We start from the raw sequence: 57671 nt of genomic DNA, 5'->3' as shown, positions 1-57671 counted from the left end.
GCGGAAGCCTTCACTGTTCTCGACATAATTGATATCAAACAGGTTCTTGATGTTAATCGCAGCTCGCCAGTTATCCCGACGGTAGAAGACAACCGCATCGGTGCGGACATAGCTAGGTAGCTCGAAGGTAGCATCGAGGTCCCCTGCGCGATCGCCCACGAAGAACAAACCTGCACCAAAGCCAAAGCCTTGCAAGTTGCCGCTCTGAATCTCATAGGTAGACCATAAACTGCCACTGTTGCGGGGCACGTTGGTCAGCCGATTGCCTACGGTCAACAAGTTATCTTTAGTGATTTCGGCCTCAATGTTGGCATAGGAGGCAATGACGTTCCAACCTGGAGCTAGTTCTCCGGTGACATCCAGTTCAATCCCTCGGCTACGAACTTCACCCACAGGGAGACTAAAGCGTCTGTTGTTCGGGTCACGGGTGGCAATGTTGGTTTTCGTCAGCTCAAAAGCAGCTAAGTTCGTAACCAACCGACCATCTAGAAACTCACCCCGCACCCCAACTTCATACTGAGTACCACGTTCGGGATCTAGGGGAGAGCCGTCGGCCCGGATGGATCGAGAGGGGACAAAGGAGCGGCTGAAGCTGCCATAAAGAGAAATCGGTTCAATTGGCTGGTAGACCAAACCAACTTGTGGACTGAAGGCATTATCGTCCTGCTCAAACTCTCGGCCTGACAAGTTGTTGGTGGTGGATTGATCAAAGAAGTCGATGCGTCCACCCGCAAGCAAGATCAAGTTATCAGTCAGGTCAATTTGGTCTTGCAGGTAAAGCCCTACCGTATTGATCCGACTGCCATCGTCCCGAACTGGCTCAGTCAGTTCCGAGATATCAGGGCGATCGCCATAAACCGGATTAAAGATATCAATCGGGAAGTCAGGATCACCAGGTAAAGATTTTTGTGTCCCTTCTCGCGATGTCCGACCAAAATCCACCCCAACCAAGAGTGTGTGGTCGATCGCACCCGTCGAGAACTTCCCAGTGATGTTGGTCTGTACGTCTAGGGTGTCTGACTCGTCATCGTTAGACAAGAAACGGCGATCGAGTTGACCGCTATCTTGAATAAACCAAGAGTCAGCGCGGTAGTCGAAGGTGTCAGCCTTGGTAAACCGCAAGCCGTTGCGAATTTTCCAGTTATCGTTGAGTTCATGTTCCAGCTGATAGCCAACCGAAAATTCTTCAACTTCACCTTCGTCATCGGGATGACCCAATACGCGATCGTAAGGAATATCCGCAATTCCTTCGCCAATTGCCACAATGCCTCGGTCAAACGGACGCTTGTCTTTGAGGTAGTCAGCCTCGAATACCACAGATGTGCGATCGCCAATATCCCAAGCCAGAACAGGAGCCACAAAGAAGCGATCGGTATCTTGATCAAAGTCGCGGAAGTTACCGCCGCCTTCAAACACAGCGTTGAGGCGATAGCGCACCGAGCCATCATCGTTGACTGGGCCTGTCAGGTCTACGCTGGGGCGGAACAGACCAAAACTACCAACTGATAGTTCGGCACTATAGGCAGGATCAAACAGGGGTTGCTCAGTAACCAGGTTGACTACCCCGCCGGGTTCTAGCTGTCCATAGAGAACTGAAGCGGGGCCACGCAAAACTTCAATCCGCTCAACGTTGACGCTTTCCCGCAAGCTGCGTTGGTTTTGGCGGAAGCCATTCCGCAAAAAAGTGTCCTGAGAGAATCCGCGAATGGTAAAGCGATCGCGCGTTCCCCCAAAGCTATCATCTTGAGCGACACCCGCAACGTTCTGGAGCGCCTCTCCAACGCGAACTGCCCGCTGATCTTCTAAAACTTGCTCTGGTACCACCTGAACTGAACGGGGTGTATCTCGCAGTGGGGCTTCTGTTCTGGTGGCAGAGGTGGCGCGTCTAACTGTGTAGCCTTCCTCCTCATCATCGGTCGCGACAATCCGAATTGCATCACTCTCACCCTCAGCGCTCTCATCACCAGCGCTACTATCTGCGGCACTATCATCTGTTTCAGTAGTGGTTTCCGCTTCTGTGGTGGTTTCAGTATTTGCCTCGGTTGTATCTGCCTCGGTTGTATCTGTTTCAGTGGTGGCAGATTCCGTCGTGTTAGATTCTGTGGGAGATGTTTCAGTCGCGATCGCGCCCGCAGAATTGATGTTTAAAAATACTGTATTTCCCTGACGAGTTAGCGCACTGATGGGGACAGCCGACTCTCCCACGATTGTCACCCGTACGCTATTTGTGGTCAGTGAGGTGACAGTGACTTCGGCAATACCCGCCGCTGGATTGGTTTGACGAAAAGATTCTTGGCCCGCTAAGCGCAGTTGTGCATTTGTGATATCCGTGGTGAGCGTATTTCCAGAACTGGTGGTCAAAGCTCGAACCGCAGCACCATTGCTGGTTTCCAAGACAACTTCTAAGCCGCCATCCTTGGGATTTAGTTGAACGTTTGTAATTTGGCTGCTCTGTGCCCAAGCAGGGCTAGCAATCAGAGCGGGCACCACCCCAAGCAGGCCAAGGCTACAACTCAGGAACTGCGGTCTACTGGTCATATCTCCTCACGTATCAATGAAAAGCACGTTAACTGCAACTGGCTGATTTATCAGCAGCATATTCTGAGACACCTCATCAACGATGAACTCGCTGGGTATCTAGAACCTTGACTAGACTAATTCTCAATTAGAAGTCATAGGAAGTCTGAATGGCATCTTACTACACTTAGAATAGTTCTCAACAAAATTGTGTCAAGAAATTTGATTCAATCCTGTATTCCATTCACTGCCAGTACTTGGAAGATATTCGAAGTGGGTTCAAAGGTAGGAGATTGGATGGATGGCTAGATAAAACTTGCTCCTAGTTGACAATAATTTTCTTTTAGGGGTTGCCAAGGGTTTAAGTTGAACCTATATTAATTGAGAACTAATGTCATTTACAAACAGTTTGTGTTTATCTTGAAATTCTAGAAATGTTTCAATTTAGCGATTACATCATGGCTGGCTAAAACGCTAGAAGCCCTACCTGACAAGGTAATCAGTCATTCAACGGAATTTTTAGCAATCTATTGACTCATCTCCTCGGCTTGAATTTTGGAATGACCAACGGGATCGCGATCGTCACTCCCAGTTCCAATCGGCTCGAGGAGTGATGACTCACATCAGCCCTCAGTTTTCTGCCTGATGCATCTACAAGGAAGGTAAAGTGTGACTCAGCATCATCTGGAATTTGCAATTGGTTATCCAACGATGGTGGAACTGCTCCGCGAGCGAGCATCCCAGCAAGCAAACCAACGAGCCTTTACATTCTTAGCGGATGGTGAAACTGAGTCAGACTGGCTCACTTATGCAGACTTTGATCAACGGAGTCGAGCGATCGCGGCTCAACTCCAAGCCCTGAACTTGCAAGGAGAACGGGCATTACTGCTATATCCTCCTGGGTTGGATTATTTGACGGCATTCTTTGGTTGTCTCTATGCAGGGGTCGTAGCAGTTCCAGCGTATCCCCCCCGCAATGCCCGCAACACGCCCAGAATCCTCAGCATGGTGCAGGATGCCGAAGCCGCGATCGCCCTCACCACTTCTAGTTTGGTTGATAAGATTCAATCTTTGCTAAGCGAGCATACGGCACTAGATTCGCTGCAATGGTTAACGACCGATCAACTACCAAAGCATCTGGCAAACGATTGGCAAGAGCCGCAATTAGATAAGGATACGTTGGCTTTTCTGCAATATACTTCTGGCTCCACCGGTACTCCCAAGGGGGTGATGGTCAGCCACGGCAACTTACTCCACAATGCCGCCACGACCTATCAATATATGGGGCATTCTCCTGAGAGCGTGTTTGTCTCCTGGTTGCCTGCTTATCACGATATGGGCTTGATCGGGGGGATCTTACAACCGCTCTATGGTGGGTTTCCTTGTGTGCTGATGCCACCTGCGACGTTTTTGCAGCGCCCTTATCGTTGGCTCCAGGCGATCTCCCGCTACAAAGCCACGACCAGCGGCGGCCCCAATTTTGCCTACGACCTCTGCGCACAAAAAATCACGCTGGAACAGCGACAAACCCTGGATTTAAGCAATTGGCAAGTAGCATTCAACGGTGCAGAGCCTGTGCGGGGTGAAACACTGAAAGCCTTTGCTGAAACCTTTGCCGAATGCGGATTCCGCCCAGAAGCCTTCTATCCCTGCTATGGCATGGCAGAGGCAACATTAATGGTATCAGGCGGTTCACCTGGAATTGCACCCCCGATCAAAACCGTGCAAGCGATCGCTTTAGAGCAAGATCAGATCCTTGAGGCGACACCTGACACTGAGGATACGCGCCTATTGGTAGGTTGCGGTCAAAGTATCCCGGATCAAACTGTGGCGATCGCCCATCCCCAAAACCTGACCTCCTGTGCAGAGGGTCAAGTTGGGGAAGTCTGGGTGACAGGCCCTAGCGTTGGTCAAGGCTACTGGAATCGCCTCGAAGAAACTCAGGCTACCTTTGGTGCTTATCTGGCAGATACAGTTGCAGGCCCCTTCTTGAGAACCGGGGATCTGGGCTTCTTGCAAGAGGGAGAGTTGTTTATCACTGGACGGGTGAAAGACCTGATCATCATTCGCGGTCGCAATCTGTATCCTCAAGATATTGAACGCACTGCCGAGCAAAGCCATCCTTCTCTAAAGATTGGGGCTGGGGCTGCGTTTACCGTTGAGGTGAATCAGGAAGAGCGGCTGGTCGTGGTGCAGGAACTAGAATTCCGCCAACAGCCTGACATGGAGAAAGTCGCAGGAGCCATTCGAGGCGCGATCGCCCAAGCCTTTGAGGTGCAGGTATATGCAGTAGTGCTGCTAAAACCAGGACATATCCCCAAGACCACCAGTGGCAAAATTCAACGTCGCGCTTGTCGAGCCGACTTTTTAGCAGGAAGTTTAGCTGCTGCGGGTAGCAGCATTATCGATGTCATACACGATGACAGTGCAGCGAATGAATTAACTCGCGCTGACTTGTTGGCGATCGCATCTACAGAGCGTCAGGCTGTCTTGGAAGTTGAACTTCAGCGGCAAGTGGCGGCTGTGGTGGGGGTTCGTCCAGATCAGATCAATCCTGAGCAACCCCTAAATACGCTAGGGATCGACTCGATCATGGCAGTGACCCTGAAAAACGATTTAGAGATCAATCTAAGAGTGACGATTTCCGCGATTGATTTCTTAGATGATGTGAGTCTGACAGAACTGACGCAACAAATTCTAGCTCAGCTTGAAGAAGGAGGTGAGCGATCGCACTCAATCCTCAAACGGGATGCGATTGCTGACACCTATTTCTTATCTTTTGCCCAACAACGTCTCTGGTTTGTGCACCAAATAGAACCGGATAGCCCGTTCTACAACTTGCCTGTGGCAATTCAGCTCACCGGGGCGTTATCCGTTCCGGTGCTAGAGCAGAGTTTGCAGGCGATCGCCCAACGCCACGAAATTCTGCGGACTCGGTTCATGGCGCAGGGTGGGCAACCTGTGCAGATCATTGAGTCTGGCTTGCCATTCCAACTGGCGATTGTGGATTGCACCTCATTCAATGATCCAGAAACAGAACTGCGATCGCTACTGCAATCTGAGGCCAGCAGACCTTTTGATCTCGAGCAGTATCCTCTTTGGCGGGTGCAATTGTTGCGATTGAGTGACACTCACCATGTGCTATTGCTCGCCTTCCATCACACGATCGCCGATGGTTGGTCGATGACACGGGTATTGATTGAGGAATTAGCGGTTCACTACGAAGCCATTCAGTTAGGCCAAGATCCTGCTCTCCCAGAGTTACCCATTCAATACGTAGACTTCGCGCTGTGGCAGCGGCAACAGTGGCAAACCGGAGCCTTCCAACTGCATCAAACCTATTGGCAGCAGCAATTAGAGGGATTACCTGTCCTGCAACTACCCACAACTTATCCACGCCCAGCCGTACCCAGCTTCCGAGGCGATAAACTTGCCTTTACCCTCTCGGCTGATCAAACTACTGCGCTCAAAGCGTTGAGTCAGCGAGAAGGCGTGACGCTGTTTATGACACTGTTGGCAGCTTTTAAGGTGTTGCTATATCGCTACAGTGGTCAGACCGATCTCCTGGTCGGTTCTCCTATTGCCAATCGCAATCAGCCAGCGCTGGAGAACTTGATGGGTTGCTTCGTCAATACCATTGTGTTGCGAACTGAGTTAAGCGGTAATCCCAGCTTTCAAGAACTGTTGAAGCGAGTGCGACGGGTGGCGTTAGATGCTTACTTGCATCAAGATTTACCCTTCGATCAACTCGTGCAACAACTGCATTCCGATCGCGATATCAGCCGCAACCCCCTCTTCCAAACCTGGTTTTCGCTGCAAAACATGCCAGCTTCTAGCTTGGAGTTCGCAGGACTTTCCCTAGAATCCTTAGATGTGGATACGGGAACCTCTCAGTTTGACCTCAGCTTGGATATGGAAGAGCGCCACGGCACACTGATGGGCTGGGTGGAATACAGCACCGATTTGTTTGACCAATCTGCGATCGCCCGTTTTGTAGAGCATTTCCAAACACTCCTCGCCAGTATCCTTCAAGCACCCGATCAATCGCTCGCCACGCTGCCAATTCTGCCATCTGCTGAGCGTCAACAGCTTTTGGTGGATTGGAACTCAGGCACTCATGATCTGCCACAACTATCGTTCCAGAAACAATTTGAGCAACAGGCGATCGCCACTCCAGATATGCCAGCGTTAGTTGATGCAGAGACATCCTTAACTTACAGAGAACTGAATGAGCGTGTTAATCAGCTTACTCACTACTTGCAAAGCTTAGGAGTAACAAAAGACACATTTGTAGGAGTTTGTTTAGAGCGATCGCCTGAGCTAATCATTAGCATTCTGGCAATTCTCAAAGCTGGGGGCGCGTATGTACCGCTAGATCCCAACTATCCAGAAGAACGCCTCTTGTTCATGCTGGAAGATGCTCAGGTTGCCATCTTGTTAACTCAACAAGACATCACTTTGCCGGTCCCTCCCACCCTGCAGCGCATTAACCTCGACACAAGTTGGACAGAGATTGCCCAGTATCCAATCACTTCTCCTATTTGTGCTGCCACAGAAGACGATTTAGCTTATCTCATCTACACCTCAGGTTCTACAGGCAAGCCCAAGGGCGTGATGATCGAGCGACGATCGCTAACTCACTTTGTTGATAGTGCCATTCAGATCTACGAGATTAAATCAGGCGATCAGGTGCTGCAATTTGCCTCGATTAGCTTTGATGTGGCAGTAGAAGAGATTTTCTCAACCTTGGCAGCAGGGGCAACGCTGGTCTTGCGTACAGGCTCAATGCTTGAGTCAATGGCTAGCTTCTTGCAGCATTGTCGTCACCAAGCCATTACTGTTCTAAATTTGCCAACTGCCTTTTGGCACCAACTGGTTCATGCGCTCTCTACGGCAACCCTCACCCTGCCCGAATCGTTGCGGCTGGTGATGATTGGGAGTGAAAAGGCACTCCCTGACTCAGTGCATCTGTGGAAACAATACGCAAATTCGCAGATCCGATTAGTGAATGCCTACGGGCCAACAGAAACCACGGTAACAGCGACCTATTGCGATATTGCGGGTCCACGCGCTGTGCCATTCGATCACGAGGTTCCCATCGGGCGATCGCTCCCCAATGTGCAGCTCTATGTGCTAGATGCCCATCAGCAACCCGTACCTATTGGGATTCCTGGTGAACTCTATATCGGTGGAGTCGGTGTCGCCAGAGGCTACCTCAATCGTCCTGATCTCACGAATGAACGCTTTATTCCCAATCCATTCAAGGATCTTCCTCGCCCCTCTTATTCCTCACTCTTATATAAAACTGGCGATCGCGTCCGCTACCGCACTGACGGGCATCTAGAGTTCTTGGGACGGGTGGATCATCAGGTTAAAATTCGGGGTTTTCGGATTGAAGTGGGAGAAATTGAAGCGACACTCGCTCAACATCCCAACGTGCAAGAAGCTTTGGTGCTGGCGCGAGAAGATCAACCGGGTCAAGTTCGTTTGGTTGCTTATGTAGTCCTGGTCAACAGCCACCCTGAAACCCAGCAAGAGTTGCGCGATTTTCTCAAACAACGGCTACCAGCTTACATGCTGCCTGCTGCTTATGTGATATTGGATGCGTTTCCGCTCACGCCCAACGGTAAGGTAGACCGCCAATCGCTCCCCGAGCCAGAAGGCGATCGCCCTACACTTCAGGTCAATTATGTCGCACCGCAAAATGAGCTAGAGCAAGCGATCGCAGGCATTTGGCAAGCGGCTTTGGCAGTAGAGCAAGTCGGCATTGATGACAACTTCTTTGAATTGGGCGGACATTCTCTCTTAGTGATTCAGGTACAACATGCGCTGCAATCAAGTTTGAAGCGAGAGATCGCCGTCATTGATTTGTTCAAATATCCAACCGTGCGATCGCTGACGCAGTATCTCAATCAGCAAGATATCCCAACTGATTTGCAACCTGTGTATGACCGCGCCCAACGTCGCAAAGCCGCTTTACAAGACCGACGGGCTAGCAGATCTGCAAGGCGATAACGTCTCTCTCCGCCTCTAACCTTCATTCATCGCGAGAACGAAATCCATGACGACCAACTCACTCGATGGAATCGCCATTATCGGCATGATAGGTCGCTTTCCAGGCGCGAAAAACATTCAGGAATTCTGGCACAACTTGCAAAATGGCGTAGAAGCGATCGCCTGGTTTAGCGATGAGGAATTGTTGGCGGCGGGGGTAGATCCCGATCTCTTACAGCGCCCCAACTATGTAAAAGCGGGCGCTGTCTTGGATGGCATTGATCAATTTGATGCGATCTTCTTTGGCTACAGCCCACGGGAAGCGGAGACGCTAGACCCCCAGCAGCGCTTATTTTTGGAGTGTGCTTGGGAGGGATTAGAGCACGCCGGATACGACCCACAACGATATGACGGACGGATTGGTGTTTATGCAGGTGTAGGTTGGGATAGTTATTTAGTCTTCAACCTGGCGGGCCATCCCCAGTTGCTTGATCAAACCCACGGCTATCAAACCGTGCTCAGTAATGAAAAAGATCATCTCACCACGCGAGTTTCCTACAAGCTCAATTTGAAGGGGCCAAGCCTCGATATCCAGACTGCTTGTTCTACCTCTTTGGTCGCGACTAATCTCGCTTGTCAGAGTTTGCTCAGCTATCAGTGTGATATGGCATTGGCAGGTGGAGTAACGATCTCTGTGCCTCATCGCACCGGATATTTACATCAAACAGGAGGGATTCTCTCACCGGATGGTCGCTGTCGCGCTTTTGATGCTCAGGCAGCAGGCACCGTGGCAGGCAATGGTGTCGGTGTCGTAGTACTGAAGCGATTGGAAGATGCGATCGCCGAGCGAGACATGATCTACGCTGTGATTAAGGGTACTGCAATCAACAATGATGGCGCAGTGAAAGTGGGATATACGGCTCCTAGTGTGGAAGGACAGGCCGAGGCGATCGCGGAAGCCCTGGCAGTGGCGGAAATTGAACCAGAGACTATCAGCTACGTTGAAACCCACGGCACCGGAACTGCCCTCGGTGACCCGATTGAAATTAGTGCTCTGACGCAAGCCTTCCGCAGCCAAACTCAAAAAAAACAGTTCTGTGCGATCGGTTCCGTTAAGACAAATATCGGCCATTTAGACGCGGCGGCGGGTGTGACCAGTCTGATCAAAACCACACTGGCGCTACATCACCAACAAATTCCGCCCAGCCTGCATTTTGAGCAACCGAATCCACAAATTGATTTTGCCAACAGTCCGTTTTATGTAAATACCCAACTCACAGATTGGAAAACGAATCATGCTCCGCGACGGGCAGGTGTAAGCTCCTTTGGCATCGGTGGCACGAATGCCCATGCGGTACTCGAAGAAGCGCCAAACCTCCCCTCATCTGGTACTTCTCGACCCTGGCAACTGCTTTTGTTATCTGCCAAAACCACAACTGCTTTAGAAGCGGCAACGACTCGTTTGCGCGATCATTTAGCTCAGCACCCAGAGCAGAATTTAGCGGATGTTGCCCATACTCTCCAGGTAGGACGGCAGCGGTTTAATCATCGGCGGATGGTGGTCTGTCGAGATAACGCTGAAGCAATCCAAATCCTGCGATCGCAAGAGCCCAAACAGATTGTCACCCACGTAGAAGCACCGCAAAGCCGCTCTATCACTTTCCTCTTCCCAGGGCAGGGAGCGCAATATGCCGGCATGGGGCGGGATCTATATCAAACAGAACCTGTGTTTCGAGAATGGATCGATCGCGGCTCTGAGCTGTTGAAATCCATCCTGGGGCTAGATTTGCGAGATCTCTTGTACTGCACAGAAACTGAATCTGGTAGCGAACAACTACAACAAACAGCGATCGCTCAACCTGCGTTGTTCTTGGTGGAATATGCCTTGGCGCAACTCTGGATGTCTTGGGGAGTGCAGCCGCAAGCATTGACTGGCCATAGCGTGGGTGAATATGTCGCCGCTTGTTTGGCGGGTGTGTTCTCGTTTGAGGATGCGCTCAGGTTGGTGGCAAAACGGAGTCAGCTCATGCAATCCCTGCCCACGGGGTCGATGCTGGCGGTTTCCCTATCTGAGACACAAATCAAACTTTGGCTGAACCATGATCTCTCTTTAGCAGCCATCAATGCTCCCAATCTATGTGTGGTGTCGGGTACAACGGCTGCAATTGAAGAGTTGCGCGATCGCCTAACTGCCCAAAACGTAGAATGTCGCTTGCTCCACACATCTCACGCATTCCACTCTGCCATGATGGAACCGATCTTGGTCTCTTTCCGAGCAGCGGTGAGTCAGGTGAAGTTGCAGCCTCCGACTCTGCGGCTACTGTCGAACCTGACAGGCACCTGGATGACCTCAGCAGAAGCAACCAGCCCTGACTATTGGGTGCAGCATCTACGGCAACCAGTACGCTTTTCGGCGGGAGTGAGCCAACTGCTGCAAGAGCCAAACTGCATTCTGCTTGAAGTTGGCCCCGGTCGCACCCTCAGCACCCTGATCCGCCAGCATCAATCGCAAGCCAGCGGGCAAATCATCCTCTCCTCTCTGCGTCATCCCAAAGATGCGCCAAAAGAGATCGAATCAGATATTTCCTTTTTGCTCAATGTCCTAGGGCGGCTGTGGTTAGCAGGTTTAGAAATTGACTGGTCAGGCTTCTATGCCCATGAGCAACGACGACGGTTACCCTTGCCCACCTATCCCTTTGAGCGTCAACGGTATTGGATTGATCCGCCTACCAAGCAGGCAAATTCCACACCAGCAGCCCCTGCTTTAGGCAAAAAGTCAAATGTCAGTGATTGGTTTTATGTCCCTTCCTGGCAGCAATCGCCATTAGTAGCACCTACGATCGCCAATCCTCAACATTACCTAATCCTGGCGGACTCATCAGGCGTTGGATCTGAGCTTGCTAGTCAGTTAGGACAAGCGAGACATGCAGTGACAACCGTGATGATGGGCGATCGCTTTACTCAGAAAGATGAGCGCACCTACACCATCAATCCCCAAACGCCAGAAGACTATCAAACACTCTTTCAGACAATCTCTCAACAGCCAACGGCGATCGCTCACTGCTGGAACTTAGAGGGAGAAGCGCGATCGCCTGAAGAGAAGCAATCTTTGGAATTCTATAGTCTGCTTTATCTAACCCAAGCTTTGGCGCAACAGAATTTCAGCGATCGAGTTCATCTGACCGTAATTACGCAAGACTTGTACGATATCACAGGTCAAGAAGCGCTTGATCCAACCGCAGCAACCAGCCTAGGGTTCTGTCGTGTCTTGCCCAGAGAACAGCTCAACCTGACCTGCTCTCACATCGATCTCGATTCACGTACGACCAATGCGTCTGGTTCCCCACAAGGTTGGAGGGCTAGAGGGTCAACAATTCAACACCTCACCACAGAACTTTGTTCCACCACTTCAGAGCAACCCTTTCAGCAGATTGCTTATCGTGGGCGGCATCGTTGGGTACAATCTCTAGAGCCTGTAAATCTGGAGTCCCCATCAACCCCTCAAATTCAATTACAACCGGGTGGTGTTTACCTAATCACAGGTGGATTGGGTGGCATTGGTTTATCTCTCGCTCGTTACCTGGCTGAATCGGTACAGGCCAAGCTGGTTCTAATCAGCCGTTCGGGACAAGCAGAGTCTCAAACCCTACAAGCACTGGAAGCCTTGGGCGCAGAGGTTCTGGTCGTTCAAGCAGATGTGACAAATCGAGAGCAGATGAGAGAGGCGATCGCTCAGACGCTACAACGATTTGGCAAGTTGAATGGAGTAATCCACGCCGCAGGAATTGCTGGGGGTGGCATTGCCCAACTGAAAACCTTTGAAGCCGCAGCGGCGGTTCTCGCGCCGAAAGTGCAAGGCACCCTCGTTTTGAAGGAAGTGCTACAAGAGATCTCGCTGGATTTCCTCTGCCTGTGTTCTTCCCTCAGCAGCATCATTGGCGAATTTGGTCAGAGCGATTACTGTGCTGCCAATGCCTTCCTCGATGCGTTTGCTCACTATTGGACTGCCAAATATGGTTCCCCGGCGATCGCGATTAATTGGGATACTTGGCAACAGGTGGGAATGGCAGTAAATACAACGCTTCCAGAAGCCTTGCAGCAACAGCGAGCAGCTAGTTTACAGCAGGGATTGACCACCGAGGAGGGCATTGAAGTCTTCCAACGAATTCTGCAAAGTGGCTTGCCGCAGGTGATTGTCTCGACGCAAGATTTACAGGCCGTGGTTGAGCAGCATCAGCAAACGGTGTTGCAGCAAACTCAGTCTGCTTCTATCGATCAGTTTGTCTCCGCATCAGAAGGGCGATCGCGTCATCATCTCCTGCCGCACAGTGCCTATGTCGCGCCTCACAGTGCCGTAGAACAACAGATTGCTGATATCTGGCAAGACCTCTTGGGGGTTGAACCGATTGGCATTCATGACAGTTTCTTTGAGTTGGGTGGGCATTCCCTTTTGGCAGTCCAGGCGGTCTCCCGATTGCGCGATCTATTCCAGGTGGAATTACCTTTGCGAGTGCTGTTGGGCGAGGCTTCCACGATCGCTGAATTGGCGCAGTGGATTGAGTCTCAGCAACCGCAAGGTGAGGATTTAGAGGCGATCGCGCAACTCCTGGCAGATATTGAAAATCTCACGCCTGAGCAGCTTCAAAATCAATTGGAAACTTCTCGCTAATCATCATGCAGTTTGGTCTCTTTTACTTCTCTGGCGACGGTTCTACCCACAGTTCCGATAAATATCGGCTCCTAACAGAAGGTGCAAAATTCGCCGATCGCCACGGGTTTTCTTCCATCTGGATTCCCGAACGGCACTTTCATGACTTTGGCGGGCTGTATCCCAACCCAGCGGTGATTAATGCCGCTCTGGCGATGATTACTGAGCGGGTACAGTTGCGATCGGGGAGTGTGGTTTTACCCCTGCAAGAGCCGCTGCGGGTAGCCGAAGAGTGGGCAGTGGTGGATAACTTATCCAACGGTCGGGTGGGTCTTACGTTTGCCTATGGCTGGCATGTGGATGACTTTGTGTTGTTGCCCAAAAATTATCGCGATCGCCAAGCCGTGATGTGGCGCGAAATCGATACGGTGCAACGGTTGTGGGAAGGTGAAGCGATTGAACGCAAAAATGGATCGGGGCAGCCTGTGCAAGTTCGCACCTTGCCTCGCCCAGTTCAGCCCAAACTGCCGATTTGGATTACCTGCCATTCTGATCACACGTTTACAGAGGCAGCACGGCTCGGTGCTAATGTTTTGACTTCCCTGCTGCACTCATCGGTAGATGAACTGGCACCGAAAATCCAGCTTTACCGGAAGGCTCGCGCTCAATACGGTCATGATCCCGATGCAGGCCAAGTCTCCCTAATGATGCATACCTTTATCAGTGAAGACTATGAGCAGGTGAAGCGGCAGGTGCAAGCTCCCTTTTGTAATTACTTAAAAACTCACTTTGACCTGATTGAAAGCTTGGTCAAGCGAGAGAATTTGCCTATCAACCTAGCACAATTTACCGAAAGTGATATTGAGACGCTGCTGCAATTTGGCTTTGAGCGTTATCTCGATGGCAAAACCTTAATTGGTACCGCTGAAACCTGTGAACCCGTGATTCAACGCCTCCGGGAAATTGGGGTAGATGAAGTCGCTTGCCTGATTGATTTTGGCATTGACTTTGATCTAGCGATCGCCAGTTTGGAGCATCTCAACCATTTCAAAGATCGCATCCAACAATCTCTCTCCCTTGAACCTGTTGCGGCTGCCTCTTCAGGCCAATACTCAGCTTTGAGTTTCTTTTGATCATCATGGGCGCTGAAACGATGAATGACCTGGCTAAACGGATTGCGGCTCTCTCTCCAGAACAACGAAAGCTATTTGAGCAGCGACTCAAACAACAAAGAGAACAGTCTGCTCAGGTTCTCACGATTCCGCGTCGACAATCTGGAAATTCGCTACCTTTATCCTTTGACCAGGAGCGGATTTGGTTTTTTGAACAGCTAGAACCCAATAGTTGCCTCTATAATATTCCCTTTGCGGTGCGGTTAGAAGGGGCACTCAACGCGATCGCCCTTCAGCAAAGTTTTAGTGCCATCATGCAGCGCCACGAAAGCCTGCGGACCACCTTCACTACACAAGATGGTCAACCGATTCAAGTCATTCATCCTACATTAGCTTGCCAGTTAGTACTCAGAGAGATTAGCGATCGCCAAATCCTCGAATCCCAAGAATCTGAGCTGGCCTCCCTCTTACTCCAAGAATCTCAGCATCCGTTTGACCTCGCTCATGGCCCCTTGCTGCGAGCGGTTTTGCTGCGCCTCAATGCCACTCACCATGTGCTGTTGGTGATTCTCCATCACCTGATTGCCGATGGTTGGTCGCGGGGGGTATTTATTGAAGAATTGGCGGCTTGCTATCAGGCGTTCAGCTGTCAAGTGCCTGTGTCTTTGCCAGAACTACCGATTCAATATGGTGATGTGGCCGTGTGGCAACGGCAATGGCAAACCAGTGAAACCGCCAAAACTCAACTTGCCTATTGGCAGCAGCAGTTACAGGATTTGCCAATTCTCAACTTGCCCACAGATAAGTCGCGCCCCTCCTCCCAAACTTTTAATGGTGCGAAACTTCCGGTGCAGCTTTCAGATTCCCTAACGCGATCGCTGAAAGCCCTAAGCCAGAGAGAAGGTGCGACGCTATTTATGACGCTCCTCACCGCTTTTAACCTGCTGCTGCACTACTACAGCGGGCAAGAGGATGTGGTCGTAGGCACCGATGTCGCCAATCGCAACCGTACCGAAACCGAACGGTTGATTGGGCTGTTTGTGAATCAGTTGGTGCTGCGAACCGATCTATCTGGAAATCCCACCTTTCGGCAGCTATTGGCACGGGTGCGACAGGTGACAGTAGACGCCTACGCCCATCAAGACCTCCCATTCAACACGCTGGTAGAGACTCTCAACCCCGATCGAACCTCAGGGCGATCGCCACTGTTCCAGGTTAAGTTTGTCCTACAAAACGCCCCAATGCCACCCCTGACTCTCCCCGGTTTAACCGTGACATCCCTAGAGGAGATCGACACCCATACGGCAACATTAGATTTGTTCTTTGCCCTCTCTGAAACCGAGCAAGGTCTAACGGGAGCGATCGAGTACAACACCGATTTGTTTAAATCGGCCACTGTGCAACGCCTGCTGGGACACTTCCAGCATCTGTTGGAGCAGGTTGTTGCCAATCCCGATCGCCATCTGTCAGAGTTTTGTTTGTTGACTACGGCAGAGTGGCAGCAAATTATCAAATGGAATCAGACCGAGCAAGAGTTTGCTGTAGAGCCAGGTTCGAACTTGGTTGAGCTGTTTGAAGCTCAGGTAGCCCGGACACCCGATGCGATCGCCGTTACCTACGAAGACCAATCTCTCACCTACAGCGAACTCAACCAACGCGCTAACCAACTGGCTCACTATCTGCGATCGCTCGGTGTTGGCCCAGAAGTGCTGGTTGGCCTTTGTGTTGAGCGATCGCTAGAGATGATCATTAGCATCCTCGCGATTCTCAAAGCGGGGGGTGCCTATGTGCCACTAGACCCCTCCTACCCAGCAGAGCGTCTAGCGTTCATGCTCAATGATGCTCAGGTGCCAGTATTGGTAACGATGAGCAGCCACGAGCAGCAGTTATCTCCTCAGGGAACTAAGGTCGTTTGCCTCGATCGCGATGCTCCCGTCATCAGCCAACAAAGCCTTGACAATTTGGTGAGTGGCGTGACAGCCGACCATCTCGCCTATGTCATTTACACGTCTGGCTCTACAGGTAAACCGAAAGGCGTATTAGTCAACCATCGCAATGTCGTGCGTCTCTTTACCGCCACTCAATCCTGCTACCACTTCAACGAACAGGATGTTTGGACGCTCTTTCACTCCTACGCCTTTGACTTCTCCGTTTGGGAGATCTGGGGGGCATTGCTGTATGGTGGGCGATTGGTCGTGGTGTCTTATTGGAACACGCGATCGCCGGAAGCATTTTATAAATTGTTGTGCCAAGAACGGGTGACCGTCCTTAATCAAACACCCTCAGCGTTCCGTCAGCTGATTCAAGCAGAAACAGCTTTGGAAGTATCTCCAGATCTCAGCCTCCGTTTAGTCATTTTTGGTGGAGAAGCGTTATCTTATCCCAGCTTGCAACCCTGGTTTGAGCGGCATGGCGACCAAGTTCCTCAGCTCGTCAACATGTACGGCATTACAGAAACCACGGTGCATGTAACATATCACCCGCTCTCCATGACTGTTCTTGATGCTACCAAAAGTGTAATCGGTAAGACGATTTCAGACCTCCAGGTATCTATCCTGAATCAGTATCAGCAACCAGTCCCGATCGGTGTGCCTGGTGAAATGTATGTGGGTGGAGCAGGTGTTGCTCGTGGCTATCTCAACCGCCCTGAGTTAAACCAGGAACGATTCATTGTCAATTCCTTCAGCGAACACTCCTCACCCCTCTCCTCACTTCTCTACAAAAGCGGAGATCTAGCGCGGTATCTTTCCGATGGCACGATTGAGTACTTGGGACGCATTGATCACCAAGTGAAGCTGCGCGGCTTCCGAGTCGAACTGGGTGAAATTGAAGCCGCTCTCAGCCAACATCCCGGTGTGCAAGAGCAAGCAGTAATTGTGCAAGAGGGACAAGGTGAAAAAGGCGAGCAACTGGTGGCCTATATTGTGCCGCAAGCAGAAACCACACCAGATCTAATTTCTCAGTTACGAGATTGGCTGAAGGCAAGACTACCGGAATATATGGTTCCCAGCACTTTTGTGCCTTTGTCATCAATCCCGCTGACCCCCAATGGCAAGCTCGATCGCAAGAATTTACCTGCTCCTACGGGCGATGCTGTGGTGCGATCGCAACTGATTCCACCTCGCACCGCTACCGAGAAACAACTGGCTGAGATCTGGTCGCAACTGCTCGTCACTGATGCTATTGGCATTCAGGACAATTTCTTTGAACTGGGTGGACATTCCCTCTTGGCCACTCAGGTGATCTCTCGCGTTCGGGAAACTTTAGGGGTGGACATATCCCTGCGGCAAATATTTGCTTATCCCACGATCGCGGAATTTGCCACTCAGGTAGAACAAGCTAGCAGCACAACCGCAGCAGTTCCGCCTCTACAACGCCTCGCTCAGCGGCAGCAACTCCCTCTCTCTTTTGCTCAACAGCGGCTCTGGTTCTTGCATCAACTCAACCCTGATGATTTGTCCTATAACTGTGCAGGCGCAATTCAACTTCAGGGACATCTCGACATTACAGCGCTAGAGCAAAGTTTGAATGCACTTGTCCAGCGGCATGAGGTGTTACGGACACAATTTGTTGTCGAGGAAGGACAACAAATTCAGGTAATTCTGCCAACGCTCCCGGTGGATTTGCCTGTAGTGGATTTGCGTCAGGACAACGCTGATCTCAGCTCGTGGCTCCAGCAGGCAAGCCAACACCGCTTCGATCTCAACCAAGCGCCTCTCTTTCAATTCACGCTCCTGCATTTGAGAGATCACGAATATACTCTCCTACTGAGCTTACACCACATCATTTCGGATGCTTGGTCGATCGGGGTCTTCTTGCAAGAGGTGGCGGATTTGTATGCTGCTTTTGCTCAAGGAGAAGCCCCAAGCCTGCCAAATCTCCCCATTCAATATGCCGACTTTGCCGTTTGGCAGCGTCAGTGGTTGCAAGGAGAGGTGCTGGAATCGCAGCTTGCCTACTGGAAAGCCCAGTTCAAGGAGATTCCGCCACCGTTAAAGTTTGCGATCGCCAATTCCTCTTCAGAAGCACCAGCCACATCTCAAGGCGCACGATATCCGCTCACGTTCGCTGCTAACTTAACCACAGCGCTCAAAACGTTGAGTCAAGAAATCGACGCCACTTTATTTATGACGCTGTTGGCAGGGTTTAATGCCTTGCTTCACTATGCCACCCAGCAAACGGATATTGCTGTGGGTTCTCCGATCGCGAACCGTAATCATCGGGAAATTGAGGGCTTGATTGGCTTCTTTGTGAATACGCTGGTGCTGCGAACCGACTTATCTGGTGATCCTACTTTTCGAGAATTGGTGTTGCGGGTGCGAGAGACGGCACTGGGAGCTTATGCCAATCAGGATGTGCCGTTTGAGCGACTAGTAACCGAACTCCAGATCGATCGCCAACTGGGGCAATCGCCTCTCTTCCAAACTTGGTTTGTACTGCAAAATACCCCTATGCCCAGCGTTGAGATGCCTGGATTGCAATTAACGCTGTCTGACATAGATGTCGGTGTGGTGCGGCATGACCTGAAGCTGGATCTTACAGAAACCACGGCTGGACTGGAGGGCTTTTTTGAATATAAAACCGCTCGATTTGAGGCGATCGCCATTACTCGCCTAGCCCGCCTCTACCAAACCTTACTAGAAACTGTCATTGCCCAACTGGATATCCGCCTGAGTCGTTTAACGCAGATCTTAGCCGAAACTGAGAAACAGCAGCAACAGCAGGCAGGGCAAGCCTTTAAAGCCACCCAGCGACAAAAACTCAGCCAAATTAAACGTAAACGGTCTTAAAAAACACCTTTAAACCATGAGTCACCCAGAATCCCCTTCCCGTCTCAAACTCCAAGGCATTAAACGCCGCGCCGTCAGCTTTTCGGCTGCGACAGAACTAGTCACGACGAGCCAGTTGCAACCAGACCAGCCTTTACCGCTAATTATTCAACCCCAAGTAGAAGGGTTAAATTTAGAAACCTGGGTATTGAATCAGCAGCAGTGGCTGGAAACTCAACTGTTGCAACATGGCGGCATTCTGTTTCGTAACTTCAATATCAACAGCGTGCCCGCCTTTGAGCAGTGGATGCAATCTCTTTATGGCTCTTTGCTCGATTACTCCTATCGCTCCACACCCCGCAGCACGGTCAGCGGCAAGATCTATACCTCAACGGAATATCCAGCTGATCAGTGGATTCCGCTCCACAATGAGATGGCCTATAGCCGTAGCTATCCTTTGAGAATCGCCTTTTACTGCGTACAGCCCGCCATTAAAGACGGGGCCACCCCGATCGCGGACAGCCGTAAAATTTTCCAAAAATTAGACCCCCGAATTAAGGAGCGCTTCATCGAGAAGCAGGTGATGTATGCCCGCAACTATGGCGGTGGCCTCGATCTTCCCTGGCAAACAGTTTTCCAAACCTCAGAGCGTTCAGAAGTAGAAGTCTACTGTCGTCAAGCAGGAATTGAATGGGAATGGCGTAGTGACGATCGCCTGAGAACACGGCAGGTCTGTCAAGCGATCGTGGTTCATCCCGCTACGGGCGATCGCGTTTGGTTTAATCAAGCCCATTTGTTCCATGTGTCGAGTTTAGCGCCAACAGTGCGAGAGTCTTTGCTGGCAGTGGTTCCCCCCGAAGAATTGCCTCGCAATGCCTACTACGGCGATGGAACGCCTATTGAAAATTCCGTTCTGAATGAGATTCGGGAAGTCTATCAGCAAGAAATGGTGATTTTTCCCTGGCAGCAGGGCGATATTTTGTTACTCGACAACCTGCTCGCCGCTCACGGACGGACTCCCTTTGTCGGTCCCCGCAAAGTGGTGGTGGGGATGGCAGAACCTTGTGAATCGCGATCGCCTGACATCAATTAGATACCTCGTAGGGGCAGGTTTTGAATATCCCTCGCTGAACTGACTCAATATCTTCTGCTAAACCCAGCCCTACACCAACCATTAACCGTCTGTCCCTGCGATCGCTTCCTCTAGATCCGATATTTCAGATTCAACCATGCACACTCCAACCCTTGAAGGATTTCAGCTTTCACCGCAGCAACAGCGATGTCAGTTTCAGCAAGATCAACAGTCCGCCAATTGGGCAACCTGTCTGGTTCTCATTGAGGGAGATCTGCAATTTCAGGTTCTAGAAGCAGCGATCCAGCAGGTAGCGCAGCAGCACGAAATTCTCCGCACTGCGATCGCTGTTTTGCCCGGAACGGATCTCCCTTTACAGGTGATTACTGACCATCTCCCCACCCTCAAATCCTGGGATGGACAAGCATTAGAATTTGAGCCCGATGCTTTGACTACGGCTCGTTCTCCGCTGACAGCACGTTTGGCAAAACTGGAAACCGATCAACATCTCCTGCAACTGGTTCTTCCGGTTTGGTGTACCGATGCGATCGCTCTGACCCATTTAGTAGATCAAATCAGTCAAGCCTATGCCGCGATTGTGCAGGCAGAAGAATATGCGGTTGATCCGGTGCAGTATGCCGATCTCGCTGCTTGGCAATGTGAACTGTTAGAAAGTGAGGAAGCCGTAGCCGGAAGAGCCTACTGGCGGCAACAAACCTGGGTACCCTTGGAGCGTTTGCAACTGCCAGGCCAACAGCGATCGCCAGAGAAACTGGGGTTTCAGTTCCAGCAGCTAACTCTAACTATTTCCAATGAACAGACTCAAGCGCTAACGACGATCGCCCAATCTCATCAAGTTTCTCTTTCCACCTTACTCCTGGCTGCTTGGCAGGTTTTACTGTGGCGGCATACTGATCAATCCACTTTTATCTTGGGTGTAACGGATGCGGGACGGCAGTATGAGGAACTGGAGTCGGCTCTGGGGCTGCTAGCAAAAGTCTTGCCGATCGCCTCTGAGCTAGAAGCAACTCTGCCCTTTGATACCCTGCTCCAGCAGTTCCACTCCTCCCTCCAAACAGCGGCTCAATGGCAGGAAGCGTTTACCTGGAAAGATGTGCCAGAACTAGCGATTGCGCATCATCCACCTTTTCTTCCTTTTGGCTTTGAATGGCTGGATCAATCACCATCATTTGCGTCTGACAATCTTAACTGGACAATCCAGCAGCGACAAATCCACATCGAGTCGTTTCAGCTAAAGCTGGTAGGTCAGCAGCGTGAAGAACTAAACTTGGAACTGCACTACAACGCTCAAGCATTTGAAGCTGAAGCTGTTCAGCAATTGGCAAGACGCTTGATAGTTCTCTTGGAGAACGTGATTGGCGATCCGCAGACAGCTATTGGCAAATTGGAGATCCTAACCGAGAGCGATCGCCAGCAACTCCTTACCCTCAATCAAACCGCTGTAGAGTATCCGCAACTTTGCATTCATGAGCTGTTTGAGGCACAGGTTAAGCGATCGCTAGGTCAAGTTGCGGTGGTCTTTGAAAATGAATCGCTCACCTACCAGCAGCTCAACGATAAGGCGAATCAACTTGCCTATGAGTTGCAGCAACGAGGTGTGGAGCTAGAAACTCCGGTAGCGATTTACCTGGAGCGATCGCTGGAGATGATCATTAGCTTGCTTGCCATCCTCAAGGCGGGGGGCGCGTATGTTCCTTTCGATCCTAGCTTGCCACCTGCGGCCTTAGCAGCACGACTGCAAGAGGCAGAGATTCCAGTTCTGATCACGCAATCCTCTTTACTGACAAAACTTCCTGCCGATGCAGCATCAACCGTGATTCGTTTGGATCATGAGATTGCCTCAGCGTGTGAGTTTGACTCCGTTTCTCCCCAAAGTTGGGGGGGTAGGGGGGCTAAAACTGCTGTAATCACGCCTGCAAATCTAGCCTATATCCTGTTTACCTCTGGCTCCACTGGGAAACCCAAAGGTGTGTCAGTCGAACATCGGCAACTCAGCAACTATTTGTATGGAGTACGGCGATCGCTCAAATTCGACGAACTACCTCCAGGCGCTAATTTTGCCCTCGTCTCTACCTTCGCAGCAGATCTGGGCAACACGATGATTTTTGCCTCCCTCTGTTTTGGGGGATGTCTCCATATCCTCTCCCAAGATCGGGTGATGAACCCAGCAGCCTTAGCGGAATATGGCGATCGCTACCCCATCGACTGTCTCAAGATTGTGCCATCCCATTTACGGGCACTGCTGACCTCACCTGATGTACATCGCTTTCTCCCACGTCAGCGCTTGATTCTAGGCGGAGAAGCATTGAGTGGAGCGTTGGTTGAGCAAGTGCGGCAGCAGGCTCCTAGTTGCCAAATCTTCAATCACTACGGCCCTACAGAGACAGCTGTGGGCGTTCTCACCTATGCAGTTCCTGAGACATTGCCTGAGTCCGAGATAGTGCCTTTGGGAACTCCGATCGCTAATATCCAAATCTATCTCCTCAACGAGTACCGACAACCTGTTCCCGTCGGTGTTCCTGGCGAAATCTACATTGGCGGAGCGAATGTAGCACGAGGTTATTGGCAACAGGCAAAACTGACGGAGGAACGATTCGTTCCTAATCTGTTGAAGCTGCAAAATGTCCCCTGCTCCTCACGCCTTTACCAGACTGCAGATCTCGCTCGTTATCTCCCTGATGGCACGATCGAGTTTCTGGGTCGGGCAGATGATCAGGTAAAAATTCGCGGCTTTCGGATTGAACTAGGTGAAATTGAGGCAGTACTAGGGCAACATCCAGACGTGCGATCGCTGGTGGTGATCAAACGAGAAGATCAACCCAATCAACCGCACTTGGTGGCTTATGTGGTGTCGCAAACGCCGAATAAACCAGGCTTGGCAGAGACGCTGCGAGCGTTTTTAGCAGAACGATTACCAGAATATATGGTGCCCTCTGCTTTCGTTGGCTTAAAAGCTTTGCCCCTGACTGCCAATGGCAAATTGGATCGGCAAGCTCTACCCGCTCCCAAGGCTCAGGATTCGATCGCCAAACCTGCCTTTGCTGCGCCTCACAACGAAATTGAACGTCAGCTAGCGGCTATCTGGGCAAGCGTTTTAGGTGTGGCTGAGGTGGGCATTCATGACAACTTCTTTGAGTTGGGGGGAGATTCCATCCTGAGCATTCAGGCGATCGCCAAAGCCAACCAAATCGGGTTACGCTTCACACCTCGGCAGTTGTTTGAACACCAGACGATCGCTCAGTTGGCGCTGGTGGTTGAGGCGCAGCCGCAGGAAGATTTCGCTGCACCTCAAACTCTTGTCACGGGCGAGGTCCCTCTGACCCCAATTCAGCATCGCTTCTTTGAGCAAAACTTGGCAGAACCTCACCACTGGAATCAAGCTGTTTTCCTGGAAGCGCAAGCTCCGCTGCAAGCTGAAATTTTGCAGCAGGCCATCCAGCACTTGATCAGCCACCATGATGCGCTGCGGCTGAGATTTCAGCGTGTCGAGGATACCTGGCAACAGGTGAATGGTGGTCTTGAAAAAGAGATTCCATTCACGGTGATGGATCTATCGAATCAAGTTGAAAGTCAGCAAGAGGCGATCGCTCAAGCGGCTCACTGGGCGCAAACTAGCCTGAATCTAGAAACAGGGCCACTACTGCGAGTGGTGCTATTTCAACGAGGGGCACAGCAATCGGATCAACTGCTGATTGTGATTCACCATTTGGCAGTGGATGGGCTGTCTTGGCGGGTACTATTGGAGGATTTGCAAACAGCCTATCACCAACTGGTGCAAGGCCAATTGGTGCAGTTATCTCCTAAAACAACCTCCTTCCAGCAGTGGGCAAAGCAGTTGCAAACCTATGTGCAGTCGGAAGCTTGCCAGAAAACAGTTGATTACTGGTTGCAAACCTTGAATGCTCCTGTGGCTGCATTACCGGGAGATCGAACTGGAGAGAATGCGATCGCCACTGCCCAAACCTTCTCTGTCTCACTCAATGCGGACGAAACCCAAACATTAGTCCAGACCATGCCCAAGACTTACCGGGCACAGGTGGATGAAGTATTACTGACGGCATTAGCCCACAGCCTCGCGACTTGGACAGGCAAGACAGACTTTCTAATTGATTTGGAAGGACATGGACGGGAAGTACTGTCAAAAGTGGATGTTTCCCGGACAGTGGGCTGGTTTACTGCCATCTACCCTGCCCGCTTAACAGTAGATGTTCAGGCAGAAGTCAGGGAGATGCTGAAGTCTGTGAAAGAGCAGTTGCGGCAGATTCCTCAGAGTGGCGTAGATTATGGCATTTTGCGTTATCTCAGCTCCGATGAATTAGTACGAACCAACCTGCAAAACGCACCCCAAGCTGAGATTCTGTTCAACTATCTAGGACAGTTTGACGCGACTTTAGCCGCTTCCTCACTATTCCGCATGGCGACCATTGACACCGGAGCGACCCGCAGCCCTCAAGCTCAGCGGCAGTATTTGCTCGAAGTCAATGCCTTGGTATTAGAAGGACGTTTGCAATTGGATTGGACTTACAACCCGCAAACTCATGCTCTGCCAACAATTGAACGACTGACGCAGCAGTTTTTGACGAGCTTGCGATCGCTCCTCCACCCTGATGCAGCTCCAGTGAGTAACTTCACGCCTTCTGACTTCCCGCAAGCCAACGTTAGCCAAGCTGACCTCGACAAACTGTTCGCCCGAATGAGCCAAACCCGTGGGGGTGCCCAATGAACCTGAATCAAATTGAAAACCTATACGAGCTGTCTCCTACCCAACAGGGGATTCTGTTTCATAGCCTCTACACGTCAGAAGCAGATATCTACGTGGGTCAGTTTGGCTGTGTGCTTCAGGGAGATGTTCATCCACAGCAACTAGAACAGGCATGGCAGACGGTCGTCCAGCACCACGTTATCCTCCGGACTAGCTTTCAGTGGGAAGGGTTAGAAAAGCCCTTGCAAATCGTTTATCGGCAAGTGGCACTGACGCTAGAGCAGTTCGATTGGCGATCGCAGTCTCCGGAACAACAGCACCAGCAGTTACAAACATACATCCAGCAGGATCGACAGCGAGGTTTCGATCTCACTTGTCCACCCTTGATGCGGCTGATCCTAATTCGGTTGAGTGACGATCGCTATCACTTGATCTGGAGCAAGCACCATCTAATTTTGGATGGTTGGTCCACGGCAGTGGTGTTGCAGCAAGTCTGGACAACTTACGCAGCATTGCGTCAGGGAGAGGCACTTCCCATTATCAACAGTCGCCCCTTTGGAGACTACATCGCTTGGCTGCAACAGCAAGACTTAGCCGCCGCGAAAACCTTCTGGCAAGACAGTCTCAAGGATACTGCTGCACCAACCGCACTCGCGATTGACCGTCGCCCAGGCGATCGCCACATCTCCAACTCCATTGCGCGTCAATCGCTCCAGCTAGACTCAGAGATCACCTATGCCCTGAGCCAATTTGCCCGCCAACATCAGCTCACCCTGAACACCTTGATGCAGGGAGCCTGGGCATTATTGTTGAGTCGTTACAGCGGGGAAGCACAGGTTGTGTTTGGCAGCACCGTTTCCGGTCGTCCTCCCTCTTTAGCCGCTGCTGAAATGATTGTGGGATTGCTGATCAACACCTTGCCTGTCTGTGTTCAGGTGTCACCCGAAGCAACCTTGCTGCCTTGGCTGCAACAGCTGCAACTGCAACAGGCAGAGATGCGGCATTACGAATACACGCCCTTGGTGCAGATCCAATCTTGGAGCCAGATCCCTAAAGGCACGCCGCTATTTGACAGCTTGTTAATCTTTGAGAATTATCCGATTGATGCCAGTCTGCAACAGGCAACAGATTCTGTGGCGGTTCAGGATATCTGGACATTTGAGCAGACCAACTATCCGTTGACAGTGGTCATTCAACCCGGCACATTCTGGCAAATTGAACTGACCTACAACGAGCAACGATTTGAGCCACAGGCGATCGCTCGTCTCCTCGGTCATCTCCGCACTTTACTGGAAGGTATGATTGCCAATCCAAATCAATCGCTGGCAGAGATCCCGCTGCTCCCGGCGGCGGAACAACACCAGTTATTGTTCGAGTGGAATACTCGCGATCGCAATGCTCAACCTCTTCCCGCTGCCTGTGTTCATGAATGGTTTGAGATACAGGTTGAGCGTACCCCTGATGCGATTGCAGTTACCTACGTAGATCAATCCTTGACCTATCAAGAACTCAATCAACGAGCCAATCAACTGGCTCACTATCTGCATTCTCTCGGTGTTGGTCCAGAGGTGCTGGTTGCCATTGCGGTAGAGCGATCGCTCGATCTGATCGTGGGCTTACTCGGCATCTTGAAAGCGGGGGGTGCGTATGTGCCGCTCGACCCTGCCTATCCATCCGATCGCATTGCCCTGATGCTGGAGGATTCTCAAGTTCCAGTACTGATCACACAGCGATCGCTGTTAGAGACCTTACCTCAACATAGCGCTCAGTTTGTTTGTCTGGATAGCGATTGGGACGCAATACGAGCAAGCTCAGGCTTCGCCAACGCCCGTTGCAACTCTGAGAACCCCATGAGCCAGGCTACAGGCGAAAATCTGGCTTACACGATCTATACCTCAGGCTCCACGGGCAAGCCCAAAGGCGTACAGATCCCGCATCATGCCCTCACCAACTTCTTACACTCAATGCGTCAAGAGCCAGGACTCACCGCAGAAGATGTGCTGTTATCTGTCACGACCATCTGTTTTGACATTGCAGCGCTAGAAGTCTATCTGCCCCTTATCACGGGTGCTCGCCTAGTGCTTTCCAGCCGAGGGACAGCAATGGATGCTCAACAGCTCATCCAACTGATGAGGCAATCTGGCGCAACTGTGATGCAAGCAACTCCTGCTACCTGGCGACTGTTGTTAGCGGCAGGATGGCAGGGAAATTCCCAGCTTAAGATTCTCTGCGGTGGGGAGGCTTTATCCCGTGAACTGGCCGATCAACTCCTAGTCAAAAGCCAGTCACTTTGGAACATGTACGGCCCCACCGAAACTACCATTTGGTCAATGGTGGAACGAGTAGAACCAGGGAATGCTCCGGTGCGGTTAGGTCGCGCGATCGCCAATACCCAAATCTATGTGCTCAATCAAAGCCTCCAACCTGTTCCAATCGGTGTTCCAGGGGAGTTACACATCGGTGGTGCAGGATTGGCAAGAGGATATCTCAATCGACCTGAGCTGACTCAGGAGAGGTTTATCGTCAATCCGTTTCGGCATATGTCTAGCCTCCCAATTCTGGGGGAAATAGAGGTGGGGGGGGCCGATCGCTTCTACAAAACTGGGGATTTGGTTCGTTACTTATCTGATGGAACGATCGAATTCTTAGGACGCATTGACCATCAGGTGAAGCTGCGGGGTTTCCGGATTGAACTGGGTGAAATTGAGGCAGTCCTAGGTCAACATCTGGATGTGCGGGAACAGGTAGTGATTCTCCGGCAGGATGGGGGAGGCAATCAGCAGCTCGTGGCTTATGTGGTTCCGCAAGCAGACGCCACGCCCGATCCCTCTCAACTGCGAGATTGGCTAAAGGCAAAACTACCGGAATATATGGTTCCGGGTGCTTTTGTGATCCTACAAGCACTACCCCTCACACCCAATGGCAAGATCGATCGCAAACAATTACCTGCCCCAGATTGGACGGAACTCACCAAGACGTTTGTAGCGCCCCGAACTGATGCTGAAGCGGCGATCGCCGAACTTTGGGCAAAAGTTTTGGGAGTAGGTACCATTGGCATTCATGACAACTTCTTTGAGTTGGGCGGACATTCTCTGCTAGCAACCCAAGTGATGTCCCGGATTCGGGAAGCTTTTGATGCGGAGCTACCGTTGCGGTGTTTGTTTGAATCGCCCACTGTCGAGGAGTTAGCAGCAACCGTTAGACAGCACACCCAAGACAACACCAATGCCTCAGCTCCCTTAAAACCAGTCGATCGCGATACCGCTCCCTTACCACTTTCACTCTCCCAACAACGCCTCTGGTTTCTCCATCAACTGGAGCCAAACAGCTCTGCTTATCACCTCTCAGCAGTATTCCGATTCACAGGGAATTTGGATGTAGCGATTTTGGAGCACAGCTTGAATGTGATTCTGGAACGTCACGAAATTCTCAGAACTCAGTTCCAAATCTTGGATGGGGAGCCAGTACAGGCGATCGCCCCTACCTTGAAAATCAATATTCCACTTGTCGATTGGCAAGATCTACCACCTTCTATTCAAGAGACCAAAACGGCACAGTTCATTCAAACTGAAATTGAGCAGGTCTTTGATCTGGGTCAAGCACCCCTATTCCGAATTAAGCTGCTGCGGTTGAGTCCCACTCATCACCTAGCTGTCTTGACCATGCACCATATCATCACCGATGGCTGGTCAATGAATGTTTTTGTGCGAGAACTCACCGAGCTATATACAGCATTCATCACTCCACCCTGCGGGACCGCTTTCAGCGAACACTCCTCACCCCTCTCTCCTCTCCCGATTCAATATGCCGATTTCGCTATTTGGCAACGGCAGCGCTTACAGGGAGACTTTCTAGAGCAACAGCTTTCTTACTGGAAACAGCAGCTCCAAGATGCATCTGCTCAGCTTGCCTTGCCTACGGATCATTTAGCGCCTGGATTTAAAGGAGAGAAGCGATCGCATATCCTTCCCCCTACTCTGAGTGACGCGGTGAAAGGATTGGGCCATCAAGAAGGCGCAACCTTATTTATGACGCTGTTAGCTGCATTCAAGCTGTTGCTCCACCGTTACACCGATCAGAGCGATCTCTGTGTCGGTTCTCCGATCGCCGGACGCACTCAACAAGAGACAGAAGCGTTGATTGGCTTCTTCGTGAATACGCTGGTGCTACGAACCGATTTGAGTGGACAGCCCAGTTTCCGGGAGTTGTTGCAGCGGGTGCGCGAGGTGACACTGGATGCCTATGCTCATCAAGACGTGCCGTTTGAAAAGCTGGTGGAGGTTCTGCAACCAGAACGGCAGCTCAATCAAACGCCCCTATTCCAGGTATTTTTTAATCTGCTCAACTACCGCGACTCGAAGCTAGAATTGCCCGGAGTCACTGTAGAGGCGGTCGCCGATGACCACACCCATTCTAAGTTTGACCTCACCCTCTATGCCTGGGAGCAAGCGGATCAGATTCATCTAGAGTGGGTCTACAACGCGCACCGCTTTTGCCCGGAACGCATTGCCATCATGCAAGAGCAGTTCCAGGAGTTGCTAGAGCAAGTTGTGACCAATCCAGAGCAGGCCATTACTCAGTTCTCCCTGGTAACGCCGACCACCCAAACCTTACTGCCTAATCCAGAAGCTCCATTACTAGAAAGCTGGGCAGGTTCGATTCAGAGCCATTTCACAGAGCAGGCAAAACGCCATCCCAATCAGCTTGCCATTGTCGATCGTGATCAAGCTTGGAGCTACGCTGAGCTAGATGCCTGGAGTAATCAACTGGCGCATTACCTGCAATCGCACGGTATTCAATCTCAAGATGTCGTGGCAATCTACGGCGATCGCAGTGCCGCTTTAGTTCTAGCATTGCTAGGTATCTGGAAAGCGGGTGCTGCTTTCTTAATTCTTGACCCGTCCTATCCCGTCGCAGCCTTGCGCGATCGCCTGCAAATTGCTCGTCCTCAAGGATGGCTTCAAATCAGTGCAAATCTGCCTGATGAATTGCAAGCAGTTGTCCAAGAACTCTCCTGTCGTTGTGAGCTGGATTTATCGGCGCGATCTGCAATTGAGCACTGCCTGCAAGACTACAGCTCAGACAATCCGGGCATTGAAGTCAAGGCTCACGATCTGGCTTATGTGACATTCACCTCTGGTACAACCGGAGAGCCAAAAGCGGTTTTGGGAGAACATGCGCCGTTATCTCACTTCTTCCAGTGGTATCACAAGACTTTGCAGCTAGAGCCCAGCGATCGCTTTAGTCTACTCTCTGGATTGGCTCATGATCCTCTCTTGCGAGATATCTTTGCACCCCTATGGGTTGGGGCAACGCTATATATCCCCAATGCTGAGCAAATCGGCACACCGGGATGGTTGCAAACCTGGATGCGGCAACAGGAGATCACAATTAGTCACCTTACGCCTGCAATGGTGCAACTCCTGCTGAGTGAAGGTGTAGAGGACACTCAGCCCCAGGGCATTCCATTCCTACGCTATGTCTGCTGTGGCGGAGAGATCCTCACGCGATCGCTGGTTGAACGATTACGGGCGATCGCGCCTGCTGTAACTTGCATTAATGTCTATGGTGCAACCGAAACGCCGCAAATCATGGGGCATTATGTAATTCCTCCCACAGTTGCGATTGAAGGGTTGCGCGATCGCCTTCCTATCGGTAAGGGTATTGATGATGTGCAGTTGCTGGTTTTCAATGAGTCGCAACAGTTAGCAGGTATTGGTGAGGTGGGCGAGATCTATGTGCGATCGCCCTACTTAGCGCGAGGATATCTAAATGATGTCTTGTTAACTCAAGCACGGTTTATCTCAAGAACTAACACTCCAGAAGATCGCCTCTACAAAACTGGAGACTTTGGTCGCTATCTCCCCGATGGGAATGTTGAGTACTTAGGGCGGCGAGATCAACAGGTTAAGCTTCGCGGATTTCGGGTGGAACTAGGAGCGATCGCAGCTGTCTTCACGCAGCATCCTGAGGTGCAAGATGCCGTAGTGATTGTTCATGAGGAAGTCTCTCAGCCCCAGAGACTCATTGCCTATGTGGTATCGCCCTCACAGACAGTAGATCTGGTAGATTCCCTCCGAACCACTCTAAAAGCACAATTGCCATCCTACATGGTGCCCTCGGATATTGTGGTTTTGGAGGCGCTGCCGCTGACACCCAATGGCAAAATCGATCGCAAAGCTCTGCCAATACCTGAGCGTCAGGAGGTTGCCATCTCCAACCATGCGCGATCGCCTGTGGAGGAGGTCTTAACCGGAATCTGGGCACAAGTTTTGGGATTGGAGAGTGTCGGTATTCACGATAACTTCTTTGACTTGGGCGGGCATTCGCTTCTGGCAACGCAAGTGATCTCTCGGCTCAATCGGGCTTTTCAGATTGAATCACCCCTGAGAGATTTGTTTGAAGCGCCGACTGTGGCGGGCTTGGCAGGACGAATCGAGACTGCACTACGGTCTGTCGCAGGAGAACCGATTCCAGCCATTCAGCCGCTTTCAAGAGAACAGACTATCTTGCCGCTCTCGTTTGCCCAGCGGCGACTGTGGGTATTGGATCAGCTCGAACCAGGTAATCCTTTTTACAACATTCCCATCGCGGTGAAGCTGAGTGGTGCGTTAGAGATTGCGGCTTTAGCGCAGAGTTTCCAGGAGATTATCCAGCGCCATGCCAACCTGCGAACCACCTTTACCACCGTAGAGGGAGAACCTGCCCAAGCGATCGCGCCTTATCTCCCGTTCGAGCTGCTCATCATCGATCTGCAAGCCTTACCAGCAGCAGAACAAACCGTTGAGGTTCAGCGGCTTATCACGGTAGAAGCCCAACATGCTTTTGATCTGTCTCAAGGGCCACTGCTACGGGCAACACTGCTTAAACTCAGTGACTCTGAACATATCCTGTTGCTGAACCTCCATCACATTGTTTCAGATGCTTGGTCGATGGGCGTTTTGGTGCGAGAACTGGCAGATTTGTATGCGGCTTTTGTGAGCCAACGTCCCTCTCCGCTTGCCCCTCTCCCGGTTCAATATCCTGACTTTGCGGTGTGGCAGCAGCAATGGTTACAGGGCGATCGCTATCAAGCCCAACTGGATTACTGGAAGCAGCAACTTGGTGAAAACTTGCCTGTTTTAGCTTTACCGACGGATCATCCGCGTCCAGCGATGCAAGGCTTTAAGGGGGCGAGACATACGATTCAACTCTCCAAGGATTTATCTCAACAAGTGCGATCGCTCAGTCAGCAGTCAGGCGTGACCTTGTTTATGACCTTACTGACGGCATTTGAGGCATTGCTGCATTGGTATACCGGGCAGGAAAATCTGGTAGTCGGCACAGATATCGCTAATCGTCACCCAGTGGAAACCGAGGGCTTAATTGGTTTCTTCGTGAATCAACTGGTATTGCGGACGGATGCCTCAGGCAATCCCACCTTGACCGATTTGCTGCATCGCGTTCGCCAGATAACACTAGATGCCTACACCCATCAAGACTTGCCGTTTGATCAATTGGTTGAAGCTTTGAATCCGCCACGGGATTTGAGCCGCACGCCCTTATTCCAGGTGAAATTTGTGCTACAAAACGCGCCGATGCCCTCCTTATCACTTGCCGATCTGCACTTAGAAGTGTTGGAAGTCGATCGCGGCACTGCCAAATTTGACCTGCTGATTAATCTGGCAGATACACCAGAAGGCATCCAAGGCTCGCTCTACTACAGCACCGATTTGTTTGAAGCGGCCAGTATGACGCGACTGTGGGAACGATTTGAATTTGCCCTGCAATATCTGGTGGCTCAACCGCAAAGCCATTTGAGCGACTTGGCGATCGCCCTTACCGAATCGGATCGCGCCCAACATCGGCGATCGCAGCAGCAGAAATTACGCCAAATGCGCCGCAAGGTCACACCCATTTCGTAAATCACCTCTCCCTCCCAGCCTCCCTTTCCTAAGAGGAGATGGAGGAGCAAGAATTCTTCCTCAAATAACTCGCACCATGCAACAGCTCACTCAACCCTCAGCAAACCTGGAAGGCTACGAACTTTCCCCGCAGCAAAAGCACCTGTGGATTGTGCATCAACTCACGGGAGCCAATACGGTTCAGCCTTATCGAGTTCAGGCAGCCATCTCCATTACAGGCGCGATCGCTCCCACGATTTTTCAAGCTGCTCTACAGGATGTCATCGAGCGCCATGAGATTTTGCGAACCACCTTCAAATCCGTTCCTGGTTTGTATCTGCCGCTTCAAGTAATTCAGGAAACACCTACTGAGGCGATCGCCACGCTCGATTGGAGCCACCTTTCAGAACCCGATCAAGCCGTTGAACTGAAGAATCTGTGGCAACAGTGGCAAGCGCAGAATTTGCCTCTAGAGCAGAGTTTACAGTGGTGCTTGATTCGTCAGTCATCTGAGCAACATTGCTTGATGCTGAGTCTGTCTGCTCTCTGCGGTGATGCTGCCACTCTCAAGAATTTGGTACAGGAAATTGCCCAACAGTACGCTGTGTGTCTGCAAGCGTCTCCTTCATTAGAAGCAGAGAAACCGTTACAGTATGCAGACTTAGCAACCTGGCAAAATGAACTGCTTCAGGAAAACAGCGCCACACCGAACTATTGGCGGAAGCTGGATGATGCTGGGCTAGAAACGCTCTCGCTGCCTGTTCAACCTGCCGAGCGATATGCGGCACTGCAAGCAGAAAAGCTCACCTGGATAGTGCCATCTGCCTTGGTTAACCAAATGGGGAGTGACGCGATCGCGGATTCCCTCCTCACGGCTTGGCGAATTTTACTGTGGCGACTGACGGGGCGAGAAACATTGACACTGGGTGTGAGCCTGGATGGTCGCAATTATGAGGAATTGGAACCTGCGATCGGTTTGTTGTCTCGTACCTTGCCATTGTCGAGCCAGTTGCAACCCGATTTGACCTTTCAACAAGCGCTGAAGCAGGTGCAAGCTGCTCAGCAGGAGATGGCAGTGCATCAAGATGCGTTTGCCTGGGCGCAGGGGTTGCCGATTCAAGGTGCAGGTTTAGAAACGCGAGTTTTACCGTTAGCGTTTGAATTTATTGAGCAGTCTGACTCCTGGGAAACTGCGGGGATAGGTTATGCGATCGCCCAAGTAGAAAGTTGCACAGATTATTTTTGGGTCAAGCTGTGCGGGATTCAGCAGGCGAACGGTCTCACAGCCGAGCTACGTTACAACGCCGTCCAGTTCAAGGCAGCAGACATGCAGCGGTTGATTGAGGAACTGCAAACCCTCCTCACCCATGCGATTCAGGCTCCGGATACGGCGATCGCGCAACTGGAGATTCTAAGTCCCGCCGAACGCGAACAACTGCTGGTCACGTTCAACCAAACCGCAACCAATCTGCCTCCTTTTGAGTGCTTGACTCCCTGGTTTGAGGCGCAAGTTTGCCGTACGCCTGATGAGATTGCCGTGATTTTTGGCGATCGCCAGCTCACCCACTCTCAACTCAATGCCCGCGCAAATCAACTGGCGCATTACCTGCGATCGCAAGGAGTTGGGGCTGATACGTTAGTGGGCTTGTGTGTGGAGCGTTCCTTAGAGATGGTGGTTGCCCTGCTGGGGATTCTCAAAGCGGGGGGAGCCTATGTGCCAATCGATCCGAGTTATCCGCGCGATCGCATTGCCTTTATCTTGTCAGACACGCAAACCCCTTTGCTGCTCACGCAATCACACTTGTTGTCTCGATTGCCAGACACTCAGACTCCGATCTTTTGCCTCGATCGCGATTGGCAAACTGTTGCTACATCCCCGACCGAAAATCCCGACTCCATCACAGAATCTGACCATTTAGCCTATGTGATTTATACCTCTGGTTCGACTGGGCAACCGAAAGGAGCGCTGATTCATCATCGGGGCTTGACCAACTATCTCAACTGGGCAATTCAAGCTTACGAAGTGGCTCAAGGAGAGGGCAGTCTAGTGCATTCCTCCCTAGCGTTTGACTTGACCGTCACCAGCCTGTGGTCTCCTTTACTGGTGGGACGCAGTGTAGAGTTGCTACCTGATGACCCCAGCTTAGAAACCTTGCGGGATGCTTTGGTGCGGCGGAGAAATCTCAGTCTGGTCAAGATTACGCCTGCTCACCTCAGTGTGTTAAGTCAGCAGTTGTCTCCTGAGCAGGTGCGGGGATGTACCCGTCGATTTATTATTGGTGGCGAAAATCTTACAGCAGAGTCACTAAGTTTCTGGCGGCAGGCAGATCCAGAGACGCTGTTGGTGAATGAGTATGGCCCCACTGAAACCGTGGTAGGCTGCTGCGGTTACACGGTTACACCAAATGATCCCGAAACAGGATCAGTGCCGATCGGTCGCCCCATTGCCAATACGCAGCTTTATATCCTGGATGAGCACCTGCAACCCGTTCCGATCGGTGTCGTTGGAGAATTGTTCATTGGTGGGACAGGACTGGCGAGAGGATATCTCAACCGTCCAGAGCTAACCGCAGAACGCTTTATCCCCAACCCATTAGCGCTGCCCCATTCCTCTCACCCCACCCTACGGGAACGCTTTCAGCGAACACTTCTCACTCCTCACTCCTCACTCCTCTACAAAACCGGAGATCTGGCTCGCTATCGCCCCGATGGAACGCTGGAATATTTAGGGCGTACCGATCATCAGGTGAAATTCAAAGGCTTTCGGATTGAACTGGGTGAAATTGAAACGGTATTGCGGCAGCATCCTGAAGTGCAAGATGCGATCGCCCTTGTTCACACCGATGCATCTGGTCAGCAACGTTTGGTCGCCTATGGAGTACCAGAATCTTCTACTAAAACATTGGATTCTGAGATACTACGATCGCATCTCCAGGTGCGATTGCCAGAGTATATGGTGCCTGCAATTTTCATGTCGGTTGCGGCCTTCCCCCTCACTGCCAATGGCAAAGTCGATCGCCGCGCCCTACCTGATCCCACAGCACAAGCACAAAATCGTCAGGCACAGTTCATCGCGCCTACCACGCCTGCTGAAGCTAAGTTAGCCGAGATTTGGGCACAGCTGCTGCGCTTAGAGCGAGTTGGCATTCATGAGAACTTCTTTGAGTTGGGTGGTGACTCTATCCTCAGCATTCAGATGACTGCCAGGGCCAATCAAGCGGGGCTAAAAATTACACCGAAGCAGGTCTTTGAACATCAGACGATCGCTAAGCTGGCTGCGATCGCCGCTCCTGCCACTGCCGTTACAGCCGAACAAGGGAAGATCACAGGAGCGTTACCACTCACCCCAATTCAGCACTGGTTCTTTGAACAAAACATTGCTGAGTCGCACTATTGGAATCAATCCCTACTCTTGGAAGTTCAACAACCCCTGACGCCAGAAGTATTGCAGCAGATCGCCACCCATTTAATTCAGCATCATGATGCTCTGCGATCGCAATTTACCCAAACTGGAAATGCTTGGACAGCCGCCCATGCAGATCAAGATATCCCTGCACCTGTGACTGTCGTGGATCTGTCAGGTGAAGCTGAAATTGTTCAGCGTCAAAAGATAACCGCAATCGCCTCTGAACTACAAGCTCAACTCCAGTTAGATCAAGCCCCTTTAATGCGGGTGGCGCTGTTTCAGTTAGGTGCCAATCAACCTAGCCGTTTGCTAATCGTCATTCATCACTTGCTAATTGATGGAGTTTCTTGGCGGATTTTGCTAGAAGACTTCCAGACCGCTTACGCTCAACTGCAACAGCAGCAACCGATCCAGCTACTCGCTAAAACCACCTCTTTCCAACAGTGGGGCGAAGCGTTGCAAACCTACGCGCGATCGCAGACGTTGCAACAAGAGCAATCATTCTGGCTGCATCAGGCACGGCAAGCGCAACAACATGATGTATCTCTTCCCATCAATTATTCAAGTGGGGAGAATACTGTGGGGCGATCGCAGACGATTACGCTCACCTTAACTCCTGACGAAACTCAAGTTCTCCTGCGAGATCTCCCTACCAAGCATCAGGTGCAGATCCAGGAAGTTTTGCTCACGGCGCTGACCCAAACCCTAACAGCTTGGACAGGACAATCGGCGCTTTGGGTTGATTTGGAAGGACACGGACGCGAAGAAATCTCGGAGGCGCTCGATCTCTCACGCACAGTGGGTTGGTTTACAGCCATCTTCCCACGCCTACTGCACTACAAGCCACAGGATACCTTGAGTCTCCTCAAATCGATTCAAACCCAACTGCGGCAAGTTCCCAACAATGGCATTGGCTATGGCATTCTGCGGTATCTCAGCCAAGAACCAGAGCTGCAAGCAGTTCCCTGTCCTCAAGTTTGTTTCAACTACTTAGGGCAAACTGACGCCACATTTAACACCGCCTCTCTCTTCCGTCCAGCCCAGGAGTCTACGGGGGCTTCACGGAGTCTTCAGGGACAGCGATCGCACCTGTTAGAAATCAACTGCATTATTGCCGAGCAACAGTTGCGTGTGCATTGGACGTTTAGTAACGTGATCCACCAAGTCAAAACGATTGAAGCGCTCATACAACAATTTCAGGATAATTTGCGATCGCTCCTCTCCCTAACTCAACAAACTCAACCAACCCCCAGCTTCTCTGCTGCCAACCTCAGCGCCTCCGACCTTCAGAAACTTATGGTTCAGCTGCAATCCGGGAAGAAACGCTAATGCAGATGGAAAACATTGAAGACATTTACGAACTCTCGCCCACTCAGCAAGGATTGCTGTTTCACACCCTGCATGCGCCTGAATCGGGGGTTTATTTTGAGCAGTTTTGTTGGCAGCTAAGCGGGCCACTGCATCGGTCTGCGTTCCAACAAGCTTGGCAGTGTTTGTGCGATCGCCACTCCATTCTCCGCACTGCCTTTTGCTGGGAAGGGCTAGAGCAACCCTACCAGGTGGTGTATCGACAGGTTGAGTTGCCCTGGGAAGAGCAAGATTGGCGACAGGTATCTGCTTCAGAGCAGGAAGAGAAATTGCAGAACTTCTTGCAGGAGGATCGCGATCGCGGTTTTGTCTTGCCCCAAGCACCTCTTATGCGCTGTACGCTGATTCAAATAGATGAGGAGGCTCATTACTTTATTTGGAGCCACCATCATCTCCTGTTAGATGGCTGGTCTACAGCGCTGTTGTTCAAGGAGATTCTGGCAGACTATCAAGCTCTCTCGCAGCAGCAATTCTTGAGGTTAGAATCTCCTCGCCCCTATCGTGATTACATTCTCTGGCTACAACAGCAAAATCCGCTCAGTGCTGAACCCTTTTGGTGGCGATATCTTCGAGGTTTTAGCGCACCCACAGCAATTAATTTAGAGCAACCACAATCTATCAACTCGGCAGGCGATCGCGCTGAACAACAGATTTATCTCCCAGTTGCCACCACTCAGGCGCTCAAAACCTTTGCCCAACAGCAACGGCTGACACTCAATACATTGGTACAAGCGGCCTGGACTTTGGCACTGAGTTGCTATAGCGGTGAATCGGATGTGGTCTTCGGTACCGTCGTTGCAGGTCGCCCGCCCACCTTGCCTGGTGTAGAATCAATGGTGGGGCTGTTTATCAACACGCTACCCCTGCGAGTGCAAGTGCCGCCAGAAGCAGAGCTAATTCCCTGGCTGCAACAACTTCAGGCTCAACAGATAGAACGTCAGGCGTACGAATATAGCTCTCTGGTGCAAATTCGCCGTTGGAGCGAGGTGCCTGCCACTCAACCTCTGTTCAATAGCATCCTGATATTTGAGAACTATCCTATTGATACCACAGTGCGATCGCCTGCCACGGATCTCATGATCGAACGCATTAGCACCTTTGAACAGACCAATTATCCTCTCACGATCACCGCAATTCCTGGTGAAGAGTTATTGCTCCAGATTACTTACAACTCACAACAGTTCACAAATGGCGCGATCGCTCGTCTCCTTGGACATTTGCAAACGCTTTTGGAAGGCTTTATTACCCAGTCTCGAACTCGCCTCCAAGAGATCTCCATCCTCACCCCTGGTGAACAGCATCAACTTCTAATCGAGTGGAATGATCTAGAACATCCATCTATATCAGACCCAACCCTTTGTTTACATCATCTCTTTGAAGCTCAGGTAGAACGCACACCTGATGCGATCGCGCTCATTCACGACGCTCAGCAACTCACCTATCGCGAACTCAATCAGCGAACCAACCAACTGGCACATCATTTGCAATCTCTGGGCGTTGGCCCGGAAGTACTTGTCGGGGTTTGTTTACCGCGATCGCCGCATCTGATTATGAGTCTCTTGGCAATCCTCAAAGCTGGGGGCGCTTATGTGCCGCTTGACCCCAACTACCCAGAAGAGCGGCTTTTGTTCATGCTGTCAGATGCCCAAGTTGCAGTCTTGCTCACCCAAGACCAGATGGAGGGCGAGCGCATCCCCACAGTTCCCGACTGTCACCGAGTTGCCTTAGATACAGCTTGGGAGCACATCAGCCAATTACCCGATACAAACCCTGCAAGCACGGTCACAGCTACAAATCTAGCCTACGTAATTTATACCTCTGGCTCTACAGGCGTGCCCAAAGGGGTGGCAATTCAGCACTCCAGTCCTGTGGTGTTGGCCGAGTGGGCCAACACTGTCTTCGCCGACGCAGAGTTAGCAGGGGTTCTGGCAGCAACTTCTATCTGTTTCGATCTATCTGTTTTTGAGATCTTTGTGCCTCTAAGTTGGGGGGGTCGGGTAATCCTATCAGAGAACGCTTTGCACCTACCCATCATCCCTGCCGCTTCTCAAGTGACATTGGTCAACACCGTACCTTCTGCGATCGCTGCCCTTCTACAGTCTGGCCCGCTCCCCGATTCTGTTCGCACCGTTAATCTTGCGGGAGAACCCCTACAGCCAGCTCTGGTGCAGCGGCTCTATCAACAGCCGACGATTCAGCGGGTGTATAACTTGTATGGCCCCTCGGAAGATACCACCTATTCCACTGTGGCACTGATGCAGCGTGGGGATTGGAGCACTCCTTCCATTGGACGGGCGATTGCCCAATCCCAAATTTATCTTCTAGATACTCATCTCCGTCCCGTTCCAGTTGGAGTACCCGGAGAAATTTATATTGGTGGTGCAGGACTGGCGCGAGGATACCTGAATCGCCCCGAATTAACCAACGAACGATTTATTCCCAACTCATTATCGCTGCCCAATACTCCTCACTCCTCTCCCCTCCCGCCTCACTCCTCCCGCCTCTACAAAACTGGAGATCTCGCTCGTTACCGCTCTGATGGCAGCTTGGAATTCTTGGGCCGCATCGATCATCAAGTTAAAATTCGCGGTTTTCGGATTGAACTGGGTGAGATTTCAGCGGTACTCAGCCAACATCCCAGCGTCCAAGAAGTTACTGTCGTGGCCCGAGAGGATCAGCCCGATCAATCGCGTCTCGTGGCATACATCGTCCTTGCCGAAACGATAAATCGCGATCGCACATCTGTATCTCTCCATCAAATTTGGCGAGACTACCTAGGGCAGCGGTTGCCACCCTACATGGTGCCTGCGGCGTTTGTGATTCTAGATGTCTTTCCCCTCACACCCAACGGCAAAATCGATCACAAAGCGCTCCCATCCCCTGACTTTAACTCGCTAGAATCAGCCGCGATCGCCCCACCCACAACTCCCACAGAAATTCAGTTGGCGCAGATCTGGAGCGAACTGCTCAATGTCGGCTCCATCGGCGTTCACGATAACTTCTTTGAGCTAGGCGGTCACTCTCTTCTCACCACACAACTGCTCTCCCGGATGCAAACGACCTTTGCCGTTGATCTATCGCTGCGACAGTTGTTTGCATCTCCCACGATCGCTGCATTAGCAGCCTTGGTTGATCGGAAACTGCAACCGGATCAGTTAGAAATAGTGTCTAGGGATGCATCGCCGGATATCATGGCAGATACAATACTGCCTACCGATATTCAGCTTAGCTCATCCTTCCAGCCCAAGGTTCTTGAGCATTTGCTACTCACCGGAGCCACTGGCTTTTTGGGTGCCTTCCTCCTAGCTGAGTTATTGAGACAAACCACGGCTACCATCCATTGTTTGGTACGAGCCGAGGATGAACCAATTGCCCATCAACGGTTACAGCGATCGCTTCAGACTTACAAGATCTGGCAAGATGAATGGCGCGATCGTATTGTGGCGATTCCTGGCGACTTGGCTCAACCCAATCTAGGGCTGTCTGTGGCTCAGTTCCAATTCCTAGCTGAAACGCTAGATGCCATTTATCACAATGGAGCTTGGGTGCATCATGCCCTACCCTATGCCAGCCTCAGAGTCGCCAATGTTGTGGGAACAGAAACAGTGCTGCGCTTGGCTTGTCAGCATCGCACCAAACCTGTCCACTTAATTTCTACTAACAGTGTCTTTGCACCGACTGCTAAGAGTGGCGTGCAGACAGTTTGGGAACAAGATATCCCCAACCTAGAAGCTGTCCCCGATAATGGTTATGTGCAGACGAAGTGGGTGGCGGAACGACAGGTGATGAATGCTCGCGATCGCGGTCTACCCGTTGCCATCTATCGTCCCGGACGCATTTCTGGAGATAGTCAAACCGGAGTCTTTAACGCCAACGACTTCCTCTATCAGTTGATTATTGGCTGTGTGCAGCTTGGTAGTGCGCCAGAAGGAGAGATGCCCATTGACTTCATACCTGTAAATTATGTCAGTCAAGCGATCGTGCATCTGTCACTGCAACCGACAGCACTGGGGCAAGCTTTCCACTTGGTGAATCCTCATCCCTTATCGGCCGAGCACTTGATCCACAAAATCCGCTCTCTCGGTTATCCCTTGCAACGATTGCCTTACAGCGAGTGGCGATCGCAATTGCTAGAGATTGCCCAACATCAACCGGATCATCCCCTGTATCCTTTGATTTCCATGTTTCCCCCTGCTACGGAAACCGCTTCTAGCATCGCCTCCCTGCACTTTGACTGCCGCAATACCTTAGCAGGATTGGCAGGCACTTCAATTCACTGCCCTCTTATCTCCTCACTTTTCGATACCTACTTCACCTACCTAATCGAAAACGGCAACTTAACTCCACCTATATCTGTAGCAGCCCATGCAAACTCCTCTTGCTAAACCGATCGCCGATTTCTCATCTGTCTTGGCTGCCCGTGCTGCCAGTGCAGGCTTAAACGCTCGTCAGCAAGCCTATTTAGAGCACTTTATTACCCAATACGATCAGCGGCACCGTACCTCCAAGCAATTCGCCCAAACCTATCGTCCAGTTTTGGCAGATCCGCGAGTAGCGGCTGGTTTTGATCCACTATTGAAAGAGATGGTGTATCCCATTGTGGGCGATCGCGCCGCTGGCTCTAGAGCTTGGGACGCTGACGGCAACGAATATGTCGATTTCCTCATGGGGTTTGGCGTGCATCTCTTGGGGCACAATTCCCCAGTCGTGCAGCAGGCCCTAATCGAACGTTTGCAGCAAGGCATGGCCTTGGGTCTTCAGTCTGGCTTGGTGGGAGAAGTTGCCACCTTAATTCGCGATCTCACCGGGATGGAGCGAGTCGCCTTTAGCAATACAGGCACCGAAGCGGTGATGACTGCCATCCGATTGGCACGAGCTACCACCAAACGCCAGAAAATCGCTCTATTTGCCGGGTCTTACCACGGGCATTTTGATGGCACCTTAATCAAAGCAGATCCCGATCAAACAGCGGCAGGTCAAGCAATCCCTCGCTTTCCCGGAGTTCCTGCTGCGATCGCTCAAGATGTCTTGGTGTTGCAATATGATGATCCGCGATCGTTAGAAATCATTAAAACTCATGCCGCTCAACTGGCAGCTGTTTTAGTAGAACCTGTGCAGAGACGGCGTTTAAATCTCCAGCCTCAAGCCTTTCTGCAACAGCTCCGTCAACTGACTCAGGATCAGGGAATTGCTCTAATATTCGACGAAATGTTGACTGGGTTCCGCATTCATCCTGGTGGAGCGCAAGCTTGGTTTGGGGTTCGGGCTGACATTGCCATCTATGGCAAAATCATTGGTGGAGGCATGCCGATTGGTGTGATCGCCGGAAGCGCTGAATACCTCGACAAAATCGACGGGGGGCAATGGCAGTATGGAGATGACTCTGCTCCTCAAGTGGAAACAACCTTCTTTGCGGGTACCTACTGCAAACATCCTTTAGTCATGACCGCAGCCAAAGCGATCTTGCAACATCTTCAAGCTGAAGGAGCCGCGCTACAACAGCAGCTCAATCAACGCACCCAAGCATTAAGCGATCGCCTCAACCAATACTTTACTCAGGTGGGTATTCCCATCCAAATGGTGAATTTTGGTTCTCTCTTTGGCCCCGTCAGTGGTGATGCGGCTACCGAAACGCCTGAGCAATCCGCAGCCTCGATCACCATGCTCCTCCTGTCTTATCACCTGCAAGACCAAGGTATCCTGCTATTCCCTGATGGCAGTGGTATTCTCTCAACCGCTCATACCGATGCTGATAGCGATCGCCTGCTCAGCGCCGTCCAAAATAGTATTGGAGCTTTAGCACAAGGCGGTTTTCTGGAGAGTTAAGCAGACAACTCGACTTGCAAACCTTTGAATGTGAGCATTGAAACCGAGAAGTAAATTGCCACTTCCAGCAACCGAGCGATTCTAAGAGGCATCAAAGGCAGTTTGCCAAGCAGGAGGGACATCACCAGCGCGCTGAGAAAAAGCAGAAAGGGGTTGATTGGCTCAGCTATCTATGCGATACTCCTGACCTATACGCTTAAACTACGGTTAATCGATAGAGTAACTGTAGTTTATTGACTAGGGAATTCAAAAATTTCTAGCTCAGGCGGATTGTTTCACTTTCGTCAACGACTGCAATGCAAGTTCTTTGGTTTATTCCAACGCATGGAGATGGTCGCTACCTAGCAACAGCTGAAGGGGGGCGAACCACAGATTACGCCTATCTCAGGCAGATTGCGCAAGCGGTCGATCATCTGGGTTACACAGGGGCACTGCTGCCAACTGGACGATCTTGTGAAGATGCTTGGGTTGTAGCTTCCACGCTGGTTTCTCATACCCAGCGAATGCGCTTTTTGGTGGCAATTCGTCCGGGTTTGATGTCTCCGGGAGTTGCAGCTCGGATGGCAGCCACCTTCGATCGCCTATCTGGAGGGCGATTGTTGATTAATGTGGTGACTGGCGGTGATCCGGTTGAGCTGGCAGGAGATGGCGTGCATCTCAGCCATGACGATCGCTACCGTTTGACTGATGAGTTTCTAACCGTATGGCGGGCGACTTTAAGGGGAGAGGAATCTCATTTTAAAGGAGATTATCTGGATGTTCAGGGCAGCAAACTGCTGTTTCCGGCTATCCAGAAACCTTATCCGCCACTGTGGTTCGGCGGCTCATCTCCCATTGCTCAACAAATTGCTGCAAAGCATGTCGATGTCTACCTCACTTGGGGAGAGCCGCCTGCTCAGGTGGCTGAGAAGATTGCGGCGGTACGCCGACTGGCAGAGGCAGAGGGACGAACGCTGAAATTTGGCATTCGCTTGCATGTAATTGTGCGAGAAACCGAAAGTACAGCATGGGAGGCGGCTGAGCAGTTGATTCGGTATGTAGATGAGTCAGCGATCGCCGCAGCCCAAAAAGCCTACGCTCGGATGGACTCGGAAGGCCAGCGTCGCATGACCCATCTGCATCATGGCAGCCGCGAAGCCTTGGAAATTAGCCCGAATTTATGGGCTGGGATTGGCCTGGTGAGAGGTGGGGCAGGCACGGCGTTGGTAGGCGATCCAGATACGGTGGCTGCCCGCATGTTGGAGTATGCCGAGTTGGGTATCGATACCTTTATCCTGTCAGGCTATCCCCATCTGGAAGAGGCATACAGAACCGCAGAGCTGTTATTTCCTCGGCTGCCTTTAGAAAATCAGCCTGCCACCCAACAGCATGTCATGTTTAGCCCCTTTGGTGAAATTGTCGCCAACGAAGTTGATCCCAAACAGTTAGACAACCAAACCACACTTGCAACTGTAGATTAATTAACGAGGTTTTGTAACTATGGCTTATGTTTTAGCGATCGCAGGTAGCCCTTCTCATCCTTCCCGCACTTACAGCTTGTTGGAGGATGCCACTCAGCGCCTACAACAGCAGGGTATTGAAACTGGGATTCTCTCGGTGCGTGACATTGCCGCTGAAGATTTAGCTTATGGCCGCTATGATAGTCCTGCTTTGGAACAACCCAAGGCCCTGATTGAGAAAGCCGATGGTTTGATTATCGCCACTCCCATCTACAAAGCTTCTTATACGGGAGTGTTGAAGGCATTTCTAGATCTGTTGCCGCAGAAGGCACTAGTCGGAAAAGTAGTGCTGCCTTTAGCCACAGGAGGCACGCTCGCTCACTATCTCTCCATCGACTATTCCCTCAAACCTGTGCTCTCAGAGTTGGGTGCCCGGAATTATATCAGCACGGTCTATGCGATCGACAAGCAAATTCAGCGTTTAGAAGAGGGTGGTATTCAACTGGATGATGAAGTTGAGCAACGGTTGAATCTCTCCATCCAAGAGTTAGCGATCGCGGTGACTCAGGCTCAGGCAGCATCCAAAGAACTGGCTCCTGCATAGGATTGGATGAAAGATAATGATTCGTCGCAATGATTCATTTTTCAGGCGCTTCCCTATCTGGTTAATCGGTGTTGCCTGCGTCTTCTGTTTTTCGATCTTGAGCAGTTGCAGTAGCCACCAAGCTGCCGCTGATCGCCCCAATGTCATTCGTCTCGACTACGCCTATTACAATCCGGTGAGTCTGGTTCTGAAGCAGAACGGTTGGCTAGAAACAGATCTAAAGCGAGAGAATGTGCAGGTGGAATGGGTCTTGAGCCAAGGCAGCAACAAGGCATTGGAATTTCTCAACGCCCGCAGTATTGACTTTGGTTCTACCGCAGGTGCCGCTGCCCTGATTGGCAAAGCGAATGGGAACCCGATCAAGTCCATTTATGTGTATTCCAAACCGGAATGGACCGCCTTGGTCACCCGTGCCGATTCACCGATTAAAACCGTGGCTGACCTGAAAGGCAAGAAAGTTGCTGCCACGAGAGGGACTGACCCCTATATCTTTCTGTTGCGATCGCTGGATCAAGTCGGTTTGAGCGAGAAGGATATTGAGTTAATCCAGTTGCAACATGCCGATGGTCGAGCGGCGTTGGAAAAAGGAGATGTGGATGCCTGGGCAGGACTCGATCCTCACATGGCAAAAACAGAGCTGGAAAAAGGCTCAAAACTGTTCTTTCGTAAGCCTGATTTCAATAGCTACGGCGTCCTGAATGTGCGGGAGGAGTTTGCTCAGAAATATCCCAAGTATGTAGAGCAAGTCTTAGCCAACTATGAAAAAGCCCGCCAATGGGCACAGCAAAGTCCCGCAGAACTAAAGCAAGTCTTGGTGCGGGAAGCAAAGCTGACGAATACCGTGGCGGCTAAACAGCTAGAACGAACTGATCTATCCAACTCGCGGATTGGCGAGGAGCAGAAACAGGTGATTTTGGCGGCAGGGAACGTGCTGAAAAAGAGTGGCGTGATTCAGGATGCCGTGGATGTGGAGCAAACTGTTACTGCACTAATCGATCCCCAATTCATCGCCAAGGTTGCTAGCCGATAAATTCATGAGCAGTTCTCTTCAAACCTCTCGGCGATCGCAATCGATTACTGTCCATAAAAAACTCCAGCTAGGGAAGCTTGCTGTATCTCGCAAGCGGCGCTTCCGCTCGGCTGGAGTAAGAGGATTCGTTTTGCCTGTGCTCCTCCTGATTGGGTGGGAAGCCTTATCTCGCATGGGAGTCTTTCCACCCAATCTTCTTCCTGCACCTTCTACGGTAATCGCTGCCATTTGGCAGTTAGCCCTGAGGGGAGATTTATTGAAGCACATTGGCATCACGTTATATCGTGTTGCTTTTGGTTTTGTCATCGGGAGTGGCATGGCGACGATTCTCGGTGCCTTGACGGGCTACTCTCGACCTGCCCGCCAGTTCCTCGATCCACTGTTGCAATCCCTCCGCAACATTCCCTCTCTAGCTTGGGTGCCGCTGTTTATCCTGTGGATGGGGATTCAGGAACCCTCGAAAATTGCCCTAATTGCAGTGGGCGTGTTTTTTCCGGTTTATTTGAATCTCATGAGTGGCGTGCAGGCGGTCGATCGCAAGTTGGTGGAAGTGGGTCAGGTGTATCGGCTAAATAGTCTGCAACTAATTTGGCGTATCTTTCTCCCTGCGACGCTCCCTGCCTACACGGTGGGATTACGCAGCGGTCTAGGGCTGGGCTGGATGTTCGTCGTCGCGGCGGAAATGATGGGAGCTAGTCAGGGATTAGGCTATTTGCTAGTAGATGGCCAAACCACAGGTCGCCCAGAGATCATTCTAGCCAGCATTCTGTTATTTGCCCTGTTTGGGAAACTGACAGATACGGCTCTGGCAACCATGGAAAAACGCCTGCTCTACTGGCAAGACGCTTACAGCTCACAGAGGTAACGGAAATGCTCCAACTAGAAAACGTTGCTAAACAGTTCTCAAACCAATTTATTGCCTTAGAAGAGATCAATCTGACCGTTGCTGCAGGTGAGATTGTGAGTTTAGTGGGAACCAGCGGTTGCGGCAAAAGCACATTGCTACGACTGATCGCTGGCCTCGACTCTCCCACACTAGGCCAGGTTTTGATTGATCAACAAGCGATTGCATCTCCACATCCCAAAATTGGCATTATCTTTCAAGAGCCACGCCTAATGCCTTGGCTCTCGGTGCGAGAGAATGTGCAATTTGGCCTGGAAGATGTTTCCCGGTCAGAGAAAGAACGGCTAACTGATGTAATTTTAGAGCGTGTCGGTTTGATGGCGTTTTCCCAGGCACTGCCCCGTCAGCTTTCCGGTGGGATGGCTCAGCGAGTGGCGATCGCTCGTGCTTTAGTCACAAAACCCTCGATTCTGCTGTTAGACGAACCCTTCAGCGCCTTGGATGCCTTAATTCGTATGAAGCTACAGGATCACCTACTCAAAATTTGGGAATACGATCGCCCAACGCTGATTTTGGTGACTCATGATATCGAAGAAGCTTTGGTATTGAGCGATCGCGTCATTGTATTGCGGAGTAATCCTGGTCATATCCATCAGGAATTAGTGCTAGATTCACCTCGGCCTCGCAAACGCACTGACTCCCAATTTCAGCAGTGGAAGGAACAACTCCTGCAAGCTCTGGATCTCACGGTTGAGGAGCGATCGCCGGAATCTGACATCCACTTATTAACGGTTGAAGTTTGATGGAGATGCAGAGTATACAGTTCATGATTGATAATTGATTGCATTATGCAACTATTGAATTCGGCCACCTCACAGGATTATTTAGCGATCGCCGAAGCTTTAGCCGCAGAGTTTGCCAAGACAGCCGTGGAGCGAGACAAAGCAGGCGGCACACCCAAACAAGAGCGCGATCGAATTCGGGAAAGTGGTCTGCTGCATCTCATGATCCCAACCGAGTATGGTGGCGTGGGAGGAGATTGGATTACGGCATTTAGGATTAGCCGAGAATTTGCCAAAGTCGATGCCGCGATCGCCCATGTTTACTCTTACCACCATCTGGGGGTGGTAATTCCTCATATCTTTGGCACCGCAGAACAGCGAGACTATTATTACGCTCAAACGCTGCAACACAACTGGTTTTGGTGCAATGCGCTCAATCCCCTCGATCGCCGGACGATTTTGACTCCTGAGGGTGATCAGTTTCGACTCAACGGAATTAAAGGCTTCTGCTCAGGCTCCAAAGATTCTGATATCTTGCCTATTACTGCCACTCATCAGGAAACAGGTGAGCTATTGGTTCTAGCCATTCCCACTCAACGCGACGGCGTTAGCATTCAAGATGATTGGGATAATATGGGCCAGCGCCAAACCGATAGCGGCAGCATTGTATTTGAGAACGTGTTGGTGCAGGCCAATGAAATTTTTGGCAAGCGGACAGGTCACAATCAACCGTTTAGCACCTTCCGGGCTTTGTTGACGCAGCTCAATCTGGCTAACATCTACCTTGGAATTGCCCAGGGTGCCTTTGCCGCCGCCAAAGACTACACTCGCACCACCACTCGTCCTTGGTTGACCTCAGGAGTCGAGAGCGCTACGCAAGATCCCTATATCTTGCAACAGTACGGTGATCTGTATGTGAATTTGCAAGCCGCCGAATTGTTAGCTGACAAAGCGGGAGACTTGCTTCAAGCCGCTTGGCATCAACAGTGGAGCTTGAGTGCCGAACAACGGGGAGAATGCGCGATCGCGATCGCCACTGCCAAAGTTGCTGCAACTCGAATTGGGCTAGAAGTGACCAACCGCATGTTTGAAGTCATGGGTGCCCGCTCTACCAGCAGTAGTTATGGATTCGATCGCTACTGGCGGAATCTCCGCACCTTTACCTTGCACGATCCAGTCGATTACAAAGTGCAAGACATTGGGAATTGGGCCTTGAATGATGAATTCCCCAAGCCCAATTTCTATTCGTAAGCTTAATCGGCTTCGGCAGTAGCTAACGTTATCCTTTCCTAGGAGCCACAGGCAATCAGCAGGACGGCTCAAAATGCTTGCTGACGTAGCTCGGGAAAAACCTTGGCAACTTTGTTCAACACATAGTCACCGTAAGTGCCACGGAACTCATGAACATTGGCTTTGTCCCATCGATCGCTGTGGTCATCATCTATAGCCGCTCCTGCGAGTTCAATCGGATGGATTTCAGCAGCGAAATTTGGATCGAAGAAAAACGGAAAGGATAAGCGATCGCGGCCAGATAAATTTTTAACTCGATGAGGAGTAGAACGATATAGCCCACCTGTCAGGCGATCAAGCATATCACCAATATTACAAATGAATGAATTGGGTACAGGTGGTGCGTCAATCCAGCCTGATTTTGACTTCACCTGCAAACCGCCAGCATCATCTTGTTTAAGGATCGTTAACAGACCATAATCGCTATGTTCACCCACCCCCCAAGAAGGTTCCTGCGGATTATTTGCAGATGGGTAGTTGAAGATGCGAAATAGAATCAGAGGATCATCGGTGTAGCGATCGCGGAAGTAAGATGCCTCCAGCCCCAGGCTAAGCGCAATTCCGGCCATCAATGTGTGCCCTAGCTGGGTCATTGCTGCCAAATATTCCAATACTGTTTCACGAAATTGGGGGATATCTGGAAACAGGTTTGACCCATGCATGGGTATCTCGTTTTGAATTGACGGATGGGTTGCATCTAACTCTGCCCCAAAATAGATTCCCTCTTTGAGATCGGGTTGCCCCGAAGTTAACTCACCTCCTATGGGGAAATAGCCCCGCCAGGCTCGTCCGCCTTTTGCCATTTGGATCTGCATTTTAGTCGCTAAATCTTGAGCAAAAAATTGACGACTCTGGTGTTCTAAGCGTTGTTGTAATGCTTCATCAATGCCATGCCCCACTACATAGAAAAAGCCTGTGTTGCAGCAAGCCTGACGAATTTGAGCCGCTACAGTATCTGGTTTGCGACTAGACACTAAAGGACTGACATTAATGATGGGAATTTGAGAGGATGGAGTTGCCATAATTGCCGCTTCAAACCATCTGACTGAACTGAGTATCTACTGAAACAACCCAAGAAGGTTAAAAAATATGGTAAATCGATCAGCTTACTGTTTATAGATATTAAATCTAGACCTAGAATGAAATCAGTCTCCCAAGTTTACACATCAGTGGAGGTCGCTCTATGTCTCACGCTTGCTGTGGTCCCGGTTATGCTTCGCCTGAAGCCGCTATGCAGGGAGAGCGGGAGAAACTACTGTATACGATCGCTCTTTATACTGGCTCCACGATTGTAGAACCCGACTACTTAGCTACCGTTGATGTTGATCCAGAATCACCCACCTACTCTCAAGTGATTCATCGTCTCCCCATGCCCTATGTTGGCGATGAGCTGCATCATTTTGGTTGGAATGCTTGTAGCTCCTGTCATGGAGATGCAAATAAATCTCGGCGTTATTTAGTGATCCCAGGGATACGCTCCAGCCGAATCTACATTATAGATACGATCGAGGCCAAAGCTCCTAAGATTCACAAAGTGATTGAACCGGAGGAGATCAAAGCAAAAGCTAACTTGACTGCGCCTCACACCGTTCATTGCTTAGCAAACGGGCAGGTAATGATCTCTATGCTGGGCGATCGCGAGGGCAATGGTCCTGGTGGTTTTTTGCTCCTCGATGATAACTTCGATATTCTCGGTCGCTGGGAGCAAAACGCCAGTGGCATGAAATTCAACTATGACTTTTGGTACCAACCTCGCCACAATATTATGGTGAGCAGTGAGTGGGGCGCACCCAAGACCTTCTATCGTGGTTTTGACCTTAATGATGTAGCTGCTGGAAACTATGGGCAGCATCTCCACTTTTGGAACTGGGAGAAGCACGAAATCATTCAAAGCATGGATCTAGGCGAGGAGGGGTTGGTTCCTTTAGAAGTGCGGTTCCACCACGATCCGGATAGCACTCACGGGTTTGTTGGTGCTGCATTAAGTAGTAATATTTGGCACTGGTACAAAAATGGTACCTGGCAAGTCAATAAAGTCATTGATGTGCCCAGTGTAGATTTAGAAGGATTTCCGATCCCCTTACCCTCTTTAATTACGGATTTGATTCTGTCCTTGGACGATCGCTTCCTCTACTTCTCGAATTGGTTGCATGGGGATATTCGTCAGTATGACATTAGCGATCCGCACAATCCGAAGCAGACAGGTCAAGTGTGGGTCGGTGGCCTGCTAGGTAAAAGCGGTGAAATAAATGGTCACAAGCCCGTGGGTGGTCCCCAAATGTTGCAACTGAGCCTCGATGGCAAACGTCTGTATGTGACTAATTCCTTATTCAGCACTTGGGATGACCAATTCTATCCCGATCTAGCGAAAGCAGGCTCTTACATGCTGCAAATTGACTGTGATATCGAGTCCGGCGGATTGGCAGTTAATCCCAATTTCTATATTGATTTTGGGGCAGAACCACAAGGTCCGTCGCGAGCCCATGAAATGCGTTATCCCGGTGGCGATTGCACCTCGGATATTTGGGTATAAAAGGCTGGGATGAAAACTTACCGAGTTGAGTTGGTTAACCGCGATCGCGTTACGCTAGAAGTTCCAGAGAACCAGACGATTCTGGAAGCTCTGGAACAGGCGGGAATACAACTCCCGGTGGGTTGTCGTTATGGCGCTTGTGTTACCTGTGCCGCTAAACTGCTTCAGGGAGAAATAGATCAGACCCAACAACAGTGCTTAAAACCTGCTCAGTTAGCGGCAGGCTTTGTGCTGTTGTGTATTGCTTATCCTCGCTCAGACTGCCAATTAGAGGTCGGTCGGGAATGCCAAAACTCTCTCTACATTAACCCATTTAAGGTACTCAAGGCTGAGACTGCGCCACCTCCTGAACTTTGATCGGCTTCGGCAGTAGCTTTAACTCGACGAAGGCATCCGCCACCTGCTGCTGATAGTTCACGACATCCGGTTTGAGAGGCTGTTGAACGCCATAGGGACGCTCCTTCAAAATCTCCGTTAACGTTGGTGGATCAATCCCAATCTGCGGTGACAAGAGAGCGGCTGCCTGAGTGAAATTGCTCTGTGTCCACTCATTCACCTTTTGGGTTTCTTCGATAATTGCCTGGAGGCGATCGGGATGTTGTTCGGTAAATTGCTGGGAGGCGAGGTAAAACTGACGATTGGCGACCAAATCTGACCCATCCTGCAAGACTCGGGCATCCAGCGCTTTCTTGGCAACCGTTAGATAAGGCTCCCAAATCACCCAGGCATCTACGTTTCCTTGCTCAAACGCAGCTCGGGCATCCGCAGGAGCTAAATATACAGGTTGGATATCACTATATTTCAACCCTGCCTCTGCCAGTGCTCGAATTAACAAGTAATGCACATTGGAGCCTTTGTTGAAGGCAACTTTTTTACCCTTCAAATCAGCAACTTTTTGTAGTGGAGAATCCTTGGCTACTAATATCGCCTCGCCTTTGGGGTCAGGGGGTTCATGGGCTACATAAACCAATGGGGTGCCAGCAGCCTGGGCAAAGATTGGCGGTGTCTCTCCGGTAGAGCCATAGTCAATACTACCTGCGTTGAGCGCTTCCAACAGCGGTGGTCCTGCGGGAAACTGCACCCACTGCACAGAGATCCCCTGCTCCTTCAACCGCTGATCTAAATCTCCGCGCGCCTTCAGCAGAAAGAGGGTGCCATATTTTTGATATCCAATCCGCACCACATTGCTCTCTGCCTGATTTGAAGTGGAGCGATTACTGGTATTGGCTGTACCAGTAGGTGCCGCACTCAGAGTTGATGTGTTTGTGGCGTTAGAAGAACTATCAGATGAGCAGGCAGAGAGACCGCTAATGCTGACGCCCAACACTAATAGGAGGGCTAGAGGCTGAAGGGAAAATCGGACCGAAAACACAAATAACTCCTGATCTAGCGTACTGTTTTTTGAGAGAGAGATATGCATCGCCTGAAGGCTAACTACATACGGTTTTGGAAGATGTCTGTAGGGGCGGGTTTTGTCATAAAGTCAGCTGCACAGTTAATAAGCTACCTATTAAACCTGCCCCTACAAATACTCAACTAGCGGTTTACGCTGTTACCAGGCTCTTATCTTCTGCTTGAGATGCCACAGGCTTGACCTGGGATTCGATCGCTGTGCCCTTAAAGAAATCAGGGTTGGCTTCGGTGTAGAACTTGTAGGGGTTTTCAAATACATAGGCTTTAAAGTCAGCTTCAGAAATTACTCCTTCTTCCACCAGTTCCCAGCTCTCAGCCAATGGAGCAGTCAGGTCAGGCACATCCCAGTGACCGACATCCGAGGAGTAGATGGCGTTGATCTTGACTCCCAACGGATTTGCTTTGTCGTTGAAGGCAGCGGCGATCGTGCGATCGTCGGATTCAGAACCAAAGAAGAAACTATTGACCCAGCGATCGCGGATATCCTCAATGGTTTCAATTCCAGCAGCGGCGAAATCTTCTAACTCGCTACCCACAGGCGATCGGCTGTGGCGATTAAAGGAAGACCCGAGAACTGTGTGTTTGAGTTCCTCTTTGTTCAGGGAATGGCCTTGAGTTATTTCGCCCCCGAAGCGCTCAAACAACTCGAACAGTTCATTGGCGTTTGCCAGATCTGGATTGTAGTTTTGTAGCGCCTGAAAATTGCGCTTGGAGAAGCGATCGACGAGATGAATGTAAACATGGGCACCCCAGTCTGCACCACCTTCTAGCATACCGACGCGCAATTGTGGGAATCGCCGAGTTACACCCCCAAAGAACAAAGCTTTAGCAAAGGCTTGTGAGCCATCGGCAAAGTGCCCGATGTGGTTGTTCATGTAGTTGCTGATGGAGGAGCGCCCCGTCCATCCTTGGCTACCGTAGTGAGTGGTGACAGGTACGCCCAATTCTACGACTTTCGCCCAGAACGGATCATAGTCGTATTCACTGTCTAATCCGTAGAAGTCAATATAGGAGGCGTATTTGGCAATTTCAGGATATTGATCGGGTGGATATTTATCCGCGATCGCCTTGATGGGTCGCTTCACACCGCCAGGGATGTTGATCACCTTCAAGCCGAGGGTTTTGACTGCGAATTCTAACTCCTCGATCGCTTCCTGGGGCGTCGTCATGGGGATGCCTGCCACCGGAGTAAGGCGATCGCTATATTTGCGATAGATATCCGCATGATAATGATTTACAGCCCGTTGCAAGGCTTGACGGTGCTCTGGACCAGCGCCTGCGGGTGCTAAGACATTGTTGGGAAACAGCACTGAGTAGTCTGAGCCTTGCTCTGCCTGCCGCTCATAGAAGAGTTCGGGAAGCGTATATGTGGCGAGATCGAGGGTGTTGCGGGTGACTCTGGCCCACCAAGGCGATCGCAGCGTGCGGTTATACTGACGCTCTTCTGGGGTTTGTTGATACCAGTCTTTACCATCGGTCTTAGAGTTGAGACGAGAGGATTCTGCCTTCCGCAACGCATCTACTAGTTTTGCTCCAACGTACTTATCGATGTAATCTTCTAGCGCAGGTGTAAAATCATTGGTGTGAACATCGGTATCGATGACCGGATAAGGCAACTTAGCCCGGATTGCAGCGGAAGGTGAGTTCTTCAAGCGGCTATACTCAACCATGTTTTTTCTCCAGAAATACAGGTTTTGAATCAGACAACTCGTAACTTACGCTAGTACCAATTGCTCTTCTTTGCGTTTAGTAGCAAGACTGTGAGCAGGGCGGCGTAATCCTAGGTTCTCCCGCAACGTACTGCCCTCATAGGCGGTTCGGAACAGTCCGCGTTTCTGCAACACGGGAATCACCAGGTTGACAAAATCATTTAATCCAGTCGGCAGGATGGGTGGCATGATATTAAAGCCATCTGCCGCACCGTTGTTAAACCATTCTTCCAGTTGATCAGCAATGGTTTCAGGAGTGCCCAAAATCGTGCGATGACCGCGTGCTGTTGCCAAAGAAAGATACAGTTGACGCAGCGTCAGATTGCCACGAGCTGCTAAATCGCTAACTAGTTTGAGTCGGCTCTTGTTGGTATTGGTGTCACTGGGCAACTCAGGAGCCAGATCATCCAAGGAATATTTCGACAGATCCACGCCTTTGTAGTAATTTTTCAGAATCCCCCAAGCCACATCGGGGTGAATCAAAGATTGCAGAAATTCATACTTCTCCTGCGCTTCCTCCTCAGTGCGACCAATGATCGGGAAGGCACCAGGCATGATTTTGAGATCATCCGGCGATCGCCCATACTTTGCCAACCGCCCTTTCACGTCGGCATAAAATTCTTGGGCATCAGCCAAGGTTTGATTCGCCGTAAAAATCACTTCCGCAGTGCGAGCCGCTAAATCTCGTCCCGCTTCTGAGGCTCCTGCTTGCACAATCACGGGATATCCCTGCGGTGGACGACCTACATTCAACGGACCCTTAACGGAAAAATGTTTACCTTTGTGATTCAGGACATGGAGTTTATCGCGATCGAAATAGACACCTGATTCGCGATCGCGGATAAAGGCATCATCCTCCCAGCTATCCCACAATCCTTTTACTACTTCCACAAACTCTTCGGCCCGCTCGTAGCGTTGGCTGTGGTTTGGGTGATGCTGCAAACCAAAGTTTTGAGCAGCGTTCTCGTTGCCTGTCGTGACTACGTTCCAACCTGCTCGGCCCTGGCTCAAGTGATCCAAGGAGGCAAACTTCCGAGCCAGTGTGTAAGGCTCTTCATAGGTCGTCGAAGCAGTGGCAATGAAACCAATATTTTTGGTCACGGAGGATAGGGCAGAGAAAAGCGTCACTGGCTCAAAATGGACAATTTTACCGTTGCGGCTCTGAGTCTCCGGTGCACCGCCCCAAACTCCAGGGCTATCTGCGAGAAACACCGCATCAAACAAACCCCGCTCAGCAGTCTGAGTAATCTCCTTGTAATGCTCAAAATTTAGACCTGCATCGATCTGAGCTTCAGGATGTCGCCAAGCAGAAACATGATGCCCGGTAGCTTGGATAAATGCGCCTAAACGAAACTGACGTTTTGTGCTCATAGACTTATTTCTATGTTGTAATAACTGTATTTGCGATCCGCAAAAGGCTTTTTGAGGTAGCAGTGTCAGATGCTGACTATTATTTGGTGAATTCTTGATTACTTAAGGATCACTATCTACGTTTGCCAGATGTGAGTGTGATGAGGAATCCTGTTGAACAGCCAGCCCTATTCGGAACACTGACCTCTTGCTAAGCAATGACCTGACCGAGGGGTAAGCCAGACTAAAGCGGAACTTTAGTAAGGGGAGGTTCTGCATTAGCCATGAATGTATAATACACGAATTGTTAGTTTGTCTAACAAAAATTTTAAGGTATTGTGTGATTCATGGTTGAACTACTAGCCCTGAAATGAGATTCGTGAAAAAGTCTTTTAGTCAGCAACGACGAGCGCGATCGCCAGCCCATCGTAGCCCTTACCACCAACAGTCTGAACAATAGTTGCACTAACGTTCGGTTCTAAAGAAAGAGCGGCATTGAAGCGACGGATACCCTGAACATTTTCATCTTCACTGTTCGCATCAATCACAGCTCCCTTCCGCACTACGTTGTCTGTGATAATCAGACTGCCGCGTCGGGTTAGTTTAAGCGCCCAAGCAAAATACTCAGCCGTGTTCGCTTTGTCAGCATCGATAAACACGAGATCGAAAGGAGCGTGTCCTTCCGTGGCTAACTGTGGCAACGTCTCTAAAGCTGGGCCGAGACGCACTCCACCGTATTGCTCAATCCAGCCTGAGCGAGATTAGCACGAGCCACTTCAGCATGTTTGGGATTGGCTTCCAGGGTGATCAGTTTGCCGTGGGCAGGGAGCGATCGCGCTAGCCAGATGGTACTGTAACCCGCTAAAGTGCCGATCTCCAAGATTCTAGTTGCGCCATGCGATCGCGCGAGGATATGTAGCAGTTTCCCTTGATTAGGTGCGACATTAATCCTAGGCAAATCAGCATCAATGGTAGATTGAAGTGCTGCTTCTAAAGCTGGATCAGGAGGCACAAATAAACCATTGATATAGTCGTCAACGGCTGTCCATTGATCTTGAGTCATGCTTCCTCACATCTAAATTTTGAGCATTAAACTTGCGGCTAGCGATCGCCTTCTGACTGCACTACTATTTCGTAGTGCTCTACAGTTGGAAAAGGATCATAAAAGTGATGGAGTAGAGAACGCCATTGCTGATATGCCGCAGACTGTCTAAATCCAACCGTATGATCTTCTAATCTTTGCCAACTCACATCTTGCACCTTGTGATGTGAACCTCCCATCCTTGCTTCTGTAACAACCTTCGCTTTTGCGCGACTTCCTCAAGGAGCAGAGCAATAACTACTTCACTCAGGCAGACT

Annotated in this window: 23 protein-coding genes and 2 pseudogenes (1 of these 25 running past the window's edge); 18 read left to right on the top strand and 7 right to left on the bottom strand. The window is 50.8% G+C overall.

Features of this window, described 5'->3' with window-relative positions; all coding sequences use genetic code 11:
• Nucleotides 1-2538 carry the 5' portion of a TonB-dependent receptor gene (locus H6F68_RS06040; protein ID WP_190557318.1) on the bottom strand. Its footprint begins 60 nt before the window's first position, so 2538 of the gene's 2598 nt are visible here — the first part of the coding sequence; its start codon is at nt 2536-2538; the stop codon falls past the left edge of the window.
• 648 nt (nt 2539-3186) lie between these two features.
• Between H6F68_RS06040 and H6F68_RS06035 the strand changes: the two genes are divergently transcribed.
• The 16 genes from H6F68_RS06035 to H6F68_RS05960 all read left to right on the top strand — a co-directional run bounded on the left by H6F68_RS06035 (nt 3187) and on the right by H6F68_RS05960 (nt 49268).
• Entirely contained in the window at nt 3187-8532 is a 5346-nt protein-coding gene (locus H6F68_RS06035) for a non-ribosomal peptide synthetase (protein ID WP_313930037.1), read from the top strand.
• 46 nt (nt 8533-8578) lie between these two features.
• Nucleotides 8579-13180, top strand: a complete 4602-nt coding sequence (locus tag H6F68_RS06030) for a type I polyketide synthase (protein ID WP_190557315.1) — start codon at nt 8579-8581, stop codon at nt 13178-13180.
• A gap of 5 nt (nt 13181-13185) precedes the next feature.
• Nucleotides 13186-14292, top strand: coding sequence for an LLM class flavin-dependent oxidoreductase (locus tag H6F68_RS06025; protein WP_190557313.1), 1107 nt, complete (start codon nt 13186-13188; stop codon nt 14290-14292).
• Nucleotides 14293-14297: 5 nt separating this feature from the next.
• Nucleotides 14298-19061 carry a non-ribosomal peptide synthetase gene (locus H6F68_RS06020; RefSeq protein ID WP_199299936.1) on the top strand — a complete coding sequence of 1588 codons (4764 nt, stop codon included), beginning with the start codon at nt 14298-14300 and terminating at the stop codon, nt 19059-19061.
• Between the two features lie 16 nt (nt 19062-19077).
• The gene (locus tag H6F68_RS06015) at nt 19078-20133 is read left to right on the top strand and encodes a TauD/TfdA family dioxygenase (RefSeq protein WP_190557311.1); all 1056 of its coding nucleotides are present in this window, start codon (nt 19078-19080) and stop codon (nt 20131-20133) included.
• 136 nt (nt 20134-20269) lie between these two features.
• On the top strand, nt 20270-24856 hold the full coding sequence (locus H6F68_RS06010; RefSeq protein ID WP_190557308.1) for a non-ribosomal peptide synthetase: 4587 nt from the start codon (nt 20270-20272) through the stop codon (nt 24854-24856).
• Nucleotides 24853-32739 carry an amino acid adenylation domain-containing protein gene (locus H6F68_RS06005; protein WP_190557306.1) on the top strand — a complete coding sequence of 2629 codons (7887 nt, stop codon included), beginning with the start codon at nt 24853-24855 and terminating at the stop codon, nt 32737-32739. Before H6F68_RS06010 ends, H6F68_RS06005 begins: the two co-directional genes overlap by 4 nt.
• Before the next feature lie 76 nt (nt 32740-32815).
• Entirely contained in the window at nt 32816-37453 is a 4638-nt protein-coding gene (locus tag H6F68_RS06000; RefSeq protein WP_190557304.1) for a non-ribosomal peptide synthetase, read from the top strand.
• A complete protein-coding gene (locus H6F68_RS05995) occupies nt 37453-41877 on the top strand; it encodes a non-ribosomal peptide synthetase (protein WP_190557302.1) in 4425 nt (1474 codons plus the stop codon). Before H6F68_RS06000 ends, H6F68_RS05995 begins: the two co-directional genes overlap by 1 nt.
• Nucleotides 41858-43318: an aspartate aminotransferase family protein gene (locus H6F68_RS05990; protein WP_190557300.1), complete on the top strand. Its 1461-nt coding sequence runs from the start codon at nt 41858-41860 to the stop codon at nt 43316-43318. Before H6F68_RS05995 ends, H6F68_RS05990 begins: the two co-directional genes overlap by 20 nt.
• Before the next feature lie 296 nt (nt 43319-43614).
• The gene (gene ssuD, locus H6F68_RS05985) at nt 43615-44778 is read left to right on the top strand and encodes an FMNH2-dependent alkanesulfonate monooxygenase (RefSeq protein WP_190557298.1); all 1164 of its coding nucleotides are present in this window, start codon (nt 43615-43617) and stop codon (nt 44776-44778) included.
• 19 nt (nt 44779-44797) lie between these two features.
• On the top strand, nt 44798-45361 hold the full coding sequence (gene ssuE / locus H6F68_RS05980; protein ID WP_190557296.1) for an NADPH-dependent FMN reductase: 564 nt from the start codon (nt 44798-44800) through the stop codon (nt 45359-45361).
• A 97-nt stretch (nt 45362-45458) separates the two neighbouring features.
• Entirely contained in the window at nt 45459-46391 is a 933-nt protein-coding gene (locus H6F68_RS05975) for an aliphatic sulfonate ABC transporter substrate-binding protein (protein WP_242065375.1), read from the top strand.
• Nucleotides 46392-46395: 4 nt separating this feature from the next.
• On the top strand, nt 46396-47256 hold the full coding sequence (locus H6F68_RS05970) for an ABC transporter permease (RefSeq protein ID WP_190557292.1): 861 nt from the start codon (nt 46396-46398) through the stop codon (nt 47254-47256).
• Nucleotides 47257-47261: 5 nt separating this feature from the next.
• Nucleotides 47262-48038 carry an ABC transporter ATP-binding protein gene (locus H6F68_RS05965; RefSeq protein ID WP_190557289.1) on the top strand — a complete coding sequence of 259 codons (777 nt, stop codon included), beginning with the start codon at nt 47262-47264 and terminating at the stop codon, nt 48036-48038.
• 45 nt (nt 48039-48083) lie between these two features.
• Nucleotides 48084-49268, top strand: a complete 1185-nt coding sequence (locus H6F68_RS05960; protein ID WP_190557287.1) for an acyl-CoA dehydrogenase family protein — start codon at nt 48084-48086, stop codon at nt 49266-49268.
• Nucleotides 49269-49336: 68 nt separating this feature from the next.
• Here H6F68_RS05960 and H6F68_RS05955 read toward each other — a convergent pair whose 3' ends face one another.
• A complete protein-coding gene (locus H6F68_RS05955) occupies nt 49337-50329 on the bottom strand; it encodes an isopenicillin N synthase family oxygenase (protein ID WP_190557285.1) in 993 nt (330 codons plus the stop codon).
• Nucleotides 50330-50490: 161 nt separating this feature from the next.
• Between H6F68_RS05955 and H6F68_RS05950 the strand changes: the two genes are divergently transcribed.
• Both H6F68_RS05950 and H6F68_RS05945 read left to right on the top strand, forming a co-directional pair.
• Entirely contained in the window at nt 50491-51840 is a 1350-nt protein-coding gene (locus tag H6F68_RS05950; RefSeq protein ID WP_190557283.1) for a selenium-binding family protein, read from the top strand.
• Nucleotides 51841-51849: 9 nt separating this feature from the next.
• Nucleotides 51850-52125: pseudogene (locus H6F68_RS05945) on the top strand (2Fe-2S iron-sulfur cluster-binding protein); the annotation flags it as partial.
• Nucleotides 52126-52162: 37 nt separating this feature from the next.
• Here the strand turns inward: H6F68_RS05945 and H6F68_RS05940 are convergent.
• From H6F68_RS05940 to H6F68_RS05920, 5 genes and pseudogenes are all read right to left on the bottom strand, one after another.
• On the bottom strand, nt 52163-53212 hold the full coding sequence (locus H6F68_RS05940) for a sulfonate ABC transporter substrate-binding protein (protein ID WP_313930033.1): 1050 nt from the start codon (nt 53210-53212) through the stop codon (nt 52163-52165).
• 172 nt (nt 53213-53384) lie between these two features.
• Complete coding sequence (locus H6F68_RS05935) at nt 53385-54923, bottom strand: amidohydrolase family protein (protein ID WP_190557276.1); 1539 nt, start codon at nt 54921-54923, stop codon at nt 53385-53387.
• A gap of 45 nt (nt 54924-54968) precedes the next feature.
• Entirely contained in the window at nt 54969-56333 is a 1365-nt protein-coding gene (locus H6F68_RS05930) for an LLM class flavin-dependent oxidoreductase (protein ID WP_190557274.1), read from the bottom strand.
• 371 nt (nt 56334-56704) lie between these two features.
• A pseudogene (locus H6F68_RS05925) lies at nt 56705-57375 on the bottom strand (O-methyltransferase).
• Between the two features lie 38 nt (nt 57376-57413).
• Entirely contained in the window at nt 57414-57593 is a 180-nt protein-coding gene (locus H6F68_RS05920) for a hypothetical protein (protein ID WP_242065373.1), read from the bottom strand.
• Between the last annotated feature and the right edge of the window lie 78 nt (nt 57594-57671).

The organism is Trichocoleus sp. FACHB-262 (assembly GCF_014696035.1).
In the GTDB taxonomy this organism is placed as follows: Bacteria; Cyanobacteriota; Cyanobacteriia; order FACHB-46; family FACHB-46; genus Trichocoleus.
The sequence above is the reverse complement of the archived record's forward strand: the minus strand, read 5'-3'. Positions and strand labels throughout refer to the sequence as shown.

Bases quoted from the DNA above. Each gene is read 5' to 3' on its own strand.
- H6F68_RS06030 (WP_190557315.1), top strand. From the start codon at position 8,579: ATGACGACCAACTCACTCGATGGAATCGCCATTATCGGCATGATAGGT.
- H6F68_RS06025 (WP_190557313.1), top strand. From the start codon at position 13,186: ATGCAGTTTGGTCTCTTTTACTTCTCTGGCGACGGTTCTACCCACAGT.
- H6F68_RS06020 (WP_199299936.1), top strand. From the start codon at position 14,298: ATGGGCGCTGAAACGATGAATGACCTGGCTAAACGGATTGCGGCTCTC.
- H6F68_RS06015 (WP_190557311.1), top strand. From the start codon at position 19,078: ATGAGTCACCCAGAATCCCCTTCCCGTCTCAAACTCCAAGGCATTAAA.
- H6F68_RS06010 (WP_190557308.1), top strand. From the start codon at position 20,270: ATGCACACTCCAACCCTTGAAGGATTTCAGCTTTCACCGCAGCAACAG.
- H6F68_RS06005 (WP_190557306.1), top strand. From the start codon at position 24,853: ATGAACCTGAATCAAATTGAAAACCTATACGAGCTGTCTCCTACCCAA.
- H6F68_RS06000 (WP_190557304.1), top strand. From the start codon at position 32,816: ATGCAACAGCTCACTCAACCCTCAGCAAACCTGGAAGGCTACGAACTT.
- H6F68_RS05995 (WP_190557302.1), top strand. From the start codon at position 37,453: ATGCAGATGGAAAACATTGAAGACATTTACGAACTCTCGCCCACTCAG.
- H6F68_RS05990 (WP_190557300.1), top strand. From the start codon at position 41,858: ATGCAAACTCCTCTTGCTAAACCGATCGCCGATTTCTCATCTGTCTTG.
- ssuD (WP_190557298.1), top strand. From the start codon at position 43,615: ATGCAAGTTCTTTGGTTTATTCCAACGCATGGAGATGGTCGCTACCTA.
- ssuE (WP_190557296.1), top strand. From the start codon at position 44,798: ATGGCTTATGTTTTAGCGATCGCAGGTAGCCCTTCTCATCCTTCCCGC.
- H6F68_RS05970 (WP_190557292.1), top strand. From the start codon at position 46,396: ATGAGCAGTTCTCTTCAAACCTCTCGGCGATCGCAATCGATTACTGTC.
- H6F68_RS05965 (WP_190557289.1), top strand. From the start codon at position 47,262: ATGCTCCAACTAGAAAACGTTGCTAAACAGTTCTCAAACCAATTTATT.
- H6F68_RS05960 (WP_190557287.1), top strand. From the start codon at position 48,084: ATGCAACTATTGAATTCGGCCACCTCACAGGATTATTTAGCGATCGCC.
- H6F68_RS05955 (WP_190557285.1), bottom strand. From the start codon at position 50,329: ATGGCAACTCCATCCTCTCAAATTCCCATCATTAATGTCAGTCCTTTA.
- H6F68_RS05950 (WP_190557283.1), top strand. From the start codon at position 50,491: ATGTCTCACGCTTGCTGTGGTCCCGGTTATGCTTCGCCTGAAGCCGCT.
- H6F68_RS05935 (WP_190557276.1), bottom strand. From the start codon at position 54,923: ATGGTTGAGTATAGCCGCTTGAAGAACTCACCTTCCGCTGCAATCCGG.
- H6F68_RS05930 (WP_190557274.1), bottom strand. From the start codon at position 56,333: ATGAGCACAAAACGTCAGTTTCGTTTAGGCGCATTTATCCAAGCTACC.
- H6F68_RS05920 (WP_242065373.1), bottom strand. From the start codon at position 57,593: ATGGGAGGTTCACATCACAAGGTGCAAGATGTGAGTTGGCAAAGATTA.